This is a genomic window from Acidovorax sp. BoFeN1 (genome assembly GCF_003345135.1).
In the GTDB taxonomy this organism is placed as follows: Bacteria; Pseudomonadota; Gammaproteobacteria; order Burkholderiales; family Burkholderiaceae_C; genus Acidovorax; species Acidovorax defluvii.
On sequence record NZ_QOZT01000004.1, the window covers coordinates 56,001 to 99,489 of the forward strand.

Sequence of the window (43,489 nt, forward strand, 5' to 3'; positions counted from 1 at the left end):
ACAGCGTAAAAACAGGTGAGCGTCGTTGCGGTGGGGTGAGAACCTGGTCAAGATATTGAACGGCTCATCATATGTGCCCAAGCCTGACGGCCTCTCGTGGTGAGGGGACCGCTGCAACGCTCCTTGGGCAAGCGGCGGATTTTACCGGGTCATACGCATTGGCGTTCAGCCGTAGAACCAGGCAGGAGGCCGAAGACCGTGTCCATGGACCGGACCGGGCCCTCCCGGCTTTCAGGCATGGCCAGCATGGCCACACGGTTCATGTCGAACGGGGCCAGCTCGGCGGGCAAAGCGGATGCCGCCTTGACCTCGCCGCGCGGCATGGGCGTGTTGGCCATGCAGCCTACAAGCACGGCGCAGGTCAGCGGACAAGACGACATTCACAGGAGAGAAAAAAACGGCCCACGCATGGGGGCCGACTATCGGGCAGAGTTTGCGGCTCCCACAGGCAGTTGCCCCTGTTTGAAGATCTCAGGCCATCGCCACTGTGCCGAAAAGGCGAACCCGCACGACACCCCCTGGCGTCAGCTGTAGCCACCGCTATCCGGGTTCGGAATGCCCTCGATCGGGCATTCCTCGGTGCCCACCATGGGCCGGGTGATGGCTTCCACGGCCTTGCGCGTGCCTTCGGGGTCGTTCACCCAGCGGTTGTAAAAGTCATACGGACAGGCTGCCACGCCCTGATCCCCATCGCGCGAGTTGATCATGCCGGTGTAGCCCCGGTGCAGCAGCTTGAACAGGTGGTTCTCGGACTGCCCGTTCTTGCGGAAATCGCGGATCAGGCTGGTGGACAGGGCGGCGTACTGCACGCCATATTCCTCCTCGCCGCACTCGCCCAGCGTGCGGCCATCAAAGCCGATCAGCGCAGAGTGGCCGAAATAGCTGTAGACCCCGTCAAATCCGGCGGCATTGGCGACGGCTACGTAAGTGTTGTTGGCAAAGGCCATGGCCTTGCTCATCAGGATCTGCTGCTCTTTGGCAGGGTACATATAGCCCTGACAGCGCACGATGAGCTCGGCGCCCTTCATGGCGCAGTCGCGCCAGATCTCGGGGTAGTTGCCGTCGTCGCAGATGATGAGGCTGATCTTCAGGCCCTTGGGGCCTTCGCTCACATAGGTCTTGTCACCCGGATACCAGCCTTCGATGGGGGTCCAAGGCATGATCTTGCGGTACTTCTGCACGATCTCGCCCTGGTCGTTCATGAGGATCAGGGTGTTGTAAGGCACCTTGTGCGGGTGCTCTTCATGGCGCTCGCCTGTGAGCGAGAACACACCCCACACCTTGGCCTTGCGGCAGGCGGCGGCGAAGATTTCGGTCTCTTCACCGGGGACGGTGGCTGCGGTGTCCATCATCTCCTTGGCGTCATACATGATGCCGTGGGTGCTGTACTCGGGGAAGATCACGAGATCCATGCCAGGCAGGCCCGTCTTCATGCCCACCAGCATGTCCGCAATCTTGCGGGCGTTGTCCAGCACCTGCGCCTTGGTGTGCAGGCGCGGCATCTTGTAGTTGACCACCGCCACACCGACGGTGTCCTTGCTGCTTGAAATATCGCCGTGGTTCATGGCGTGCTCTCCTTGTCAATTAATGGCTGATCATCCAGGGCCGTTTGCTGGGAAACGCCTTGGCTCCGCTGGGCGCTGTCACCGTCGCCTTGCGGCTCTGCGATGAAGAACAGCAGCCACAGCCTGCAGGGTGCTTGAGGCGGGCGTAGTCGCCCGAGCGCTGTGGCTCGTGCCGCGCGCGCTCGTTGGTGGCGATGGCGCTGCGCGCGGATGCGCTCATGAGCGCCAGGCGCGGCGCGGTGGCAAACACGCGCGGCGATGCTGCACCGCAGTCCGGGCAGGCAGCGGGTTCGTTGCGGTCAGCCACCAGGCGAAAGGCATCAAATCCGCCACACTGGGCACAGGCGTAGTCGTAGGTGGGCATGTCAGCTCCGTGCGCAAAAGAGTGAGGGCAAGGTGTGTCAGACCAGATCGGGCGACAGCGGCATGACCACCGAGCCATCCAGGTGCTTGATCGGCCCGGCTGCGCTCGGGTTGATGTCGAAGTCAAAGATCTGCGTGGGCAACCACAGCGTGGCACAGGCGTTGGGCACGTCGACTACGCCGCTGATATGGCCCTGCACGGGGGCCGTCCCCAGAATGGAATACGCCTGCGCACCGGAGTAACCGAACTTCTTGAGGTACTCGATGGCGTTGAGGCAGGCCTGGCGGTAGGCCACGTTCACGTCCAGGTAGTACTGTTTGCCGCTCTCGTCCACGCTGATGCCTTCGAAGATGAGGTAGTCGTTGTAGGTGGGCGTGATGGGGCTGGGCTTGAAGATGGGGTTCTTGATGCCGTACTTGGCCATGCCGCCCTTGATGAGCGTGACCTTCATGTGCACCCAGCCCGCCATCTCGATAGCGCCGCAGAAGGTGATCTCGCCATCGCCCTGGCTGAAGTGCAGGTCGCCCACCGACAGCCCGGCACCGTCCACATACACCGGGAAGAACACCTTGGCGCCACGCGACAAGTCCTTGATGTCACAGTTACCGCCATGCTCGCGCGGTGGCACGGTGCGGGCGCCTTCGGCCGCTGCCTTGGCTTTGGCATCGCCCGTGAGGCGGCCCATGTGCGCCGTTCCGGCCGACGGCGGGTTAGCCAGCCCGGCCGTGGGGTCTGAATCGATCAGGGTCTGCTCACGGGCGTTCCACTGCTCCAGCATCTTGCGATCGGGCAGGCAGCCGATCAGGCCGGGGTGGATAAGCCCGGCGTACTTCACGCCCGGCACATGGCGCGAGCTGGTGAACATGCCATGGAAATCCCATATCGACTTTTGCGCCTGGGGGAAGTGCTCGGTCAAAAAGCCGCCGCCATTCTTCTTGCTGAAAAAGCCGTTGAAGCCCCACAGGCTGTCTTGCTTGGCGCCGATGTCCAGCAGGTCCACCACCAGCAAATCGCCCGGCTCGGCACCCTTCACGCCCACGGGGCCGGAAAGGTAGTGCACCGTGGTCAGGTCGATGTCGCGTACATCGTCGGCGCTGTCGTTGTTTTTGATGAAGCCGCCGGTCCAGTCAAACGTCTCCAGAACAAACTCGTCGCCTGGGTTGACCCAGCAGGCCATGGGGATGTCGGGATGCCAGCGGTTGTGGATATTTTCGTTCTCGGTGGGCGACTTGCTCAAATCGACCTTGATCAGGGTTTCAGCCATGGCGTGCTCCTTGGAAGGGGTGGGGGATGGAATGCGGGAAGGAGGGAAAGCGGTGCGATGCGGGGTGTGCGACGACCACTCCCGTCACACGGACAGGTACGCTTTGATGCGCTGTTGGTCGGTGTCAGCCCGGGCGGTCTCGTGCACCAGGCGACCGCCCTCGATGACGAATAGCCGGTCGGCCACATCCATGGCGAACGAGAGCACCTGCTCGCTCACCACAATGGTGATCTTGCGCAGCTTGCGGATTTCGTTGAGCGCCTTGGCGATGTCCTTGATGATCGAAGGCTGGATGCCCTCGGTGGGCTCGTCGAGCAGCAGCACCTTGGGGTCGGTGACCAGCGCTCGCGCAATGGCCAGTTGTTGCTGCTGCCCGCCTGACAGGTTGCCGCCCTTGCGGCGGCGCATGTCCCACAGCACAGGAAACAGTGCGTACACGTCTTCAGGAATCTGTCGCGTCTTGGAGTTCTCCAGCCCGGTCTGGATGTTCTCTTCCACCGTGAGCGTCGGAAAAATCATGCGGCCCTGGGGCACATAGGCGATGCCTTTGGCCACGCGGCGAAAGCTCTCGTCTTGGGTTACCTCTTGCCCGGCCACAGAGATGTGACCGCTCTTGACGGGCATCACGCCCATGAGGCTTTTGAACAGCGTGGTCTTGCCCATGCCGTTGCGGCCCATGATGGCCACGGTTTCATTGGCACGGCCTTCAAACGAGATGCCGTGCAGCGCCTCGCTCTGGCCGTAGGCCACAAACAGATCCTTGACTTCCAGCATGCGGTGCTCCTGTGGTGGGGTTCGGTGGGTGTACGGCGTGGTCAGTGGCCCAGATACACGTCGATGACCTTGGGGTCGGCCTGCACCTTCTCCATGGGGCCTTCGGCCAGGATCTTTCCCTGGTGCATCACCGTGACCTTGTGGGCGATGCGCTTGACGAACTCCATGTCGTGCTCGATCACGATCACCGCACGGTTCTTGCAAATGCGCTGCAGCAGCTCGGCCGTGAGCTCACGCTCGCGTGCGCTCATGCCGGCGATGGGCTCGTCGAGCATCAGCAGTTCGGGCTCCTGCATCAGCAGCATGCCGATCTCCAGCCACTGCTTTTGTCCGTGGCTGAGCAGCCCCGCTTCGGTGTCGAGCCTGTCGCCCAGGCCAATGTCTTCGGCCACCACCTGCACACGCGCCTTGACCTCGTCGGTGCACTTGAACGCCAGCGCGCCGAGCACTGAGCGGCCTGCGGGGTAAGACACCTCCAGGTTCTGAAAGACCGACAGGTTCTCGTAGATGGAGGGCGTCTGGAACTTGCGCCCGATGCCCAGCCGCACACGCTTGTGCTCGGCCATGCCGGTGAGTTCTTCGTTCTTGAACTTGATGCTGCCCCCCGTGGCCCGGGTCTTGCCGCAAATTAGGTCCAGCAGCGTGGTCTTGCCCGCGCCGTTGGGGCCGATGATCACGCGCAACTCGTTCTTGTCGATGTACAGCGTGAGGGCGTCGATGGCCTTGAAGCCGTCGAACGACACGGTCAGGTCTTCCACGGCCAGGGCGAAGTCGGTATTGCTCATGAAGGGTGCTCCGGTGGTTTCAGACGCCCTGACGGCTCACGCCGTCAGGCAGCGCAGCAGAGGGCGATGGCGACGATGCCGCTGCTGCCCCCCCATCCACGGGCGGGCGCGCTGCAGGTGGTCTGCCTTGCGCAGACGCCTGGCGCAGTGCTTCGCGGCGGCCCTTCCACCAGGGCACCACATGGCTCTCCCACAGGCCCGCCAAGCCCATAGGGAAAGCCATGGTCACGCCAATGAAAAGCCCCGCCATGAGGAACAGCCACAACTCGGGAAAGCTCTCGGAAAAATACGTCTTGCCGGCGTTCACCAGCAAGGTGCCATACACCGCGCCCACCAGGCTCATGCGCCCACCCACGGCGGCGTAGATCACCATCTCGATGGACGGCACGATGCCCACGAAACTGGGCGACATGAAGCCCACCTGCAACGAGAACATCGCACCGCCAATGCCCGACAGCGCCGCGGCCAGGCAGAAGGTGAATACCTTGAAGTTGGCCACGTCATAGCCCGAAAATCGCACGCGGTCTTCCTTGTCGCGCATGGCCAGCAGCAGCGTTCCGACCTTTCCAGTCTGTATCCAGCGGCACAACACAATGGACGCGATGAGCAGGGCAACACACACGTAGTAGAGGATGTACTTGGCGCTGTCGGTGCGCGTGTCCCAGCCCCACAGGGTCTTGAGGTCGGTCATGCCGTTCACGCCGCCGGTGTAACCCTGCTGTCCGATGATGAGCACGGTCAAAATCAGCGCCACGGCCTGCGTGATGATGGCGAAATACACACCGCCTACGCGGCGCTTGAACATCGCATAGCTGACAACCCAGGCCAGCAACGTGGGCACCACGATGACCGCTGCCAGCGCAAACGGCAGGCTCTTGAAGGGAACCCAGAAGTTGGGCAGCTCGGTGATCTGGTTCCAGTCCATGAAGTCCGGGATGCCGGGCGTGGACTGGATCTTGGTGCTGACGGGGTCCGATGCTTCGAGCTTGAGGAACATGGCCATGGCATAGCCCCCAAGGCCAAAGAACACGCCTTGTCCCAGGCTCAACACACCGCCATAGCCCCACACCATCACCAGGCCAATGGCCACAAAGGCGTAGGTGAGGTATTTGCCCACCAGGTTCAGACGAAAAATATCGAGTGCGAGCGGCAACACCACGGCCAGTAGCACGGTGAGCAACACCAGACTGGCAAGCTGGTAGCGCAGGATCCAGGCTTTGAGCGCATTCATGGGAAAACTCCTGTGAACTCGGATTGAATAGGCCGACAGACGTTGCTCATCGCCGCACCTTCGAAGCGAATAGCCCCTGTGGCCGCACCATGAGGATCAGCACGATCAACGAGAGCGTGATCATCTTGGCCATGGAGCCCGCCAGGAAGAACTCGGTGATGGACTGCGTCTGCGCAATGCCGAAGGCCGACACCACCGTGCCCAACAGACTGGCCGCGCCACCAAAGGTCACTACCAGGAAGGCATCCACGATGTAGAGGGAGCCCGATGTGGGGCCGGTGGAACCGATGGTGGTGAAGGCAGCCCCTGCCACGCCTGCAATGCCGCAGCCGATGGCAAAGGTGAGGCGATCTGTCTTCTTGGTGTCGATGCCGATCGCGTTGGCCATGACGCGGTTGCTCACCGTGGCGCGCACACGCAGGCCCCAGCGGCTTTTGTGCATGGCCAGCAGCACACCGCCAGTCACCACCGCCGTCAGCGCCAGCACAAAGAGGCCGTTGATCGGAATGTCCAGCCCCTCGGCAGGCGCCCACGAACCCAGCAGCCAGTCGGGCAAGGTGGGGCTGACCTCCTTGGGGCCGATGAAGGTGCGGAACGATTGCTGCAAGGCCAGACTGATGCCCCAGGTGGCCAGCAGGGTGTCGAGCGGGCGCTTGTAGAGGTGGCGAATCAGCCCCCATTCCACCAGCCAGCCAGCCGCAAAAGCAAAGCCGAAGGCCGCCAGAATGGCCAGAGGAAAGTAGTACGGAAGCATCTGTGGCGCATGGTTGGCTGCCAGGGTGGAGCCCAGATAGATGGTGTAGGCACCAATGGTCATGAACTCGCCATGGGCCATGTTGATCACGCCCATCTGTCCAAAGATGATGGCCAGGCCCAGTCCCATGAGCAGCAGCACGGCGAAGAGGCTCAAGCCTGCAAAGCCCTGCATCAGGCCAATGTTGAGCATTTCGGAAAAAGTCATGGTGCAGCTCCTGCTTGGCGCGGCGATAGAAGATGGACGGCGGGTGGCATGGGCATCCCCTTGCGATGCGAGGGCGCCACCCCCTCCCGCGCAGCGAGAGAGGGGTGAAGCGGCGCAGCCGCTCAGGGGGTGCTGCTTACTGATATCCCTTGGGGAACGGATCGGGCTTGATCAGTTGCGGGGACTCGGACACCACCTTGAACGAGGCGTCCGGCATACCCATGGCAATGCGCGACTTGCTCCACAGGTGGTGGTTGGCGTCCACCTTCACATAGCCCTCGGGCGCGGTGGTCAGCTCGATTCCGGGCGATGCGGCCACCACCTTGTCCACGTCAAAGCTCTTGGCTTTTTCGACCGCCGCCTTCCACAACCAGGGGCCCAGGTAACCGGCCTGGGTTACGTCGCCAATCACAGCATCCTTGCCGTACTTGGCCTTGAAGGCCGCCACAAACTTCTTGTTGTTGTCGTTGTCAAGCGACTGGAAGTACTTCATCGACGAATAGAAGCCCGTGAAGTTCTCTCCGCCCACACCGGTCATTTCGTCCTCGGTCACCGACAGCGTCACGAGCAGTTGCTTGTCGCCGGTGATGCCCGCCGCCTTGAGCGCCTTGTAGAACGCCACGTTGGAGCCGCCCACCACTGCCACAAAAAGACAGTCGGGCTTTTGCACCTTGATCTTGTTCATCAACGAGCCGAAGTTGGTGCTGCCCAGCGGGTAGTACTCCTCACCCACCACCTTGCCCTTCTGGAAGTTCTCGATGTGCTTGCGCGCAATCTTCATCGAGGTACGGGGCCAGATGTAATCGGAGCCAATGAGGAAGAAGCTCTTGGCCTTCTTCTCGGTCTTGGCCCATTCCAGGCTGTACAGAATCTGCTGCGTGGCTTCCTGGCCGGTGTAGATCACGTTCTTGGATTGCTCCAGGCCTTCATAAAACGTGGGGTAGTAAAGCAAGCCGTTTTCTTTTTCGAACACGGGCAATACGGCCTTGCGCGAGGCACTGGTCCAGCAACCAAAAACGGCAGCACAGCGGTCGTTGATGAGCAGCTTCTTGGATTTCTCGGCAAACGTGGGCCAGTCGGAGGCGCCGTCTTCCTTGATGACCTTGATCTTGCGGCCCAGCACGCCCCCCATGGCGTTGATCTGGTCAATGGCCAATTGCTCCGCCTGGATGGAACCCGTTTCGGAAATCGCCATGGTGCCTGTGGCCGAGTGAAGCTGGCCCACGGTGACCTCGGTGTCGGTGATGGCCAGCTTGGTGGTGTTGACCTGGGCCGTGGGCTGGCCGAAGGACCAGGCGGGAAGGCCCGCCACCGAGGCAGCGCCAAGCGCCTGCAAGATGCGACGGCGGCCGGGCTCGGCTTGAACGGAATTGCTGAGGCGGGGGTCGGAGGGGTGGCTCATGAAGACGCTCCTTGCAGAATCGGTGTGGATGAAGGGACGGGACGAAAGCGGGTTGTTTGCGCTGTGGAATGAAGGTTAGGGACAACCCTTGAATGCGCCCATACGTCAATTGACGTAGTCGTGCGTACGCACCGCTTCGCACGCCCTGTGTGCTCCTTGGCACGCCCCAAAGGACGCTCCTAGAACGTTTCTTGCTTGAAGCCTGCACATGGCCCCACCGCTCTCACCCGACGCCCAGCCCGCACCCCAAACCATCTTCCGGTTCCGGCGCGAGTACAACGCGTGGGTGGCCGACGAGACCATGGAGGACTACGCGCTGCGCTACACGCCCAAGAGCTTTCGGCGCTGGAGCGAATTCCGGGTCGCCAACACGGCGTTCGGTTCGCTGTCGTTCCTGGCGCTGGAGGCCATTGGCGGCGCGATTGCGCTCAACTACGGCTTCAGCAATGCCATGTGGGCGATCTTCACCGTGGGGTTGCTGATCTTTCTGACCGGCCTGCCCATTGCTTACTACGCCGCGCGCTACGGCCTTGACATGGACCTGCTCACGCGTGGTGCGGGCTTTGGCTACCTGGGCTCTACCATCACATCGCTGATCTATGCGGTGTTCACCTTCATCTTCTTTGCGCTGGAGGCGGCCATCATGGCGCTGGCACTGCAGATGGTGGTGGACTGGCCGCTGGAGTGGTGCTACATCGTCTCGTCGCTGGTGATCCTGCCGCTGGCCATGCGCGGAATCACGCTGATCTCGCGCCTGCAGGCCTGGACGCAGCCGCTGTGGCTGTTCTTGCTGCTGCTGCCTTTTGTGTGGATCGCGCTCACCCAGCCGCAGCTGTACCGCGACTTCGCCGGCCTGTCGGGCCTCAAAAGCGGCAGCAACCAGTTCGACCCGCTCATGTTTGGTGCAGCCGCCGCGGTGATCTTTTCGCTGGTGGTGCAGATCGGCGAGCAGGTGGACTTTTTGCGCTTTCTGCCCGAGCGCACGCCCGCCAATCGCGTGCGCTGGTGGGGCGCCGTGCTGGTGGCGGGGCCGGGCTGGGTGGTGATGGGGATGCTTAAGATGGCGGGCGGCGCCTTTCTGGCATTCGCCGCGCTGCAGTTCGAGGTGGACACCCAGCGCGCGGCCGAGCCCACGCAGATGTTCCTGGCCGGGTTCCACCAGGTCATGCAGGCTTTGGGCCTGCCGGGGCTGGCTGTGGCCGTGACAGTAGTGTTTGTGGTGGTGTCACAGATCAAGATCAACCTCACCAACGCCTACGCAGGCTCGCTGGCGTGGTCCAACTTTTTTGCGCGCGTCACCCGCAGCCACCCGGGGCGTGTGGTGTGGCTGGTGTTCAACGTGCTGATCGCCACGCTGCTGATGACACTGGGCGTATTTGGCGCGCTGGAGAAAGTGCTGGCCGTGTACAGCAACGTGGCCATTGCCTGGGTGGGCGCGCTGGTGGCGGACCTGGTCATCAACAAGCCGCTGGGCCTGTCACCCAAGGGCATCGAATTTCGGCGCGCGCACCTGTATGACTTCAACCCCGTGGGCCTGGGCGCCATGCTGCTGGCGGCCACGGTGGCCTGCTGTGCCTACGCGGGCCTTCTGGGCGATGAGGCGGCCGCGTTTTCGCCCTTCATTGCGCTGGTGCTGTCGATGGCGCTGGCGCCGCTGCTGGCCTGGCTGACGAAGGGCCGCTACTACCTGGCGCGTGCGCCGGGCAATGAGTGGCAGCCCGGCGAGATCGTACGCTGCGCCGTGTGTGAGAACCAGTTCGAGTCCGAAGACATGACGCGCTGCCCCGCCTATGCCGCGCCCATCTGCTCGTTGTGCTGCTCGCTCGAATCGCGCTGCCACGACCGCTGCAAGACCGGCTCGCGCGCGACCGACCAGTTGCGCAACGTGGTGATGGCTTTGCTGCCGCAGCGCTGGGCCAGCAAGGTGAACTTCCGCCTGGGGCAGTACCTGATGGTGATGGTGTCGCTTTGCGCGGTGATGGCGTTTCTGGTGGGGGTGGTGTATGTGCAGGAGAGCCTGCAAACCCCGGCGCCCGAGCAGGTGCTGCAGATGCCATTCCTCAAGGTGTTTTCTTTGCTGGCACTGCTGGCCGCCGTGTGTGCATGGTGGGTGGTGCTGAGCACCGACAGCCGGCGCATGGCACAAGATGAATCGGAGCGGCAGACGCAGCTGCTGCTGCAGGAGATCGAGGCCCACAAACGCACCGATGCCGAGCTGCAGGCCGCCAAGGACCGGGCCGAGTCGGCCAACCAGGCCAAGACACGCTATGTGGCAGGCATGACGCACGAGCTGCGTTCGCCGCTCAACAGCATCCTGGGCTATACACAGATCCTGCTCAAGAACCCGCACACCGAAGGCTGGATACGCGAGACGCTATCCACCATGCAACACAGCGGCCAGCACATGCATGCGCTCATTGACGGGTCGCTGGAGCTGGCGCGCATTGAGGCGGGCCGCCTGCGGCTGGACATGGCACCGCTGCCGCTGCCCGAGCTGATCGAGAACATCGAAGCCATGCTCCGTCCGCAGGCCCATGCCAAAGGCCTTCACTTTGTGGTGGAGACGCTCGGCACCATGCCCGGGTGGATACGTGCCGACGCCAAGCGGCTGCGGCAGATCCTTATCAACCTGCTGTCCAACGCGGTGCGGTTTACCGAGCGCGGCGAGGTGAGGCTGCGCATGGACTTTCGCCCGCATGTCTCGCGCATCGAAGTCATTGACACCGGCATCGGCATCGAGCCCCAGGATATGGAACGCATCTTTGTGCCGTTTGAACGGGGCAGCGCCGGGCGCCGGGCCAGCGAGGCAGGCACAGGTTTGGGCCTCACCATCACGCACCTGCTCACCGAACTGATGGGCGGTCAGCTCACGCTGACCAGCACCCCCGGCCAGGGCAGCACGTTCACCGTACGGTTGTATCTGCCCAGCATTGCGGTGGACCCGGCCTGGACCACGCCCAGCCGGGCCACGCTGCGCGCTGTGATTGGCTACCTGGCGCCGCGGCGCACGCTGTTGGTGGTGGACGACCAGCCCCTGCAGCGCCAATTGCTGGCTGGCCTGCTGGTACCCCTGGGTTTTGTGGTGCGCGAGGCCGCGAGCGGGCGCGAATGCCTGGAGATCGTGCGCCAGGAACCTCCCGACCTGGTGCTGCTCGATATCACCATGGACGACCTGGACGGCTGGCAAACCGCGACGCTGCTGCGCGAACTGCGTCCGGCGTCCGAGTTGCCCATCGTGTTCGTGTCTGCCAATCTGTTCGAGCACGAGGCCACCCGGCTGTCGGCCCAGCAGTGCCAGGGCTTTGTGGGCAAACCGGTGATCGAATCCGAACTGCTGCAGGCGCTGGAACGCGCGCTGGAGCTGGAATGGGTGCGCGACAACACCCCGCTGTCTCTTGGCCTAGACGCCCCCGCCGACACCAAGAGCCCGAACGACACCCTGGCCACCTTGCCCGACGAACTGCGCGAAGAGCTGACCCGGCTGGCGCGGTCCGGCCAGGCGGCCGCACTGCGCGAGCGGCTGCGGCGCGCCCGCAGCGAACTGCCGGGCCATGCCGCCACGCTGGCGCTGCTGCAAGCCAGCGCCGACCGCTTTGACTTTGAAACCCTGGCCCACCACCTGCGCGAGCCCGAAGAGGGAACCCCATGACCGACGAACCCCACACGGGACAGCACAGCAGTGAGCCCACCACTTATCCCACCACCCAGCAGATCAGCCAGCGCGTCATCCTGGTGGTGGACGACGCGCTCGACACCCTGCGCATGCTGTGCGATGCCCTGGCTGCCGAAGGCTACGCCGTGCTGGCCGCGCGCGACGCCGAAGAAGCCCTGCAGCGCTTTGACCTGACGGTGCCCGACGGCGTGCTGCTGGACGCCGTGATGCCCGGCATGGACGGCTTTGCACTGTGCCGCCGGCTCAAGGCCACGCCGCCCTGGTCGCATGTGCCCGTGGTGTTCATGACCGGGCTGTCCGACACCGAGCAGATCCTGCAGGGCTTTGCCAGCGGCGGGGTGGACTATGTGGTCAAGCCCCTGCGCATTCCCGAAGTGCTGGCCCGGCTGGCCACGCATGTGCGCAACGCCCAGGCCACGCGGCTGGCGCGCGAGGCGGTCGACGTGGCCGGGCTGGGTGTGGTGGTGCTGGACGGCCAGGGCCGCGTGGCCTGGCGCTCACCCCAAGCATTGCGCTGGCTGGAGGCCGCCTTTGCCGCCGACCCGGCTCCTGCAGAGGCCGCAGCTGCATGGCTGGTGTGTGCGCAAGCCACGGGTGACCAGACCCTGGCGCTGGCCGATGGCCGCCAGCTGCTGGCCCGCCACCTGGGCGCCAGCGGCCTGGCCGAATCCATGCTGCTGCTGAGCCGCGCCACGCCCGAAGCCGCTACCCCGCGCCACCTGCAGCAGATAGCGCTGACGCCACGCGAGACCGAAGTGCTGTCCTGGCTGAGCAAGGGAAAGACCAACCGCGACATCGCCGACATCCTGGGCATGAGCCCGCGCACGGTGAACAAGCACTTGGAGCACATTTTTGAAAAACTGGGGGTGGAGACGCGCACCGCCGCAGCAGCCATTGCGGGGCAGTTATTGCAGGTTTGAGTTCGTATTTTTCTGGTGGGCTACAGCCATCCCTATCCGTTCGGGCTGAGCCTGTCGAAGCCAGGGCGCTCCTTGCGAACAGCCATTCGACGGGCTCAGGGTGAACGGTTTATCTGAGGCAGCGCCAAATCAAATGAATTATTGGTCAAAATGGCCTCTAGCGCCTGCCTATCAAGCGTCAATAGCTATTTAAACAATAGCAAAATACTTCACAACCTCAGGCAGGCACGGGCTCCATCGCCGACGCCGGCAGGCCAAACACCCGGTCAAACACCCAGTTGAAGACAAAGGTGTAGCAAAGAAAGAACACGATCAGCGCCAGGTCCATCACAAAGGCCTGCCACAGGCTCACCTCGAACCACCAGGCAAACAGGGGCACCAGCGTGAAGACCAGCCCGCCCTCAAACCCGATGGCGTGCGCCACCCGGCGCGCCACGCTGCGCCCGCGCACGGTCTGGCGGGCCTCCCAACGCTCAAACGCCCAGTTGAACACCAGGTTCCACACCACCGCCACCCCAGAGGCTGCCGCCGCAATCACCCCCGAGTGCCCTGCGCCCTGCCCCGTCAGCACGCTCAAGCCCCAGGTGGCGGCGGCAATGGCGATGAGTTCGTACAGCGATACATAAAGCACGCGGCGCTTGGCGCCCTGCAGGCTGAGGAGAAGAGGCTGTGCGTGGGGCTGTATGGACATCGGCGCCACTTTATGTGCCTGCAGCTGATATATAAAGTCAGCTTATTTCAGTTTTTCTGATAGGTTGCGCCCATGGCTTTCTCTTCCGACAGCGTGCAAGTGTTTCTGGCCGTGCTGGACCACGGCTCGTTTTCGGCGGCCGCCAGGGCACTTTCGCGGGTGCCGTCGGCCGTGAGCATGACCATTGCCCACCTGGAGGCCGAACTGGACGTGCAGCTGTTTGACCGCAGCGGGCGCGAGCCCCGCCCCACCGCCGCCGCCCGCGCGCTGGAGCCCCAGGCGCGGCTGCTGGCCGGGCAACTGCAGCAGCTCAACGCCCAGGCGCTGGCGCTGACGCAAGGGCTGGAGGAACGGCTGACGCTGGCCATAGCCCCCGAGCTGCTGGCCGCGCGCTGGACGGGCCCGCTGGCTACCTTGGCATCGGAATATCCTCTGCTGCAGGCAGAGGTGCTGGCCGCACCGCAGGTGGATGCGCTGGCGCTGCTGCACAGCGGGCGTGCACAGCTGGCGCTGGTGTTCGAGCGCCCCAGCATCGACGGGCGCGAGGGGTTTCAGGAAGTGGGCAGTGAAACCCTGGTGGCCGTGATGGCAAGCCAGCACCCGGTGCTGGCCGCCGCACGCGCCGCCGCAGCCGCCCGAGGCGAGGCGCCCGAGCGCGCCCTGCTGCGCGAAGAACACCTCACCACCACGCGCCAGATCGTGGTGGCAAGCCGCGACCTGGCGCAGACCGACCCGCGCTTTGTGTTTGCCCGCCACCACTGGCGCACCGACAACCACCTGGCCGCGCTGGGCCTGATCGAAGCCGGCCTGGGCTGGGGCTGGCAGCCGCGCGCGCTGGTGCAGCCGCGCATCGCCGCCGGGTCGCTGGTGGAGATGCCGTTTGAAAACCTCAGCAACGGCGTGGCGCTGTGGGTGGACGTGGTGTGGTCCAAAGAGCGCCCGCTGGGCCTGGGTGCGCGGCGCTTCGTGCAGCTGATTGCGCAGCAAGGCGGATCGGGCGCGACGGCATGAATACTGATAAAAAATGGCTGTAGCGCTTATCTAGCAAGCGCATGCAGCTATAAACAATATAGCAATCACCATAGCGCCTTTGCGGAAAGCGCGCATTGACCCACCCGCCACATTGCGCCAAGCTGGCAGCCCAACCCTAAGAAAAACAACCATGAGCAAATCTCCCTTTCAAAGCAACAACAAGGGCCTGGCCAAGCGCTGGGCCGAATGGCAGCCCCGCCCGGCCAATGGCTCCGGCCCCAGGACGGTCTCGCTGAAGGATTTCGACCCCGGCGCCACGCCGTTCATGGACGGCGAAAAGGCGCAGGGCAAAGAAGACGTGCAGGCCCTGGCCATTGAACTCGACGCATTGCAGAACCTGCTGTACGCCGACCGGCGCTACAAGCTGCTGGTGCTGCTGCAGGGCACCGACGCTTCGGGCAAGGACGGCACCGTGCGCGGTGTGTTTGGCAGCATGAGCGCACTGGGAGTGCACGCCGTGGGCTGGAAGGCGCCCACCGAGCCCGAGCGCGCGCACGACTACCTGTGGCGCATCCACCAGCGGGTGCCCGGTGCCGGTGAGCTGACGGTGTTCAACCGCAGCCACTATGAAGACGTGCTGGTGCCGGTGGTCAACGACTGGATCACACCCGAGCAGCACCGCCAGCGCCTGGCCCACATCAACGACTTTGAACGCATGCTCAGCGAAACCGGCACGGTCATCGTGAAGTTCATGCTGCACATCAGTTACGAAGAGCAGCGCGAGCGCCTGCAAGAGCGCCTGGACGACCCCGCCAAGCACTGGAAGTTCGACATGGGCGACATCGCCGTGCGCAAGCAGTGGGCCGATTACCAGAAGGCCTACGAAACGCTGCTGTCGGCCACGCACACCCCCTGGGCACCCTGGACCATCGTGCCGGCCAACTCCAAGACCCACCGCAACCTGATGATTGCCACCGTGTTGCGCGAGGTGCTGCAGAACCTGGACTTGAAGTACCCGCCCGGCGACCCGGCGCTGGAGCATTTCACGGTGGAGTGACCGGGCTTAACACCATAAATGGCCAAAGTTCAGTACTGGCAATCGCTTGCAGCTATGTTTTAGTGAGCAAATAGGGCAACACCGGGGCGTTGGCGAATTATGCAAACCACGCATAACTCCGTAACACTCCGGCCTTGGACAGGTGGGCGGGGCAGGCATAAGCTTGCTGGCTTGAACACATCCCACAAGGAACCACCGCCATGACGCTTTCCACCGGAACGCCCGGCAGCATCGCCAGCACCCACACCCTGCCGTCGTACCTCGACGCCAACCACCTCGGCCCATGGGGCAACTACCTGCAGCAGGTAGACCGGGTCACACCCTACCTGGGCAGCCTGGCCCGCTGGGTGGAAACGCTCAAGCGCCCCAAGCGCATCCTGATCGTGGATGTGCCCATTGAAATGGACAACGGCACCATTGCCCACTTCGAGGGCTACCGCGTGCAGCACAACCTGAGCCGCGGCCCCGGCAAGGGCGGCGTGCGTTTTCACCAGGACGTGACGTTGTCGGAAGTGATGGCGCTGTCGGCCTGGATGTCGGTGAAGAACGCTGCGGTGAATGTGCCCTACGGCGGCGCCAAGGGCGGCATCCGCGTGGACCCCAAGAAGCTCTCGATGGGTGAGCTGGAGCGCCTGACGCGCCGCTATACCAGCGAGATCGGGCTGCTGATTGGCCCATCCAAGGACATTCCCGCGCCCGACGTGAACACCAACGGCCAGATCATGGCCTGGATGATGGACACGTACTCGATGAACACCGGCGCCACCGCCACCGGCGTGGTCACCGGCAAGCCGGTGGACCTGGGCGGCTCGCTGGGCCGCGTCGAGGCCACCGGCCGCGGCGTGTTCACCGTGGGCGTGGAGGCCGCCAAGCTGACCGGCATGCCAATCGAAGGCGCGCGCCTGGCCGTGCAGGGCTTTGGCAACGTGGGCGGCACCGCAGGCAAGCTGTTTGCCGAAGCCGGTGCCAAGGTGGTGGCCGTGCAGGACCACACCGGCACCATCGTCAACGCCAGCGGGCTGGATGTGCCCGCCCTGCTGGCCCATGTGAAGGCGAGCGGCGGCGTGGGCGGCTTTGCCGGCGCTGAAGTGCTGGCCAACGACGACTTCTGGGCGGTGGACTGCGAAATCCTCATTCCCGCGGCGCTGGAAGGCCAGATCACCAAGGACAACGCGGGCCAGATCAAGGCCAAGATGGTGATCGAGGGCGCCAACGGCCCCACCACGACCGAGGCCGACGACATCCTGCACGACAAGGGCGTGCTGGTGCTGCCCGACGTGATCGCCAACGCCGGCGGCGTGACCGTGAGCTACTTTGAGTGGGTGCAGGACTTCTCCAGCTTCTTCTGGAGCGAGGACGAGATCAACGCCCGCCTGGTGCGCATCATGCAAGAGGCCTTTGCGGGCATCTGGCAGGTGGCCCAGGAGCACAAGGTGAGCCTGCGCACCGCCACCTTCATCGTGGCCTGCCAGCGCATCCTGCATGCGCGCGAGATGCGCGGTTTGTACCCCTGATCGCAGCCGGATTCGGGTAGTCGGGCTGGCTACCCGGTGACGTCTTTTCTGCCCGGTTCCGCGACTGACGGATCAGGCACCTCGGCTCCCAAAGCCACCGAGGGCGCCACCGCCCCCACGCAGTGCAGTGCCAGGCAAAAGGGCTGCTCGCACTCGGCCCGCCCGGCATAGGGGCAGCCGGGGGTGTGGCACAGCCCGTGTTCACCGCTGCGGGCCTTGTCTTCTTCGCGCGGTACCTGCCCGCTGGCTTGCAGGGCGGCCATCTGCACCCAGGGGTCCAGGCGCATTTGCATGTCACGCCCATACACCTGGGCCGCCTGCTGCGGCTGAAAATCCATCACCAGCAGCGCGCTGGTGCGCGCGGCAGCGGGCTCGGAGCCCAGCAACACCAGCGCCACCACGCCCGATTGCAGGGCCTGTGGCGGTCCGGCAAACGCGGCCTGCAACGGTGCGGCTGAAGCCGTGGCTGCGGGCGCCGCAGCCAGGGACGGTGACTGGGCCTGCAACCACGCCGCCGGCACCCGCAGCGTCAGCGAGAAACCGCGTGCACCCTCGGGCGAGAGCACCGATCCCTGGCGCACCAGCCAGTTTTGCATTGGCGGCAACAAGGCGTCATCACGGCCGTCCAGCGCACGGGCCAGATCGGCAGGCCAGGGTTGCGCCCGCGTTACCTGCTGGGGCAACACCGAGGCCGTGAGCTGCTGCACCAGGGCGCCCACCATGCTGCGCAGCGGCGCAGGCAACCCGCTGGTGGGCCAGGCAGGCAGCAGGGGCGCAGCGCTGGAGGGGGCACCCAAACCCTGGGACGACAGCGGTGATGTGTGTTGTGCACCGGTGCCTGCGCGTTCGCCAGAACCCGCCAGGACCGATGGCGCATCGCCCAGGCCTTGCCGGGCCTGAGGCGACAGGCTCACACGGTCCGTTTGCGCAGGCAGTGGTGGCTGCGCGAACGCAGAAGCCACCTGGGAAGGCACTGCGGGCGTGCCCGGCGCGGGCGCCCCCGGCAACGCCTCTGGGGCTGGCAACGGCGCAGCCCCTTCGCGCTCGCCCCCCAGCAGCATGGCCTGCCGCTGCACAGCCGCTTGCGCCAGCGCCTGTGCCACGGGCGGCTGGGGGGTGCGGGGAGGATCCATGCGGATGGACATGGCAGGGCTAAATGTTGTGACAGGGTGCGCGCCAAGGGTTCAGTGCGCCACAGATTTTGCGGGGTTTGGCAGCCGTTGGCTACTGCAGGCGCCCCGATGCGGTGGCAGACCCCCGCCACACGACGCGGCAGTGTGGCCGCTGCGTCACTCGACCCGGTTCCACTCCAGCGCACGGCTGCGCCAGTGTTCTTCGATGGTCTGGGTGAAGTCGGCACGCACCAGCTTGGCCCGCTGCTCCAGCCAGTCGGCGTTCTCGCGCCGGATCACGATGCCTTCGAGGTTGCCCTGGCGAAACTGGCTGTGTGTTGCATGCACCCGTTCGCGCAACTGGTCCAGATCCACCGGCCCGGCATGCAGGCATGGCACGGTCGCGAACCCCATGCGCGCCGCCCATGCGTTGCGCCGCGTGGTGCTCCAAAACCGGCCGGTGCTGCGGTCGTACACATCAAACAGCAGCCACCAATCGGGCAGCGCGGCGTAGTCGAGTGAGTGGCGAGCGGCGCACCATTCACCAAACGCCACCAGGTCGGTGCCCAGCGCATCAAACAGCTTGTCTTCGTGTGCGGCCAGCCAGGGGCCGAGCCGGGCAAACTGGCCATGAAAGGGCTGCGGCAGATACTGCCCGCGGTTTTGCGCGCGCAGCACACCGTCGGGTGACACCGAAAAACCCAGGTTGGCGCCATCGAGCTTTTCTTCCAGCACCACCTCGCCGGCCAGCAGCTCGTGCGCCTCGTCGGGCGAAAGCACCTTGTCGTCGCGTGGCGCGCCGGTGGCCAGCCACGCAATGTGCGGGGTGTGCGGGAAACGGAAGAAATCAGTCATATCGAGCCTTTTTTCCATGCTTGGTGTGCCAACGCGCCACCAGCCAGTCGTTCAACAAATTCTCTACTTCCAGGCCCACCACCCGCAGTGCCTTCTGGCAGTCGAGCCAGTCGGTGTCGCTGGCATTGGTGAGCTTGCAGGCGCTGCCCAGTTCGAGCGCGGCCAGGGCGGCCGCCACCATCTTGCGGTCGGCCAGATCGGTCACGGCGCTGGCCAGATCCGGCGGCAGCACGGCATTGCCATCGGCATCGGGCTGCACATCGACCCAAACCACTTCGTTGTGGTCGATCTTGTGCATCATCACCAGCCAGCCATAGTCTTGCTCAGAGAGCTTGTGCCCGTATTCGCCGCACACCTGCCAGCCGGCGTCGAGCACGGCGTGGCGCGTGGGGTCTGCCTCAAAGGCCTCCAGCCAGTCAAACACGCGTTGGCGCAGGGCGGCGTCGTCCACCGGTGTGCCCTCGGGGCGAAAGGGCGATCCGACATCGACCGCACTGGCAACGATCAGCACGTTGGTGTCCACCAGCCGTGAGGCCGGCAGCGGCCCGCGGCTGTCAGGCTCCGCCACCGGCGGCCTCCCGCATGCGCTGCGCCCGGGCGCGAGCCTGCTCGCGCGCCTCGCCCATGGCATCACCGAAAAAGCGCGGCGGCCAGTTGCGCACGGCACCAAATTCGTCGATTTCCAGCGGGACCAGCACCGCATTGGCGCCCTGCCGTTCCACAAACAGCATCTGGCATTGGGCTGTGGTCGTCTGGCGGCGCGCCAGCAGCGTCTGCATGCGGCGAAACAAGTGTTCGGAATGCGTCTCCACCAGAAACTGCACCCGGCGCTGCTGGCTGACTTCAGCAAACAGCTCGGCCAGCACCGCCTGGGCCAGCGGGTGCAGGTGGATTTCGGGCTCTTCCAGCAGCACCGTGCTGCCAGGCGGCACGCTGTAGGCCACCGTGAGCACGGGCAGCACCTGGGCCACGCCCACCCCCACATCGCGCAGGTTGGCAGCCACGCCATCCTTGTGCACCAGCAGTTCGTAGCGGCTGGAGCGCCCCAGCTGGCGCACCTCGATGCGGTCGGCCAGGCCCATGCGCTGCAGCCCCGCCGACACGTTGCGCAACACCGCGCCCTGCCCCGCGCCCGGCTGCAAGGCATCGGACAGCAGGGCGTTGATGGCCTGCTGGCCCTCGGCCCCCACAGAGCCCGAACCGCCCTTGTTCCACACCTGGTCGCGCGCGGGCCGCTGGCGCAGCGGGCCCAGGTAAACAATGGCCTCCAGCTCGCGGCGCAGGGCCAGGCTCAGGTCTTGCAGATGCGCGCCATCGGGGCCCAGCAGGGCAATGGCCTCGGCCGAGAATGCAATCGAGCGCTCGGGTGCCAGGTGCGGCCCCTTGCCGCGTGGCCGGGGTTCGCCATCCACCCACACCGCATAGGCCCCGCGCTCCCGGCGCACAGCCCGAAACTCCCGCGCCACGGTGGACAGCGACAGCGCCTGCACCACCACGGCGCCGCTGGCCGTCTGACCATAGCTGCAGGCAAAGCGGCCCTGGCGCACGCGTTCGCCCTCGGGGCGCTCGAACTCCAGCACGATCTCGAACTGGCGCGGCGCCACGGTGCCATGCGCCAGCACGGCGTCAAAATCGCCCAGGCTGACCAGGTCGTTGGCCTCGTCGCCACCGAGGTTCAGGTGCACCGTGCGATCAGGCGCCGCCGCGGTCTGCTTGAGCAGCAGCAGGCTTTGCAGCAAGGTGGATTTGCCCGACGAATTGCTGCCCAGCAGCATGGTGACCGGCGCCAGCCGCACGCTGCCACTGTCGCGCCAGGCCTTGAGGTTCTTGAGCTGCAGGTGCTTGATCATGTGCGTCGATTCGCCGCGCCAGCGCGGCAGGTGGTGGGCTGCGGGCTAACGCCCGCTTCGGGCCGGTTCAGGCCAATGCGGTGGGCTCGCGGTAGAAAAGTTGCCGCGTCTTCACCGGCGCCACGGCCTTGGCAATGGCGCCAATGTGGTCCGGCGTGGTGCCGCAGCAGCCGCCCAGAATGTTCACCAGCCCTTCGGCGGCGAACTCGTGCACCAGGCGGCTGGTGATCTCCGGCGTTTCGTCAAAGCCCGTGTCGCTCATCGGGTTGGGCAAGCCGGCGTTGGGGTAGCAGCTGATGAATGTGTCCTCGGCCACCCGGTTGAGCTCCTGGATGTAGGGGCGCATCAGCGTGGCACCCAGGGCGCAGTTCAGCCCAATGGCCAGCGGGCGCGCATGGCGCACGCTGTGCCAGAAGGCGGTGACGGTCTGGCCCGACAGGATGCGGCCCGAGGCGTCGGTGACGGTGCCACTGATGATGAGCGGCAGGCGCTCGCCGCTCTTTTCAAAGAACTCATCAATCGCAAACAGCGCCGCCTTGGCGTTGAGCGTGTCGAAAATCGTCTCGACCAGCAACACGTCGGCGCCACCCTCCACCAGCGCCTCGACCTGCTCGTAATAGGCCGCGCGCAGTTGCTCGAAATCGACATTGCGCGCGCCAGGGTCGTTCACGTCGGGGCTGATGCTGGCCGTCTTGGGCGTGGGGCCCAGGGCGCCGGCGACAAAGCGTGGTTTGTCGGGCGTGCTGTATTTGTCGCAGGCGGCGCGCGCCAGCTGGGCCGAGCGCAGGTTCATCTCGCGCGCGAGATGCGCCATCTTGTAGTCCTCTTGCGCCACGGTGGTGGCGCCAAAGGTGTTGGTCTCGATCAGGTCGGCGCCAGCGGCCAAATAGCGCTCGTGGATGTCGCGGATCACGTCGGGCCGGGTGATGCTGAGCAGCTCGTTGTTGCCCTTCACGTCGCGCGGAAAGTCCTTGAAGCGGTCGCCCGCGCCGTCAGGCCCCGTGTAGCCCTCGCCCCGGTACTGCGCCTCGCCCAGCTTGAAGCGCTGGATCATGGTGCCCATGGCGCCGTCGAGGATGACGATGCGTTGGGCAAGGATGGCGGGCAGTTGGGCGGCGCGGGTGTATTGAAGGGCTTGCATAGCCCGCTATTGTAGGAAGCCGGGCCATCCGGCGCCGCCTGAGGACATGTGGCGATGAGGGTGCGCGTCGACTGGCGCGCATGGCGGCGACGCCCAACATCGCTGCCGCCGCGGCAACAGGGCGCACGTCACGGCACACCCGGGCGTGGCGTTCTTTTAAAACCACTAAGAATATTAAGTAAATTTCACATACGAATTGCAATATAATTGATTTTGTTGCAGTCACGTCTCCCGACAGGGTCGTCACCGCAACGCCTGCTTATAGGCGGCAAGCCGCCCCACGCAGGCCGCCATTTGCGACCTTTGTCGCCCAGTGGGTCTGTAGAGCTGCAGCCCACCGCGTCCCTCGATGCTCGCGCAGGCCGCTTTACAAGCCTGCGACCTTGATTGCACCCGATTTCACAGACCGCCATTTCCATGGGCAAGTACGTCGTTTCGCCCGCGACACACCCGACCGACTGCGGCCGCTTCCGCGCCTCCTTCTCGGTCCATCGTTCCCAGGGCAACGGCAGCTATTGCCGTGTGTTCCGTTTTGACAAAGCCTTTGCCTCGCGCGAAGCCGCCCGGCTCTTTGCAGTCACCCAGGGCTGGCTGCAAACGTGCATGCAGCACCCACCCATGTGCTGATGGGTGATCTGCCCACCCCAGATCCAGTTCACCCTTCCTCCTTGCTGCGGACTCCCGATCTGCACGCCCGTACCCCAACGGTGCGCCATTCGTTGCACACCACTATTCAGAAAGGCTCTTCCATGAGTACCAAAATCTACGTGGGCAACCTGCCCTACTCGGTGACCGACTCCAGCCTGCAAAGCAACTTTGCCGAGTTTGGCGGCGTCTCTTCGGCCAAGGTCATGATGGACCGTGAAACCGGCCGCTCCAAGGGCTTCGGCTTTGTGGAAATGGCCTCTGCCGAAGTCGCCCAGGCCGCCATCAGCGCGCTGCACGGCATGTCTGTCGACGGCCGTTCGATTGTGGTGAACCTGGCCCGACCCCGCGAAGAAGGTGGCGGCTCAGGTGGCTACAGCGCCGCTGGCTACACCGCGGGCAAGCGCTCAGATGTTGGCTACGGTACGGGCGGCTACGGCGGCGGTCGGTACTGATCCCCACACCTTCCTGCGAATGACCGGCTCTGCGGAGCCGGTCTTTTTTTTGTCCCGACCAGGGCGCCATGGAGCCAGCGTTACAAGGGCATGGGGCCCAAACCTGCGGAGTGCGCACGGCGCGAGGCCCTCAGCGGGTAACGCGGCGCCCGGCGCACAATAAGCCCCTTCGCCAGCGAGCAAGTCTGCCGCGAAAATATTGGTCAAATTGGCCTCTAGCGCTTTATAGATAAGCGCTAACAGCTATCAATTTCAGAGTAATCGTTTGTCTTCTCGCCTGTCCTCCGCCTTGTCCCCTGCCCACACCGTCCTGCACGACGTCTTTGGCTACGAGCAGTTTCGTGGCCCCCAGCAGGACATCGTCGAACATGTGATTGGCGGTGGCGATGCGCTGGTGCTCATGCCCACGGGCGGCGGCAAAAGCCTGTGCTACCAGGTGCCCGCCATCGTGCGCCAGCAGCAGGGGCGCGGGGTGACCATCGTGATCTCGCCCTTGATCGCACTGATGCACGACCAGGTGGGCGCGCTGCACGAGGCGGGAGTGGACGCGGCGTTTTTGAACTCCACCCTGAGTTTTGACGAGGCGCAGGACGTGGAGCTGCGCCTGCAGACGGGCGACATCACGCTGCTGTATGCCGCGCCCGAGCGGCTGAACACGCCGCGTTTCCTGGGCCTGCTCGACAGTCTGTACCAGGGCGGGCACCTCTCGCTTTTTGCCATTGACGAGGCGCATTGCGTGAGCCAGTGGGGCCACGACTTTCGCCCCGAGTACCGCGCGCTCACGGTGCTGCACGAGCGCTATGCGGGCGTGCCGCGCATCGCCCTCACGGCCACGGCCGACGACCTCACGCGCGCCGACATCATCGAGCGGCTGCAGCTCGAAGACGCACGGCTGTTCATCAGCAGCTTTGACCGGCCCAACATCCGCTACCGCATTGAGGAGAAAAAGGACGTCACCACGCAGTTGCTGCGCTTCATCGAGCGCGAGCACCCGGGCGAGGCGGGCGTGGTGTATTGCCAGTCCAGGAAGCGCGTGGAAGAACTGGCCGCCACGCTGTGCGACGCGGGCATCACGGCCCTGCCCTACCACGCAGGCCTGGACACCAAGGTGCGCCAGAAGAACCAGGACCGCTTCCTGCGCGAAGAAGGCATCGTGATGGTGGCCACCATTGCGTTTGGCATGGGCATCGACAAGCCCGACGTGCGTTTTGTGGCCCATGTGGACATGCCCAAGAACATCGAGGGCTACTACCAGGAAACCGGCCGTGCGGGCCGCGACGGACTGAACGCCGATGCCTGGATGGCCTATGGCCTGAACGACGTGGTGAACCAGCGCCGCATGATCGACGAGAGCCCCGCGGGTGAAGAGTTCAAGCAGGCGCTGCGCGGCAAGCTCGATGCACTGCTGGCGCTGGCCGAGGCCACCGATTGCCGACGCGTGCGGCTGCTGGCCTACTTTGGCGAAAAATCCACGCCCTGCGGCAACTGCGACAACTGCCTGAACCCACCGGCGGTGTGGGACGCCACGGATGCCGCGCGCAAGCTGCTGTCCACCATCTACCGCGTGAACCAGGCCAGCGGCATCAGCTTTGGCACCGGGCACATCATGGACATCCTGCGTGGCAAAAAGACCGAGAAGGTGGCGCAGTTCGGGCACGAAAAAATCTCCACCTTCGGCATTGGCGCCGACCTGACCGAACCCCAACTGCGCGGCGTGCTGCGCCAGCTGATCGCCACGGGTGCCCTGGGCCTGCAGAAGGTGATGCTGGACAGCGGCCACAGCTTTGACACGCTGTGCCTCACCGAAGGCTCGCGCGCCGTGCTCAAGGGCGAGGTGCCGGTGCAGCTGCGCGAATCGGTGTCATCCGCCCCTGCCAAACGCACCCGCAAAAGCAGCGCACCACCAGCCGCTGCCGCCAACCTGGGGCCGGACGCACAGGTGCGCTTCATCAACCTCAAGGCCTGGCGCGCCGAGGTGGCGCGCGAGCACAACCTGCCCGCGTATGTGATCTTTCACGACGCAACGCTGGCTGCCATTGCCGAGCGCAACCCAGGCACGCTGGAAGACCTGCAGGGCATCAGCGGCATGGGGGCGAAGAAGCTGGAGGCGTATGGTGCCGAGGTGCTGCGGGTGTGCCAGCAAAGCTGAGCCCGCGACACTCAGAAAATCCGGTTGTAGCGGGTAGTGCTGGTAACGCTGAAAACACCGGCAGTGGCGGCAGGGCAGAACAGGGTAGCCCCATCGCGCCCTGAATTAGGGACACCAAGGCCGTCGCCTTCACCCCCGTCGCACACTGAACGACGCAAACCGCTCGCCAAGGGTCTCCACCACAGGCGGCAGCCCTTCGGACGCGGCGAGGCCCGGGGCACGGCATTGCTGCAGCGCCCAATGCGTGACCCCGCTATCGACCAGCGTTTCGCCCAAGTCCTGGAGTGCATCCAGATCAAACAGCGCAGGGTTCCAGGTGGTCCGGCATTCGTATGGCACCCCGCTTGGCACCACGAGTTGCAGCGACTCCCACGCACGCTTTCCGCTGCCTGGAACGCCGGTGATGCTGTCGTAGGCTTGCAGCGGGCCTTTGATGTCCAGCCCCACCCAGTCGAGCAGCGGCAGCACGTCCGCGAGGCGCTCGGGGTACATGCCACCCGTGTGCAGGCCGGTGGCAAAGCCCATGGCACGGACCTCGGCCAGCGCGGCGGGCAATGCGGCCTGCAGCGTAGGCTCGCCGCCCGAGAACACCACGCCATCGAGCAAGCCCCGGCGGCTTTGCAAAAACGCCAGCACCTGCGACCACGGCACGGCGGCGGGCGCCGTGGCATCCAGCAGTTCGGGGTTGTGGCAATAGCTGCAGCGCCAGGGGCAGCCCTGGCAGTAGACGACGGCCGCAAGGCGGCCGGGGAAGTCGATGGTGGTGAGCGGCGTGATGCCGCCGATGCGCATAGGGTTGGCAGACAACAGGGTTTCGCTCACGGTATTCATGGTTGAAGACGTATGCTCTGGCGCGGCACCGGCCAGCGGCCACCGCGCAAGGGCCGCCCCGCTGCGCATGTGGCGTCCCCCTTCCCCCAAAGCAGAGCTTTGCGAGAGAAGGGGGAAGCGGCGCAGCCGCTCAGGGGGTTGTTCACTTCTCGGCAAAAAACTGGCGCTCGTGGTGCTCGCCCTGCTTGCCCACGTTGAAGCTGGAAACGGGGCGGTGGTAGCCCATCACGCGGGTCCAGACCTCGCAGGGCTGGCGCTCGGCGTCGGTGAGTTGAACGTTGTCAATGGCGGCTTGCTCGGTGATCGAAAGATGGCTCATGGTGGTATCTCCTGGGGTCGAAAAATGGACACGCTGCAAAATTACGGCGCTGTCCGGCGGGAACGCATACAACGGGTTGGGAGTCTTGAATGCTCCTACTTAAATAGCTGTTAGCGCTTATTACATAAGGGCTACAGGCCTTTTTCTTCTAAAATCGAGCCTGCACTGGCCGCGCCAGAGCCTGCGCCCTCACGCAGCCAGTGCAGCCCGCTTGGCGGCCAGCCGCTCTTCGTCGCAGCGCGGGCAGAAGGGGTGTTCGCCCGCCAGGTAGCCGTGCGTGGGGCAGATCGAGAACGTGGGCGTGACGGTGATGTACGGCAGGCGAAAGCGCGTGAGTGCGCGCCTGACCAGATCGCGGCAAGCCGCGCCGCTGGACAGGCGCTCGCCCATGTACAGGTGCAGCACGGTGCCGCCGGTGTATTTGGATTGCAGCGCCTCCTGGCGCATCAGGGCCTCGAACGGGTCGTCGGTAAAACCCACGGGCAGTTGGGACGAGTTGGTGTAGTACGGCTGGCTTGCCGTGCCGGCCTGCAGGATGGCGGGCCAGCGCTTTTTGTCCTCTTTGGCGAAGCGGTAGGTGGTGCCTTCGGCGGGCGTGGCTTCGAGGTTGTAGAGGTGGCCGGTTTCTTCCTGAAAAGCCGTCATGCGCTCGCGCACATGGTCGAGCAAGCGCACGGCAAACGCATGACCCCAGTCGCTGGTGATGTTGTGCGCATCGTGGGTGAAGTTGCGCACCATCTCGTTGATGCCGTTCACGCCCAGTGTGCTGAAGTGGTTGCGCAGGGTGCCCAGATACCTCTTGGTGTAGGGGAACAGGCCCTGGTCCATGAGCCGCTGGATGAGCTTGCGCTTGGTCTCCAGGCTCTGCTTGCCCAGTTCCATCAGGCGGTCCAGCGCGGCGAACAGGCCGGCTTCATCGCCCGCATGCTGGTAGCCCAGGCGCGCGCAGTTGATGGTCACCACACCCAGGCTGCCGGTCTGCTCGGCGCTGCCAAAAAGGCCGTTGCCGCGCTTGAGCAACTCGCGCAAATCGAGCTGCAGGCGGCAGCACATGGAGCGCACCATGTTCGGCTCCAGCTCGGAGTTGATGAAGTTCTGGAAATACGGCAGGCCGTACTTGGCCGTCATGTCAAACAGCAGCTGCGCGTTCTCGCTCTCCCACGGGAAGTCCTTGGTGATGTTGTAGGTGGGGATGGGAAAGGTGAACACGCGGCCCTTGGCGTCGCCCGTGGTCATCACGTCGATGTAGGCGCGGTTGATGAGGTCCATCTCGGTCTGCAGATCGCCATAGGCAAACGGCATTTCGTGGCCTGCGATCACGGGCACCTGCTCGCGCAGGTCTTCGGGGCAGGTCCAGTCGAAGGTGAGGTTGGTGAACGGTGTTTGCGTGCCCCAGCGCGAGGGTACGTTGAGGTTGTAGACCAGCTCCTGGATGCACTGGCGCACGGCGGCGTAGTCCATTCCGTCCTTGCGCACATAGGGCGCCATGTAGGTGTCGAACGACGAGAACGCCTGCGCGCCCGCCCACTCGTTTTGCAGCGTGCCCAGAAAGTTGACGATCTGCCCCACGGCCGAACTCATGTGCTTCGGTGGCCCCGCCTCCACCTTGCCGGGCACGCCGTTGAGCCCCTCGTGCAGCAGCGTGCGCAGCGACCAGCCCGCGCAGTAGCCGCTGAGCATGTCGAGGTCATGGATGTGGATGTCGCCATTGCGGTGCGCCTCGCCGATCTCGGGCGTGTAGACATGCGAGAGCCAGTAGTTGGCAGTGACCTTGCCCGACACGTTGAGGATCAGCCCGCCGAGCGAATAGCCCTGGTTGGCGTTGGCGTTCACGCGCCAGTCGGCGCGCGTGAGGTATTCGTTGATGGAGCTTTCCACATCCACCAGCGTCTGCTTGTCAGCGCGGAGCTGGGCGTGCTGCTCGCGGTAGACGATGTAGGCGCGCGCGGTGGCCAGGTGGTTCGCGGCGATCAGCGTCTGCTCGGCCACGTCCTGGATCTGTTCCACCGTGGGCGCCTCGCCATGAAAGCGGTGGATCAGCACCTTGGTCACCTGCGCGGTGAGCAGCGCCGCTTCTTCGGCGCCATATTCGCCCGCCGCCTGCCCGGCACTGGCCGGCGCGGCGCGGATGCGCTCCGCATCAAAAGGAACGCGCTGCCCGCTGCGCAAAACGACTTCGCGGGGCAAGGTGACAAGGGTGGACGCCATGGGTTCTCACAATCTGGCAAGGGGTTAAAACACTACATATGGTGTCCACGATACCCATCAAACACTATAGGTAGTTTGATTCAGCACAAATGCGGCTGTCAGCAGAAGTAAAAAAAGCCCCGACACCAGCACACGGTGATCAGGGCGTAAGCCATCTGCGCCCGATACGCGGCGGGCTTTTGGTTGCCTCTGCGTGTGTGCTGGCACCACCGCCAGAGCCGCTCGCCCAAGCCGGCCCGCTGCACCGCCATGCGCTGGCGGCAGTGGCAGATGGCTTTGTCGCGGCGCCGCTGGGCAACGCGTTCATGGGCCGGGTGGCGGGGGTTCATCGGCACGCAGGCGATCGACGTCGCCGCCACGCAGGCGCACGCACTCACCGGGGGCGAGGGGACCTGTGGGTGCGGATCAGCCCGCCTCGACGGGACATGGGGCCAACCGGATCCGGTTGCGCCCATCCTCTTTGGCCTGGTACATCGCCGCATCGGCCCTGTTGATCACGCTGCTTTGGCTCTCGTCGCGCCCCCGGAATATCGCCACGCCGATGCTGGCGGTGCATTGGTGCTCGATGGTCCCGGTCGCGGGGCCGGATGGCGCGGCTTGCAGCACATAAAGATCGGACAGGCGGATGCGGATTTTTTCGGCGACAGCGATGGCTTGTTCGCTGGCTTCGGCCGGTTGCGTGTCCAGTTCGCACAGCAGCACCACGAATTCGTCACCGCCAAAGCGCGCCACGGTGTCGGCTTCACGCACGCAGGCCTTCAGACGCTCGGCCACTTCGATCAGCAGCAGGTCGCCCACGCTGTGGCCGTGGGTGTCGTTGAGGGACTTGAAGTTGTCGAGGTCGAGAAACAGCAGCGCCCCATGGTGGTGGCTGCGCTTGCTGGCCGACATGGCCTGGTCCAGGTGCTCCAGCATCAGGCGGCGGTTGGCCAGGTGGGTGAGCGGGTCGTGGAAGGCGAGCTGACGCACCTGCTCTTCCAGGCGCTTGCGCTCGGTGATCTCGCGCGTGATGCCGTGGTAGCCGATGATTTCGCCCTGAGCATTGCGATCGGTCTTGGACATGACCTCGCCCCAGATCAGGCGGCCATCCTTGCAGCGGTGCTGCACCTGAAAGTTCAGAAACCCGACAGGCGTGCCGGATGCCTCTTCCTGTGCGCGGCGCTGGATCATGGCTTTCACCACGGCGACGCCTTCTTCGGTGAACATCTCAAACACATGGCGCCCCACCACCTCGTCGGCCCGAAAGCCGCGCAGGCGTTCGTCCGCCGGGCTGATGTAGGTGACGATGAGCCGGGCGTCGGTGCGCCACAGCCCATCCTGCGCATCTTCGGTGAGCAGGCGGTACAGGGCCTGGCTGTCGTGCAGCGCCTGGGTGCGTTCGGCCACCAGGGCCTGCAGGGCGCTGTTTTGCTCCTGCAGGCTGTGGAGCGGGAAGACCTCGCCGTCCTGCGTGCTGTGGTAGGGAACGGAATAGCTGCAGTGCACGATCATCCAGTCGTCGCCCTCGCGGCGAAAGACCAGCGTGAGCCGCACCACCTTGGTCGAAAAATAATCGCCGCCGCTGGGCAGGTGGATGTGAAAGAAGGCGGTGGCGACCACCACGCTGTCGGCCAGGTCCTGCAGCGCGATGTCGAGCATCTCGATGCGGATGCGGCCGGGCACCTGGGCAAAGTCTTGCCGGGTGATGCGGATCCATTCCTCGCGGTCGTGGATCAGCTGGCTCCCGCTGCCAGGGTAGCCGGTGAAGTTCTGGCTGAAACGCTCGGTCAGGCGCTCATCCCGAGCGGCGTACATCTCGATGTATTCGTTGAACAGCTCACGAATTTTGCGCTGTCGATCTGGGTGCATGGCGTGGAAGATCCTGGTGTGCGAGATATCCTGGCCAAACCCATTGCCGCTGCAACGGCGTCAAGATACGTGTTGTTACTTTACACCGCCCTCAATTCCAGTCGGTGAATGAATCCAGCTGGGCCGGCCAGGACAAGGGGTGTCTCACCGCGCGTGCTTTGTTGCCACAATGCCGGGCATGATCACCCTTCAAGACATTCAGGCTGCCGCATCCCGCCTGCAAGGCCAGGTGCTGGACACTCCTTGCGTGGAATCCAAAACGCTCTCGCAAATCGTGGGCGCTCAGGTGTTCCTCAAGTTCGAAAACCTGCAGTTCACCGCTTCTTTCAAGGAGCGCGGGGCCTGCAACAAGCTCACGCTGCTGACGCCAGCCGAATGCGCCCGGGGCGTGGTGGCCATGAGCGCCGGCAACCATGCGCAGGGCGTGGCCTACCACGCACAGCGGCTGGGGCTGCGGGCGGTGATCGTGATGCCGCGCTTTACGCCGGGCGTGAAGGTGGAGCGCACGCGCGGCTTTGGCGCCGAGGTGGTGTTGCATGGCGACACGCTGGAGGAGGCGCGCGCGCACGCCTACCGTCTTGCCGATTCCGAAGGGCTGGTGTTCGTCCATCCCTACGATGATGAAGCGGTGGCCGCCGGCCAGGGCACGCTGGGGCTGGAGATGCTGCGCGCCGTGCCCGACCTGGACACGCTGGTGATTGCGGTGGGCGGCGGTGGGCTGATTGCGGGCGTGGCCACTGCGGCCAAGGCGCTGCGGCCCGACATCGAGGTCATTGGCGTGCAGACTTCGCGCTTCCCGGCCATGGTGAATGCCGTACAGGGCACGCACCACCCGCAGGGCACGTCGACCATTGCCGAGGGCATTGCCGTGGGTTCGCCGGGCAAGATCACACAAGAGGTGGTGAAGCGGCTGGTGGACGATCTGGTGCTGGTGGACGAGGGCGACATCGAGCAGGCGGTGCTGATGCTGCTGGAGATTGAGAAAACGCTGGTGGAGGGCGCGGGCGCTGCGGGGCTTGCGGCGCTTTTGCGCTACCCCGGGCGCTTTCAGGGCAAGCGGGTGGGGCTGGTGCTGTGCGGCGGCAACATCGACCCGCTGCTGCTGGCGGCCATCATCGAGCGCGGCATGGTGCGCTCGGGGCGGCTGGCGCGCATCCGCGTGAGTGCGCGCGACGTTCCGGGCGTGCTGGCGCGCATCACGGCCACCGTGGCAGACGCAGGCGCCAACATCGAAGAGGTGCACCACCAGCGCGCCTTCACCCTGCTGGCTGCGCAAAATGTAGAAATTGCGCTGGTGCTGCAGACCCGCGGGCAGCCCCATGTGGCCCAGGTGCTGGAGGCCTTGCGCTGCGCAGGGATGCAAGCAGCGCTGATGTGATGGCCCTGGTGGCACGCATCTGTGCCGCTACAGCTAGAATTGCGCCAATTCTTCGCCATTGGAGTCATTGCCATGTCTGACCACAACACCTCGCACACGCCTGCAGCGCACACCGCCGACGCCGTGGAAAACGTTGTCCCGCTGATTCCCGTGGTGCTGCCTGTCGTGGGTGCCATCATGATTTTCCTGCTGGCCTTCATTGCCGTGAACATGGCCTGAGGCGCACGCCGCCCTCGCCCATCAACCCCGCAGCGCGGGGTTTTTTTACGCCCCATTTTCGAAAGAAGCCGCCCATGCGATCCGGACACGCCCTCGTACTTTTCTCCGGTGGCCAAGACTCCACCACCTGTCTGGCTTGGGCTTTGCAGCATTTTGCCCACGTCGAAACCATCGGCTTCGACTATGGCCAGCGCCACATGGTGGAGCTGCAGGCGCGCCAGGAAGTGCTGGCCGCCCTGCGCGCAGGTTTTCCGCAGTGGCAAGAGCGCCTTGGCGAGGACCACATGATTGACCTGGCCGTGCTGGGGCAGATCAGTGACACGGCGCTCACGCGCGACACGCAAATCGTGATGGACGCTGCCGGCCTGCCCAACACTTTTGTGCCCGGACGCAACCTGCTGTTTTTTCAGCTGGCAGCGGCAGTGGGCTACCGGCGTGGATTGCACACGCTGGTGGGCGGCATGTGCGAAACCGATTTTTCGGGTTACCCCGATTGCCGCGACGACACCCTGAAGGCGCTGCAGGTGGCAGTGTCACTGGGCATGGGCCAGCGCTTCACCTTCGAGACGCCGCTGATGTGGCTGGACAAGGCCGACACCTGGCAATTGGCGCGCACCCTGGGTGGCCAGGCGCTGGTGGACATTGTTCTGGAGCACTCCCACACCTGTTACCACGGTGCGCGCGATACGCGCCACGCGTGGGGCTATGGCTGCGGGACCTGCCCGGCCTGCGCCCTGCGCAAGGCAGGTTTTGAGCGCTGGCAAGCGTCGCAGTCCTGAATTTGGCCCAGCCAAGCCACCAAAGAAGCATAACCTCATGCGTTTTTTGCATGGTTTTAACCCCTGACTGACAGACAAACGGGCGTCAGATTCATAAAATCGACATCCCAGCCGACCCGCGGAATCCGTGGAATAGCCTCCACCCGTGGGGCTATGCCTTGCAACCGCCCGCCGACTGAGCACGTAAGCCGTTTTTTCAAAGGCAGCGCTCAGCACCCACATTTGCGCCCGGCCCTGTCGCAACCATGCAGGTTAGCTTCCTTTGAAAAAACTGTTTTTCAACTTAGGAAGCTCCCCAATGAACTCACCCACGATGCAGGGCCTGAATCTCCAAGCCCCCGCTTACGTCAAGAACGCCCGCCTGCTCGCCTGGGTGTCCGACATGGCCGCCCTGTGCAAGCCCGACAGCATCTACTGGTGCGATGGCTCCCAGGAAGAATACGACCGCTTGTGCCAGCAGTTGGTGGATGCAGGCACGTTCAAGAAGCTCAACCCCGCCAAGCGCCCCGGCAGCTTTCTGGCCTGCTCCGATCCGTCGGACGTGGCCCGCGTGGAAGACCGCACCTACATCTGCTCGGCCAAAAAGGAAGACGCCGGCCCGACCAACAACTGGATGGAGCCTGCTGCCATGCGCGCCACGCTGCAGCCGCTGTTTGACGGCTGCATGAAGGGCCGCACCATGTATGTGGTGCCTTTCAGCATGGGACCGCTGGGCAGCCACATTGCCCACATCGGCGTGGAGCTGACCGACAGCGCCTACGTGGCCGTGAACCAGAAGCTGATGACCCGCATGGGCAAGGCCGTGTACGACGTGCTGGGTGTGGACGGCGAGTTTGTGCCCTGCATGCACACCGTGGGCGCACCGCTGCAGGCCGGCGAGAAGGACACCACCAGCTGGCCCTGCAACCCCAAGGTCAAGTACATCGTGCACTACCCCGAAACGCGCGAAATCTGGTCCTACGGCTCGGGCTACGGCGGCAACGCCCTGCTGGGCAAAAAGTGCCTGGCACTGCGCATTGCCTCCACCATGGGCCGCGACCAAGGCTGGCTGGCCGAGCACATGCTCATCCTGGGCGTGACCAACCCCGAGGGCAAGAAGTACCACGTGGCTGCTGCCTTCCCCAGCGCCTGCGGCAAGACCAACTTCTCCATGCTGGTGCCGCCCGAGGCCGGTTTTGCGGGCTGGAAGGTCACCACCATCGGTGACGACATCGCCTGGATCAAGCCCCATGCCGACGGCAAGATGTACGCCATCAACCCCGAAGCCGGCTATTTCGGCGTGGCCCCCGGCACCAACATGCACACCAACCCCAACTGCATGTTGTCGCTGAACCAGGACGTGATTTTCACCAACGTGGCACTCACCGACGACGGCGACGTGTGGTGGGAAGGCATGGAAAAAGACGGCGGCGGCATTCCCGCCCACCTGATCGACTGGCAGGGCAAAGACTGGACGCCCGCCATTGCCAAGGAGACCGGCGCCAAGGCCGCGCACCCCAATTCGCGCTTCACCGTGGCCGCCACCAACAACCCGGCGCTCGACCCCCAGTGGGATGATGCCAATGGCGTGGCCATCGATGCCTTCATCTTCGGCGGTCGCCGCTCGACCACCGTGCCACTGGTCACCGAAGCCCGCACCTGGATGGAAGGCGTGTACATGGCCGCGACCATGGGCTCCGAGACCACCGCCGCCGCCTTTGGTGCGCAGGGCGTGGTGCGCCGCGACCCGTTCGCCATGCTGCCGTTCTGCGGCTACAACATGAGCGACTACTTCCAGCACTGGCTGGACATGGAGCACAAGCTGGAGGAATCCGGCCACTCCCTGCCCAAGATCTTCTGCGTGAACTGGTTCCGCAAAGACGAGGCAGGCAAGTTCGTGTGGCCCGGCTACGGCGAGAACATGCGCGTTCTCAAGTGGATGATCGACCGCATCGAAGGCCAGGCGAAAGGCCAGGACACGATGTTCGGCATTGCTCCGCAGTATGCAGAAATCAACTGGACGGGTTTGGACTTCAACACCCAGCAGTTCCAGACCGTGACCCACATCGACAAGGCTGCCTGGGTGGAAGAACTCAAATTGCACGATGCGCACTTTGAGCAACTGGCCTACCACCTGCCCAAGGAGCTGCTGGAAACACGGGCTGCCATCGAAAAGCGCCTGGCTGCCGTGTGATCGAGTGCACGAACCCTCACAGGGTTCGTGCACTGCGCCAAGCCGCCCGCCCCTCAGTGGAGCGAAGCGGCTTTTTTCATGGCGCCTGCACTCTTGCTGGCGTGGACGAAAAAAAGCCGTGGGCTGTGACCACGGCTTTCGTTGCTGTGCTGCCAGGCTACGCCCGGCACACGGTCTGTGCAGTGCTCAGTAGTATTTGTTGCCGATATCCTGCGTGGCAGAGGAAGTCATTGCGCGGCTCAGGTCAGCCATCATGCGGGCGTCCTGCAGGGCGGCATTCCAGGTGCGCTGGTCTTCGGCAGCCTGGCGACGGCTTTCCACCCAAGCCTTGTAGCCGTTGCGTAGCACCACCGATGCGCGGCGAGCGGGCGTTGCAAACAGCGCAATGGCCATAAACGCCACCGCCCACAACAACATCCAGGCGGCCATCAAGTGGCCATCGCCCCAAGTGTCGATCACCTGGTTGGCAACCACCACCAACGCGGCAACCACCGCCGCCAGCATCAGCGAGGCTGCACCGCGTGCGCCGTCAAAGCCTGCGGCAAAATTCTTCAGTGCCGCGATGGCGTTTTCGGCCCGGACCACGCCGGGGTGCTGTGTGGGGTAATCCACGTGTGCAAAACTGGTCATATTTGAGGTCCCTTTCCAAACGCTTTTGGCGAGATTGCCGGGCGATGGGGTGATATTAGGGTTTACCCTGAATACATTCAAGTTTATATTGTGAATTGAGATCATTCATGTGGGTGATACTTTGATGGCATGGTTCCTGTTAATTTCCGCTCCCTTGACCTGAACCTGTTGCGCGTCTTTGACGAGGTGATGGCAGAGCGCAGCCTGACGCGGGCTGCGCACAAGCTGTCACTCACGCAGCCAGCAGTGAGCAACGCGCTGCGGCGACTGCGCGAAGTGCTGGGTGACGACCTGGTGGTGCGCAGCGGTCACGGCGTGGAGCCCACCCAACGGGCCTTGGCACTGTGGCCCCCGGTACGCGAAGCCTTGGCGCAATTGCAGGAGTCGCTGGCGCCCGGCCTGTTTGAGCCCACCACTGCCACATCCACTTTTGTGCTGGCCATGTCTGACGCCACCGCGGCCACGCTGGTGCCCGGGCTGGTGGAGATGATGGAGCGCAAGGCCCCCGGCATTTCCGTGCGGGTGGTTCCACTCACCACCCGCGATCCCCGCCGTCTGCTTGAGGAAGAATCCGCCGACATGGCCGTGGGCTACTTTCCTGCCGTGCTGGCCGACCTGACGGCGCGGGCCCAGTCGGGGAGCGTGATCGCCTTTGACAGCAGGCGCATCTACGACGGCGAATATGTGTGCGTGATGCGCCAGGGCCATCCGCTGGCCAACTCGCCGCTGACGCTGGACCAGTTTTGCGCGTCCCGCCACATGCTGGTGAGCTTTTCCGGGCGCCCGTTTGGCTTCATCGACGAGGCCCTTGCATCGCTGGGGCGCGTGCGGCGTGTGGTGCTCACCGTCAACCAGTTTTTCACTGCGGGGCGGGTGGTGGCCAGCTCTGACTTGCTCACCGTGCTGCCGCGGCACTTCGTGCCCGTTACCGGCATCGCCGACGCCCTGGTGCTGCGCCCCTTGCCCCTGGATGTGCCGGCGGTGCATGTGGATGCCCTGTGGCGTCGGCGCGGCCCCCAGCAGGCGGCCATCAACTGGTTGCTGCTGGCGCTGGCACGCGCCGCACGGCGCACCTTTCCCCAACAGGCGGGCCACGCCGCCGTAGACTGACCCTGCCATGAAGATACAGCTGCTGTCCGACCTGCACCTGGAGGCGCATCCCCAGTTCACGCCCGAGCCCGCCCCCGCGGCCGATGTGCTGGTGCTGGCGGGCGACATCGGCTCTTACCAGGAGGGCGGGCTGCTCGCCGACACGTCATTCGGCCTGGAGCGCTTTTCCCCCTTGCCGCAATTTGCTGGCTGGCCTGTGCCGGTGCTGTTGGTGCCCGGGAACCATGAATACGACGCACAGGATTTCGACGCCGCACATCACCGGTTGCGCACGGTCTGCGACCAGCTCGGCATTGCGTGGCTGGAGCGCGAAACGCTGGTGCTGGACGGCGTGCGTTTTGTTGGCACCACGCTCTGGAGCGACTTCGATGCCCTGGCAGACCACGAAAACTGCACCGATCTCACGCGTAGCCTGAAGCTGCGCGACAAGGCGTTTCGCGCCGCCAACTTTTACCTGCGCAAAACCGGCGCAACACGCAATGGCGAGCCCTTTCTGGCAGAGCAGGTGCGCACGCAGGCGCTGCTGTGCCAGCAATGGTTGCGTGACGCGCTCGCCCGTCCGCACCCCGGGCCCACGGTGGCAGTGACCCACTTTGCACCCAGCTTGCGCAGTGCCGATCCACGCTATGGGCTGGTGCCCGGCACGGCCGGCTTTTGCAATGCCCTGGACGAGTTGTTGCCCCTGGCGCAACTGTGGCTGCACGGGCACCTGCACGCACCCAGCGACTACACGGTGGGCGGCACCGACGAGCATGGTGCGCCCTGGCAGTGCCGCGTAGTGGCCAATCCACTGGGATATGCACGCAAGGGAGAACAGGATTTGTTCCAGGCGCAGTGCTGCATTTCCGTATGATGGGCGCAGGCTGACACCCTTTCCGAGCGCACGAGAAAACCTGGCACAGGTGAAAACAACAACCGCGGGCGCAGATTAGCCTGATCCATTCATTCTGGAGAACACACCATGAACATCCTGCTTGCTGTCGATGGCAGCGCGTACACCAAGAAAATGCTGGCCTATCTTGCAACCCATGAAGAGTTGCTGGGCGGCACCCACGAATACACCGTGCTGACCGTGCAGATGCCCCTGCCCACCCGCGCCCGCGCCGCGCTGGGCAAGGAAATGGTGGACACCTACCACGCCGAGGAAGCCGAGAAAATTCTCGCTCCGGTGTGCAAGTTTTTGGCGCGGCACGGCGTGCAGCCCAAGCGCAGCGTCAAGGTCGGCCCGGTGGGTGAAACCATTGCAAAGGTTGCCGACACAGGCAAGTTCGACCTGCTGGTGATGGGCTCGCATGGCCATGGTGCCATCGCCACGCTGGTGATGGGCTCGGTCACCACCCAGGTGCTGGCCCACTGCAAGGTGCCCCTGCTGATCGTGCGCTAAGGCGGTTGCGCCACCAACCAAGCCCTGTCCTGACAGGGCTTTTTTTCGCCCCGAAATTACCGTTCGGTTATTGAATAACCATATGGTTTACGTTGAAACCAATTGGTTATACATTCGCCCCACGCCCATCCTGGCGTGTCATCTCCACCCATCCGAGAGGAACGAACCATGAAAAAGACCCTGATTGCTATCGCCTTGACTGCAGGCGCCACGTTCACCGCCATGGCACAAGACATCGTTGACACCGCCGTGAAGGCGGGCAACTTCAAGACCCTGGTGGCTGCGGTGCAGGCCGCTGGTCTGGTGGATACCTTGAAGGGCCCCGGCCCGTTCACGGTATTTGCGCCCACCGACGAAGCGTTTGCCAAGATTCCCAAGGCCACCCTCGATGGCCTGCTGGCCGACAAGGCGGCACTGTCCAAAGTGCTGACCTATCACGTGGTGTCCGGCAAGGTCATGGCCAAGGATGTGAAGGCCGGCAAGGTCAAGACCGTTCAGGGCCAGGACCTCACGGTGACCACCAACATGGGCGTGATGGTGGACCAGTCCAAGGTCATCGCCACCGACGTGGCCGCCAGCAATGGCGTGATCCACGCCATCGACACCGTGCTGATGCCCAAGTAAGCGCTGGCCCCGTTCTTTTCACCGACCGACCATTCGCGAGGAGAAGCCACCATGAAAACCGCATTCAACCGCCGTACCGTTATATTGGCCGCCGCCCTGGGCGCTGGCACCACCTTGTTGCAAGCCTGCGGGGGCGGCGATGACGAACCCCAGCGCAACATCGTTGAGCTGGCGAAAAACACCCCCGAACTGAGCATCCTGGTGGAAGCCGTGGTGGCCGCCGATCTGGCCGCCACCCTGAGCACCAGCACGCTCACGGTGTTTGCGCCCACCAACGCGGCCTTCGCTGCGCTGCTGACCGAACTCGGCGTGAGTAAGGAGGCCTTGCTGGCCAACAAGCCACTGCTGACGGCGGTGCTGACCTACCACGTGCTCGGCAGCACCGTGGCGCGGGCCGACGTGCCACTGGGCAAGGCAATCACCCCGGTATCGGGTGGCTTCTTCAAGATCGAATCCAATAACGGCCTCAAGATTACCGATGGCCGCAACCGCGTAAGCAACATCACCGCCACCGACATCCAGGCCAGCAACGGTGTGGTGCACCTGGTGGACCGCGTGCTGCTGCCAGCCGACAAGGACATTGTGGCCACCGCTTCGGCGCTGCCCGACTTCAGCATCCTGGTCGAGGCCGTGGTAGCCGCAGGCCTGGCGAGCACCTTGCAGGGCACGGGCCCGTTTACCGTGTTTGCGCCCACCAACGCAGCATTTGCCGCACTGCTGACCGAGCTGGGCGTGAGCAAAGCCGCTCTGCTGGCCGATACGGTCCTGCTGACCAAGGTGCTGACCTACCACGTGGTTCCGGCGCGCGTGCTCAAGGCCGAGGTGCCCGTCAATACCGCCATTGCCACCGTGCAGGGCCAGAGTTTCACCGTGAACTCCAGCCTGGTCATCACCGACCAGAACATGCGCACCAGCAGCATCGTGGCCACCGACGTATTTACCAGCAATGGCGTAATTCACGTGGTGGACGAGGTGATCCTGCCCAAGTGAGTCGGGTGACTCTGACCCCCATCGCAAAAGAGCCCGGCATGCCGGGCTCTTTTTTTTTGGGTGGAAACCGCGCAATTACGGGATGCGGGGTGCGGGTTGTGTGCGTACGCCGTCAGCGCGACTTTTGCATGCCGTTAGCGCGCGGCCAGCCCTTCAAAGCAGGTGCGCACCACCAGGTCGACGACTTCTGCGTCCGAATACTGGCCGCCCTCCTTGAGGAACCCCACCACCGGATCGCACGCGCGGGCAAACAGGGTGTACAGCACCACCAGCGGCGGCAGCGCCGGGTTGATAAAGCCTTGCGCCTGCGCTTCGGTGATCCATTGCCCGATCTGGTCACTCACGGTCACCAGCCCGTCCAGGTAGTGCTTGTTGGCCATGAGCACCGCCCGCAGGCTGGAGTTGCGGCTGGGCAGCAGCGGCATTTCGTTGGTGATCAGCCGCTCCAGCGACCAGCGCACCAGGTCTCGCAGCTTGTCCTGGGGCGGCATGTCTGTGGGCAAGGTGTCGAGGTAGGCACGCACACGCCCAAGAATCTGGATCATGGCGGCGCAGCACAGGTCTTCCTTGCTGGCGAAATGCTTGTAAAGGCTGGCCTTGGCGATGCCCACCGCGTTGGCGACATCGTCCATCGTCATCGCATCGAAAGACTTTTCGCCCAGCAGGCGGCAAGTGGACTGCAGAATGGCGTCTTCACGCGCCAGGTGCATTTGTTCCTTGAAGGAGACCTTGGGTTTCGGCGTTTGCATTTGCGTATTTTATACGCATCGGTTCCAAAACAACTTAACAGTTGCACCACAACCACGTCGTTCACTTTTCAATCGCATCCTGAACGGCTTGGGGCCCTGCGAACGCTGTGCACCAACGCCCTGCGCGGGCCCGGTGCCTGAAAACGTGTTCACGATCTCAGGCAACAAGCGCCTGGGCGGCGGCGCCGGTCAGGGCCGCTGTCAGGGCGTCGAGCAGCTCCGATTCCAGGTTCCAGCAATGCCAGTACAGCTCGATGGACAGGGCGCGGCCGGGGGCCAGGTCCACCATGGAGCCGTCGGCCAGGGCGCCCCGTGCCAGCAGCTCGGGCACCACCCCCACCGCCCAGCCCGCAGCCACGGCCCGCATCTGGCCCTCTGCGCTGGGCACGAAAAGGTGGTTGAGCGCCACCCGCTTGAGGCCGAACGCGCGCGCCACAAACTCGGAGGCCATGTCATCCTTGCGGTTGAACGACAAAAACGACACCTCACGAAAGTTGTGCGGCGTCAGCCCTTGCGGCAAATACTGCTGCGCAAATGCAGCCGAGGCCACCGCCACATAGGGCATTACCCCCAGCGGCACCATCTTGCAGCCGCGCAGCGCCTGCTTGAGCGTGGTGACGCAGCCCAGCACCTGCCCCGAGCGCAGCCATTCCTGGGTGAAATCCTGGTCGTCCACGATGATTTCCAGCGGCAAACGCTGTCGCACCAGATCGTGCAGGGCACCCATGGCCCAGGTGGCGATGCTGTCGGCATTGATGGCGATCGAGATGCGCTCATCCTCGCGCGTGCCCCCCGGCGCGCTGGGGGCCAGCTCCTGCAGGTCACGCTCCAGGTCGGCGCGCAGCAGGCGCATTTGCTTGGTGTGCTTGAGCAGCAACTGCCCCGCCGAGGTCGGCCGCAGCGGCCGGCTGCGCACGATAAGCACCGAGCCCACCTGCGCCTCCAGCGCCCGCAGGCGCTGCGACACCGCCGATTGCGTGACATTCAGGCGCTGGGCGGCGCGCTCGAAACCGCCCTCTTCCACGATGGCGGCAAGGCATTCCAGGGCGGCGGGATCAAAGGTGCTCATGGTCTTTCAACTCGCGCAAAAAGGGGAAGTCGTGCAGCGCGCTTTATTAGGTGCGCTGATGTTTTTGGAGTAAGTTTAATTTTGCTTTTAGTTGCCGGCAATGTCACGGACACTGCATGAGAGCGTGTTGTGCACTTTGACGTACCCGCGTTGGCCCTGGAGGCTGGTGATCGCAAGGCGCAGTGCCGCTGCCAAGGCCCGTGCCTTGGCAAGCGCTGCAACGCGGCGAACGCCTGCCTCCGGGGCCAACCCGGAGGGAAAGCCGGGGAAAGGGCCGGCCACGTTGTTGCAGGCCGCTTGCAGTATCCATACTGCGGCGCGTCCTGCGCCTGGTTGCCGGGCCTTTCCCCGGCTTTCACGGGCACGTCAAAGTGCACAACACGCTCTCTCTATGAAAACGATTGTTCTCGGCGCCGGCATCATCGGCATCAGCACCGCCTGGCACCTGCTGGAGCGCGGACACGAAGTGGTCGTGGTCGACCGCCAGCCCGACGCCGCGCTGGAAACCAGTTTCGCCAATGCAGCGCAAATCTCCGTCAGCTACTGCGAGCCCTGGGCCAACCGCGCAGCGCCATGGAAAGCGCTCAAGTGGATGTTCGACAAGGAGGCGCCGCTGCTGTTGCGCCCTCAGCTGGACTGGGAGCAATGGCGCTGGTGCCTGAAGTTTCTGGCGCAATGCAACGACACGGCCTTTGAGCGCAATGTGCAGCAGATCGTGGCCCTGGGCGCCTACAGCCATGCGGCGCTGAAAGACGTGGTGCGGGCCACCGGCATCCAATACCACCGCCTCGAATGCGGCATCGCACACTTCTATTCCGACCAGAAATCGCTGGACGAGGCGGGCCACGCAGTCGAGGTGATGCGCAAGTTCGGCGTGCAGCGCCGCCTGGTCAGCCGCGCAGAGCTGCTGCAGATCGAGCCAGCCTTCAGCGCCTATGGCGAGCGCATCACCGGCGGCACCTACACCAGCACCGACGAAAGCGGCGACGCGCGCCTGTTCACCCAGCAACTGGCCCGCCGCTGCGCCGAGCGCGGCGCGCAGTTTCTGTATGGCCATGACGTGCTGCGCCTCAACAAAACCGGAAATACTATCGATTCAGTAGCTGTTAGCGCAATACAGTCGGGGGCTACAGGCCAAAAACACTCAATATTGAAGGGCGATGCCATCGTGGTGGCCTGCGGCTCCTACAGCGCGCCGCTGCTGCGCAGCGTGGGTGTGGACCTGCCCATTTATCCCGGCAAAGGCTACAGCGCCACGTTCCCGCTGCTGCGGCCCGAAGCGGCGCCCCTGGTCTCTGCCATCGACGATGGCAAAAAGCTCGCCATGAGCCGCCTGGGTGATGTGCTGCGCGTGGCTGGCACCATCGAACTGGGCGGTTTTGACCTGTCCCTGGACAACCCCGTGGCCAAGGCGCGCTGCCACTTGCTGTCACGCCGCATCGAAGAAGTCTTGCCCGGCGTGTGCGACACCCGCACGCCCGAGCAGGGCGGCAACCCGCAATACTGGACCGGCCTGCGCCCCGCCACCCCCACCAATATCCCCTTCATCGGCCGCACGCGCGTGGACAAGCTGTGGGTGAATGCCGGCCATGGCACCCTGGGCTGGACGCATGGCGCGGGCTCGGGCAAGGCCCTGGCCGAGTTGATCAGTGGCGCGCAGCCCGCGATGGCCTTCGGCTTTCTGGGCGCTGAACCGGGGCCGCACCAACGCCCTGTGGTCGCGGCCTGAGGGGCGGTCAAAACGCCCCACGCCTGCGCGATTGCGGGCACCGCACCATAATAGCCCTCCCCCTCCAGA

Annotated in this window: 40 protein-coding genes and 1 riboswitch; of the genes, 18 read left to right on the forward strand and 22 right to left on the reverse strand. The window is 64.4% G+C overall.

Features of this window, described 5'->3' with window-relative positions:
* Positions 1-10: 10 nt before the first annotated feature.
* Positions 11-131: riboswitch (S-adenosyl-L-homocysteine riboswitch) on the reverse strand.
* Between the two features lie 18 nt (positions 132-149).
* From DTW89_RS01665 to urtA, 9 genes are all read right to left on the reverse strand, one after another.
* On the reverse strand, positions 150-380 hold the full coding sequence (locus tag DTW89_RS01665) for a hypothetical protein (RefSeq protein ID WP_161555617.1): 231 nt from the start codon (positions 378-380) through the stop codon (positions 150-152).
* Between the two features lie 144 nt (positions 381-524).
* A complete protein-coding gene (locus tag DTW89_RS01670; RefSeq protein ID WP_114654647.1) occupies positions 525-1,565 on the reverse strand; it encodes an aliphatic amidase in 1,041 nt (346 codons plus the stop codon).
* A 19-nt stretch (positions 1,566-1,584) separates the two neighbouring features.
* The gene (locus tag DTW89_RS01675) at positions 1,585-1,929 is read right to left on the reverse strand and encodes an FmdB family zinc ribbon protein (RefSeq protein WP_114654648.1); all 345 of its coding nucleotides are present in this window, start codon (positions 1,927-1,929) and stop codon (positions 1,585-1,587) included.
* 37 nt (positions 1,930-1,966) lie between these two features.
* Positions 1,967-3,193 (reverse strand): formamidase, encoded by a 1,227-nt coding sequence (gene fmdA, locus DTW89_RS01680; protein WP_114654649.1) that lies wholly within the window; start codon positions 3,191-3,193, stop codon positions 1,967-1,969.
* A gap of 84 nt (positions 3,194-3,277) precedes the next feature.
* Positions 3,278-3,967 carry an urea ABC transporter ATP-binding subunit UrtE gene (urtE, locus tag DTW89_RS01685; protein ID WP_114654650.1) on the reverse strand — a complete coding sequence of 230 codons (690 nt, stop codon included), beginning with the start codon at positions 3,965-3,967 and terminating at the stop codon, positions 3,278-3,280.
* A gap of 41 nt (positions 3,968-4,008) precedes the next feature.
* On the reverse strand, positions 4,009-4,752 hold the full coding sequence (gene urtD, locus DTW89_RS01690; protein WP_114654651.1) for an urea ABC transporter ATP-binding protein UrtD: 744 nt from the start codon (positions 4,750-4,752) through the stop codon (positions 4,009-4,011).
* Between the two features lie 19 nt (positions 4,753-4,771).
* Positions 4,772-5,983, reverse strand: coding sequence for an urea ABC transporter permease subunit UrtC (gene urtC / locus DTW89_RS01695; protein WP_114654652.1), 1,212 nt, complete (start codon positions 5,981-5,983; stop codon positions 4,772-4,774).
* A 46-nt stretch (positions 5,984-6,029) separates the two neighbouring features.
* A complete protein-coding gene (urtB, locus tag DTW89_RS01700; RefSeq protein ID WP_114654653.1) occupies positions 6,030-6,944 on the reverse strand; it encodes an urea ABC transporter permease subunit UrtB in 915 nt (304 codons plus the stop codon).
* A 136-nt stretch (positions 6,945-7,080) separates the two neighbouring features.
* Positions 7,081-8,346 carry an urea ABC transporter substrate-binding protein gene (urtA, locus tag DTW89_RS01705; protein ID WP_114654654.1) on the reverse strand — a complete coding sequence of 422 codons (1,266 nt, stop codon included), beginning with the start codon at positions 8,344-8,346 and terminating at the stop codon, positions 7,081-7,083.
* Positions 8,347-8,554: 208 nt separating this feature from the next.
* On the opposite strand from urtA, the gene DTW89_RS01710 reads away from it, so the two are divergent.
* Both DTW89_RS01710 and DTW89_RS01715 read left to right on the forward strand, forming a co-directional pair.
* Complete coding sequence (locus DTW89_RS01710; protein ID WP_201740920.1) at positions 8,555-11,995, forward strand: ATP-binding protein; 3,441 nt, start codon at positions 8,555-8,557, stop codon at positions 11,993-11,995.
* Complete coding sequence (locus DTW89_RS01715) at positions 11,992-12,939, forward strand: response regulator transcription factor (RefSeq protein ID WP_236636992.1); 948 nt, start codon at positions 11,992-11,994, stop codon at positions 12,937-12,939. Before DTW89_RS01710 ends, DTW89_RS01715 begins: the two co-directional genes overlap by 4 nt.
* 217 nt (positions 12,940-13,156) lie before the next feature.
* Here DTW89_RS01715 and DTW89_RS01720 read toward each other — a convergent pair whose 3' ends face one another.
* Complete coding sequence (locus DTW89_RS01720; protein WP_114654656.1) at positions 13,157-13,630, reverse strand: PACE efflux transporter; 474 nt, start codon at positions 13,628-13,630, stop codon at positions 13,157-13,159.
* A gap of 72 nt (positions 13,631-13,702) precedes the next feature.
* Here DTW89_RS01720 and DTW89_RS01725 point away from each other — a divergent pair, with 72 nt between their 5' ends.
* The 3 genes from DTW89_RS01725 to DTW89_RS01735 all read left to right on the forward strand — a co-directional run bounded on the left by DTW89_RS01725 (position 13,703) and on the right by DTW89_RS01735 (position 17,173).
* Complete coding sequence (locus tag DTW89_RS01725; protein WP_114654657.1) at positions 13,703-14,641, forward strand: LysR family transcriptional regulator; 939 nt, start codon at positions 13,703-13,705, stop codon at positions 14,639-14,641.
* A 151-nt stretch (positions 14,642-14,792) separates the two neighbouring features.
* Positions 14,793-15,659 carry a PPK2 family polyphosphate kinase gene (locus tag DTW89_RS01730; RefSeq protein WP_114654658.1) on the forward strand — a complete coding sequence of 289 codons (867 nt, stop codon included), beginning with the start codon at positions 14,793-14,795 and terminating at the stop codon, positions 15,657-15,659.
* Between the two features lie 200 nt (positions 15,660-15,859).
* Entirely contained in the window at positions 15,860-17,173 is a 1,314-nt protein-coding gene (locus tag DTW89_RS01735) for a Glu/Leu/Phe/Val family dehydrogenase (RefSeq protein ID WP_114654659.1), read from the forward strand.
* 29 nt (positions 17,174-17,202) lie between these two features.
* Here DTW89_RS01735 and DTW89_RS01740 read toward each other — a convergent pair whose 3' ends face one another.
* From DTW89_RS01740 to DTW89_RS01760, 5 genes are all read right to left on the reverse strand, one after another.
* Positions 17,203-18,318 carry a hypothetical protein gene (locus DTW89_RS01740; RefSeq protein WP_114654660.1) on the reverse strand — a complete coding sequence of 372 codons (1,116 nt, stop codon included), beginning with the start codon at positions 18,316-18,318 and terminating at the stop codon, positions 17,203-17,205.
* A gap of 144 nt (positions 18,319-18,462) precedes the next feature.
* On the reverse strand, positions 18,463-19,140 hold the full coding sequence (locus DTW89_RS01745; protein WP_114654661.1) for an RNA ligase family protein: 678 nt from the start codon (positions 19,138-19,140) through the stop codon (positions 18,463-18,465).
* Positions 19,133-19,708, reverse strand: coding sequence for a hypothetical protein (locus DTW89_RS01750; RefSeq protein WP_201740921.1), 576 nt, complete (start codon positions 19,706-19,708; stop codon positions 19,133-19,135). Before DTW89_RS01750 ends, DTW89_RS01745 begins: the two co-directional genes overlap by 8 nt.
* Complete coding sequence (locus tag DTW89_RS01755) at positions 19,695-20,990, reverse strand: AAA family ATPase (protein WP_114654662.1); 1,296 nt, start codon at positions 20,988-20,990, stop codon at positions 19,695-19,697. Before DTW89_RS01755 ends, DTW89_RS01750 begins: the two co-directional genes overlap by 14 nt.
* A gap of 67 nt (positions 20,991-21,057) precedes the next feature.
* Positions 21,058-22,131: a homocysteine S-methyltransferase family protein gene (locus DTW89_RS01760; protein ID WP_114654663.1), complete on the reverse strand. Its 1,074-nt coding sequence runs from the start codon at positions 22,129-22,131 to the stop codon at positions 21,058-21,060.
* A gap of 417 nt (positions 22,132-22,548) precedes the next feature.
* On the opposite strand from DTW89_RS01760, the gene DTW89_RS01765 reads away from it, so the two are divergent.
* From DTW89_RS01765 to recQ, 3 genes are all read left to right on the forward strand, one after another.
* Positions 22,549-22,758, forward strand: coding sequence for a hypothetical protein (locus DTW89_RS01765; protein WP_114654664.1), 210 nt, complete (start codon positions 22,549-22,551; stop codon positions 22,756-22,758).
* 122 nt (positions 22,759-22,880) lie between these two features.
* Positions 22,881-23,231 (forward strand): RNA recognition motif domain-containing protein, encoded by a 351-nt coding sequence (locus DTW89_RS01770; RefSeq protein WP_111865956.1) that lies wholly within the window; start codon positions 22,881-22,883, stop codon positions 23,229-23,231.
* Positions 23,232-23,520: 289 nt separating this feature from the next.
* Complete coding sequence (gene recQ / locus DTW89_RS01775; protein ID WP_114654665.1) at positions 23,521-25,380, forward strand: DNA helicase RecQ; 1,860 nt, start codon at positions 23,521-23,523, stop codon at positions 25,378-25,380.
* Positions 25,381-25,509: 129 nt separating this feature from the next.
* On the opposite strand, the gene DTW89_RS01780 is transcribed toward recQ, so the two are convergent.
* From DTW89_RS01780 to DTW89_RS01800, 4 genes are all read right to left on the reverse strand, one after another.
* Positions 25,510-26,211, reverse strand: a complete 702-nt coding sequence (locus DTW89_RS01780) for an anaerobic ribonucleoside-triphosphate reductase activating protein (RefSeq protein ID WP_236636993.1) — start codon at positions 26,209-26,211, stop codon at positions 25,510-25,512.
* A gap of 142 nt (positions 26,212-26,353) precedes the next feature.
* A complete protein-coding gene (nrdD, locus tag DTW89_RS01785) occupies positions 26,354-26,530 on the reverse strand; it encodes an anaerobic ribonucleoside-triphosphate reductase (protein WP_114654666.1) in 177 nt (58 codons plus the stop codon).
* A gap of 189 nt (positions 26,531-26,719) precedes the next feature.
* Entirely contained in the window at positions 26,720-28,738 is a 2,019-nt protein-coding gene (locus tag DTW89_RS01790; RefSeq protein WP_114654667.1) for a ribonucleoside triphosphate reductase, read from the reverse strand.
* A gap of 405 nt (positions 28,739-29,143) precedes the next feature.
* Positions 29,144-30,586, reverse strand: coding sequence for a diguanylate cyclase domain-containing protein (locus DTW89_RS01800; RefSeq protein WP_114654669.1), 1,443 nt, complete (start codon positions 30,584-30,586; stop codon positions 29,144-29,146).
* 178 nt (positions 30,587-30,764) lie between these two features.
* Here DTW89_RS01800 and DTW89_RS01805 point away from each other — a divergent pair, with 178 nt between their 5' ends.
* The 4 genes from DTW89_RS01805 to DTW89_RS01820 all read left to right on the forward strand — a co-directional run bounded on the left by DTW89_RS01805 (position 30,765) and on the right by DTW89_RS01820 (position 35,135).
* A complete protein-coding gene (locus DTW89_RS01805; protein WP_111865966.1) occupies positions 30,765-31,964 on the forward strand; it encodes a threonine ammonia-lyase in 1,200 nt (399 codons plus the stop codon).
* A gap of 72 nt (positions 31,965-32,036) precedes the next feature.
* On the forward strand, positions 32,037-32,183 hold the full coding sequence (locus DTW89_RS19470) for a hypothetical protein (RefSeq protein WP_201740922.1): 147 nt from the start codon (positions 32,037-32,039) through the stop codon (positions 32,181-32,183).
* A gap of 74 nt (positions 32,184-32,257) precedes the next feature.
* On the forward strand, positions 32,258-32,962 hold the full coding sequence (gene queC / locus DTW89_RS01815) for a 7-cyano-7-deazaguanine synthase QueC (RefSeq protein WP_114654670.1): 705 nt from the start codon (positions 32,258-32,260) through the stop codon (positions 32,960-32,962).
* A 298-nt stretch (positions 32,963-33,260) separates the two neighbouring features.
* Positions 33,261-35,135: a phosphoenolpyruvate carboxykinase (GTP) gene (locus DTW89_RS01820; protein WP_114654671.1), complete on the forward strand. Its 1,875-nt coding sequence runs from the start codon at positions 33,261-33,263 to the stop codon at positions 35,133-35,135.
* 186 nt (positions 35,136-35,321) lie between these two features.
* Here DTW89_RS01820 and DTW89_RS01825 read toward each other — a convergent pair whose 3' ends face one another.
* Positions 35,322-35,765, reverse strand: a complete 444-nt coding sequence (locus DTW89_RS01825) for a hypothetical protein (RefSeq protein ID WP_024813581.1) — start codon at positions 35,763-35,765, stop codon at positions 35,322-35,324.
* 129 nt (positions 35,766-35,894) lie between these two features.
* On the opposite strand from DTW89_RS01825, the gene DTW89_RS01830 reads away from it, so the two are divergent.
* From DTW89_RS01830 to DTW89_RS01850, 5 genes are all read left to right on the forward strand, one after another.
* Positions 35,895-36,875 carry a LysR family transcriptional regulator gene (locus DTW89_RS01830; RefSeq protein ID WP_114654672.1) on the forward strand — a complete coding sequence of 327 codons (981 nt, stop codon included), beginning with the start codon at positions 35,895-35,897 and terminating at the stop codon, positions 36,873-36,875.
* Positions 36,876-36,882: 7 nt separating this feature from the next.
* Positions 36,883-37,728 (forward strand): metallophosphoesterase, encoded by an 846-nt coding sequence (locus DTW89_RS01835; RefSeq protein ID WP_114654673.1) that lies wholly within the window; start codon positions 36,883-36,885, stop codon positions 37,726-37,728.
* Between the two features lie 108 nt (positions 37,729-37,836).
* Positions 37,837-38,259, forward strand: coding sequence for a universal stress protein (locus DTW89_RS01840; protein ID WP_024813578.1), 423 nt, complete (start codon positions 37,837-37,839; stop codon positions 38,257-38,259).
* A 168-nt stretch (positions 38,260-38,427) separates the two neighbouring features.
* Complete coding sequence (locus tag DTW89_RS01845; protein ID WP_024813577.1) at positions 38,428-38,883, forward strand: fasciclin domain-containing protein; 456 nt, start codon at positions 38,428-38,430, stop codon at positions 38,881-38,883.
* 51 nt (positions 38,884-38,934) lie between these two features.
* Positions 38,935-39,873 carry a fasciclin domain-containing protein gene (locus tag DTW89_RS01850; RefSeq protein WP_114654674.1) on the forward strand — a complete coding sequence of 313 codons (939 nt, stop codon included), beginning with the start codon at positions 38,935-38,937 and terminating at the stop codon, positions 39,871-39,873.
* A 134-nt stretch (positions 39,874-40,007) separates the two neighbouring features.
* Here DTW89_RS01850 and DTW89_RS01855 read toward each other — a convergent pair whose 3' ends face one another.
* Both DTW89_RS01855 and DTW89_RS01860 read right to left on the reverse strand, forming a co-directional pair.
* The gene (locus DTW89_RS01855) at positions 40,008-40,622 is read right to left on the reverse strand and encodes a TetR/AcrR family transcriptional regulator (RefSeq protein WP_114654675.1); all 615 of its coding nucleotides are present in this window, start codon (positions 40,620-40,622) and stop codon (positions 40,008-40,010) included.
* A 157-nt stretch (positions 40,623-40,779) separates the two neighbouring features.
* A complete protein-coding gene (locus DTW89_RS01860) occupies positions 40,780-41,691 on the reverse strand; it encodes a LysR family transcriptional regulator ArgP (RefSeq protein ID WP_114654676.1) in 912 nt (303 codons plus the stop codon).
* Between the two features lie 391 nt (positions 41,692-42,082).
* Between DTW89_RS01860 and DTW89_RS01865 the strand changes: the two genes are divergently transcribed.
* Positions 42,083-43,420, forward strand: a complete 1,338-nt coding sequence (locus DTW89_RS01865) for a D-amino acid dehydrogenase (RefSeq protein WP_114654677.1) — start codon at positions 42,083-42,085, stop codon at positions 43,418-43,420.
* Positions 43,421-43,489: the final 69 nt, after the last annotated feature.

What these genes read in the sequence shown, in the direction of transcription:
- DTW89_RS01800 (WP_114654669.1), bottom strand. Translation starts at nt 30,586, where the DNA reads ATGCACCCAGATCGACAGCGCAAAATTCGTGAGCTGTTCAACGAATAC.
- DTW89_RS01710 (WP_201740920.1), top strand. Translation starts at nt 8,555, where the DNA reads ATGGCCCCACCGCTCTCACCCGACGCCCAGCCCGCACCCCAAACCATC.
- DTW89_RS01670 (WP_114654647.1), bottom strand. Translation starts at nt 1,565, where the DNA reads ATGAACCACGGCGATATTTCAAGCAGCAAGGACACCGTCGGTGTGGCG.
- DTW89_RS01675 (WP_114654648.1), bottom strand. Translation starts at nt 1,929, where the DNA reads ATGCCCACCTACGACTACGCCTGTGCCCAGTGTGGCGGATTTGATGCC.
- DTW89_RS01840 (WP_024813578.1), top strand. Translation starts at nt 37,837, where the DNA reads ATGAACATCCTGCTTGCTGTCGATGGCAGCGCGTACACCAAGAAAATG.
- urtB (WP_114654653.1), bottom strand. Translation starts at nt 6,944, where the DNA reads ATGACTTTTTCCGAAATGCTCAACATTGGCCTGATGCAGGGCTTTGCA.
- DTW89_RS01855 (WP_114654675.1), bottom strand. Translation starts at nt 40,622, where the DNA reads ATGCAAACGCCGAAACCCAAGGTCTCCTTCAAGGAACAAATGCACCTG.
- DTW89_RS01730 (WP_114654658.1), top strand. Translation starts at nt 14,793, where the DNA reads ATGAGCAAATCTCCCTTTCAAAGCAACAACAAGGGCCTGGCCAAGCGC.
- urtA (WP_114654654.1), bottom strand. Translation starts at nt 8,346, where the DNA reads ATGAGCCACCCCTCCGACCCCCGCCTCAGCAATTCCGTTCAAGCCGAG.
- DTW89_RS01790 (WP_114654667.1), bottom strand. Translation starts at nt 28,738, where the DNA reads ATGGCGTCCACCCTTGTCACCTTGCCCCGCGAAGTCGTTTTGCGCAGC.
- DTW89_RS01755 (WP_114654662.1), bottom strand. Translation starts at nt 20,990, where the DNA reads ATGATCAAGCACCTGCAGCTCAAGAACCTCAAGGCCTGGCGCGACAGT.
- DTW89_RS01820 (WP_114654671.1), top strand. Translation starts at nt 33,261, where the DNA reads ATGAACTCACCCACGATGCAGGGCCTGAATCTCCAAGCCCCCGCTTAC.
- DTW89_RS01725 (WP_114654657.1), top strand. Translation starts at nt 13,703, where the DNA reads ATGGCTTTCTCTTCCGACAGCGTGCAAGTGTTTCTGGCCGTGCTGGAC.
- DTW89_RS01860 (WP_114654676.1), bottom strand. Translation starts at nt 41,691, where the DNA reads ATGAGCACCTTTGATCCCGCCGCCCTGGAATGCCTTGCCGCCATCGTG.
- DTW89_RS19470 (WP_201740922.1), top strand. Translation starts at nt 32,037, where the DNA reads ATGTCTGACCACAACACCTCGCACACGCCTGCAGCGCACACCGCCGAC.
- DTW89_RS01865 (WP_114654677.1), top strand. Translation starts at nt 42,083, where the DNA reads ATGAAAACGATTGTTCTCGGCGCCGGCATCATCGGCATCAGCACCGCC.
- fmdA (WP_114654649.1), bottom strand. Translation starts at nt 3,193, where the DNA reads ATGGCTGAAACCCTGATCAAGGTCGATTTGAGCAAGTCGCCCACCGAG.
- nrdD (WP_114654666.1), bottom strand. Translation starts at nt 26,530, where the DNA reads ATGAGCCATCTTTCGATCACCGAGCAAGCCGCCATTGACAACGTTCAA.
- DTW89_RS01830 (WP_114654672.1), top strand. Translation starts at nt 35,895, where the DNA reads ATGGTTCCTGTTAATTTCCGCTCCCTTGACCTGAACCTGTTGCGCGTC.
- DTW89_RS01720 (WP_114654656.1), bottom strand. Translation starts at nt 13,630, where the DNA reads ATGTCCATACAGCCCCACGCACAGCCTCTTCTCCTCAGCCTGCAGGGC.
- urtC (WP_114654652.1), bottom strand. Translation starts at nt 5,983, where the DNA reads ATGAATGCGCTCAAAGCCTGGATCCTGCGCTACCAGCTTGCCAGTCTG.
- DTW89_RS01845 (WP_024813577.1), top strand. Translation starts at nt 38,428, where the DNA reads ATGAAAAAGACCCTGATTGCTATCGCCTTGACTGCAGGCGCCACGTTC.
- DTW89_RS01850 (WP_114654674.1), top strand. Translation starts at nt 38,935, where the DNA reads ATGAAAACCGCATTCAACCGCCGTACCGTTATATTGGCCGCCGCCCTG.
- DTW89_RS01835 (WP_114654673.1), top strand. Translation starts at nt 36,883, where the DNA reads ATGAAGATACAGCTGCTGTCCGACCTGCACCTGGAGGCGCATCCCCAG.
- DTW89_RS01740 (WP_114654660.1), bottom strand. Translation starts at nt 18,318, where the DNA reads ATGTCCATCCGCATGGATCCTCCCCGCACCCCCCAGCCGCCCGTGGCA.
- DTW89_RS01760 (WP_114654663.1), bottom strand. Translation starts at nt 22,131, where the DNA reads ATGCAAGCCCTTCAATACACCCGCGCCGCCCAACTGCCCGCCATCCTT.
- DTW89_RS01805 (WP_111865966.1), top strand. Translation starts at nt 30,765, where the DNA reads ATGATCACCCTTCAAGACATTCAGGCTGCCGCATCCCGCCTGCAAGGC.
- DTW89_RS01735 (WP_114654659.1), top strand. Translation starts at nt 15,860, where the DNA reads ATGACGCTTTCCACCGGAACGCCCGGCAGCATCGCCAGCACCCACACC.
- urtD (WP_114654651.1), bottom strand. Translation starts at nt 4,752, where the DNA reads ATGAGCAATACCGACTTCGCCCTGGCCGTGGAAGACCTGACCGTGTCG.
- DTW89_RS01765 (WP_114654664.1), top strand. Translation starts at nt 22,549, where the DNA reads ATGGGCAAGTACGTCGTTTCGCCCGCGACACACCCGACCGACTGCGGC.
- DTW89_RS01745 (WP_114654661.1), bottom strand. Translation starts at nt 19,140, where the DNA reads ATGACTGATTTCTTCCGTTTCCCGCACACCCCGCACATTGCGTGGCTG.
- DTW89_RS01780 (WP_236636993.1), bottom strand. Translation starts at nt 26,211, where the DNA reads ATGAATACCGTGAGCGAAACCCTGTTGTCTGCCAACCCTATGCGCATC.
- DTW89_RS01665 (WP_161555617.1), bottom strand. Translation starts at nt 380, where the DNA reads ATGTCGTCTTGTCCGCTGACCTGCGCCGTGCTTGTAGGCTGCATGGCC.
- DTW89_RS01770 (WP_111865956.1), top strand. Translation starts at nt 22,881, where the DNA reads ATGAGTACCAAAATCTACGTGGGCAACCTGCCCTACTCGGTGACCGAC.
- queC (WP_114654670.1), top strand. Translation starts at nt 32,258, where the DNA reads ATGCGATCCGGACACGCCCTCGTACTTTTCTCCGGTGGCCAAGACTCC.
- urtE (WP_114654650.1), bottom strand. Translation starts at nt 3,967, where the DNA reads ATGCTGGAAGTCAAGGATCTGTTTGTGGCCTACGGCCAGAGCGAGGCG.
- DTW89_RS01715 (WP_236636992.1), top strand. Translation starts at nt 11,992, where the DNA reads ATGACCGACGAACCCCACACGGGACAGCACAGCAGTGAGCCCACCACT.
- DTW89_RS01825 (WP_024813581.1), bottom strand. Translation starts at nt 35,765, where the DNA reads ATGACCAGTTTTGCACACGTGGATTACCCCACACAGCACCCCGGCGTG.